50 protein-coding genes (1 of these 50 running past the window's edge) are annotated in these 57671 nt (G+C 64.3%); 26 read left to right on the top strand and 24 right to left on the bottom strand.

The window, feature by feature from the left end; genetic code table 11:
• Positions 1-92: the final stretch of a GFA family protein gene (locus tag Q7U29_RS08425; protein ID WP_304740358.1), read on the top strand. 316 nt of this gene lie to the left of the window's left edge; only the last 92 of its 408 coding nucleotides appear in the window; the start codon falls outside the window, past its left edge; the stop codon is at positions 90-92.
• Positions 93-264: 172 nt separating this feature from the next.
• Positions 265-507 (top strand): hypothetical protein, encoded by a 243-nt coding sequence (locus Q7U29_RS08420; RefSeq protein ID WP_304740356.1) that lies wholly within the window; start codon positions 265-267, stop codon positions 505-507.
• A gap of 37 nt (positions 508-544) precedes the next feature.
• On the opposite strand, the gene Q7U29_RS08415 is transcribed toward Q7U29_RS08420, so the two are convergent.
• Positions 545-1543 carry an LLM class flavin-dependent oxidoreductase gene (locus tag Q7U29_RS08415; protein WP_304740354.1) on the bottom strand — a complete coding sequence of 333 codons (999 nt, stop codon included), beginning with the start codon at positions 1541-1543 and terminating at the stop codon, positions 545-547.
• Between the two features lie 159 nt (positions 1544-1702).
• Between Q7U29_RS08415 and Q7U29_RS08410 the strand changes: the two genes are divergently transcribed.
• Positions 1703-2887: a cytochrome P450 gene (locus Q7U29_RS08410; protein WP_304740352.1), complete on the top strand. Its 1185-nt coding sequence runs from the start codon at positions 1703-1705 to the stop codon at positions 2885-2887.
• 190 nt (positions 2888-3077) lie between these two features.
• Here the strand turns inward: Q7U29_RS08410 and Q7U29_RS08405 are convergent, their stop codons facing one another.
• Complete coding sequence (locus Q7U29_RS08405; RefSeq protein WP_304740350.1) at positions 3078-3932, bottom strand: alpha/beta fold hydrolase; 855 nt, start codon at positions 3930-3932, stop codon at positions 3078-3080.
• A gap of 41 nt (positions 3933-3973) precedes the next feature.
• Positions 3974-5599 (bottom strand): GMC family oxidoreductase, encoded by a 1626-nt coding sequence (locus Q7U29_RS08400; protein WP_304740349.1) that lies wholly within the window; start codon positions 5597-5599, stop codon positions 3974-3976.
• Positions 5600-5739: 140 nt separating this feature from the next.
• On the opposite strand from Q7U29_RS08400, the gene Q7U29_RS08395 reads away from it, so the two are divergent.
• The 7 genes from Q7U29_RS08395 (at position 5740) to mfd (ending at position 18853) form a co-directional block, all read left to right on the top strand.
• Positions 5740-6912 (top strand): M20 aminoacylase family protein, encoded by a 1173-nt coding sequence (locus Q7U29_RS08395; RefSeq protein ID WP_304740347.1) that lies wholly within the window; start codon positions 5740-5742, stop codon positions 6910-6912.
• Positions 6913-7304: 392 nt separating this feature from the next.
• On the top strand, positions 7305-8117 hold the full coding sequence (locus Q7U29_RS08390; RefSeq protein ID WP_304740346.1) for an ImuA family protein: 813 nt from the start codon (positions 7305-7307) through the stop codon (positions 8115-8117).
• Between the two features lie 190 nt (positions 8118-8307).
• Positions 8308-9798 (top strand): DNA polymerase Y family protein, encoded by a 1491-nt coding sequence (locus tag Q7U29_RS08385; protein WP_304740344.1) that lies wholly within the window; start codon positions 8308-8310, stop codon positions 9796-9798.
• Positions 9795-13361: an error-prone DNA polymerase gene (locus Q7U29_RS08380; protein ID WP_304740343.1), complete on the top strand. Its 3567-nt coding sequence runs from the start codon at positions 9795-9797 to the stop codon at positions 13359-13361. Before Q7U29_RS08385 ends, Q7U29_RS08380 begins: the two co-directional genes overlap by 4 nt.
• Positions 13362-13521: 160 nt before the next feature.
• The gene (locus tag Q7U29_RS08375; RefSeq protein ID WP_304740341.1) at positions 13522-14232 is read left to right on the top strand and encodes a hypothetical protein; all 711 of its coding nucleotides are present in this window, start codon (positions 13522-13524) and stop codon (positions 14230-14232) included.
• Positions 14233-15050: 818 nt separating this feature from the next.
• The gene (locus tag Q7U29_RS08370) at positions 15051-15338 is read left to right on the top strand and encodes a succinate dehydrogenase assembly factor 2 (RefSeq protein WP_304740449.1); all 288 of its coding nucleotides are present in this window, start codon (positions 15051-15053) and stop codon (positions 15336-15338) included.
• Entirely contained in the window at positions 15335-18853 is a 3519-nt protein-coding gene (gene mfd, locus Q7U29_RS08365; RefSeq protein WP_304740339.1) for a transcription-repair coupling factor, read from the top strand. Before Q7U29_RS08370 ends, mfd begins: the two co-directional genes overlap by 4 nt.
• Before the next feature lie 267 nt (positions 18854-19120).
• Here mfd and Q7U29_RS08360 read toward each other — a convergent pair whose 3' ends face one another.
• From Q7U29_RS08360 to Q7U29_RS08350, 3 genes are all read right to left on the bottom strand, one after another.
• Complete coding sequence (locus Q7U29_RS08360; RefSeq protein ID WP_304740337.1) at positions 19121-20353, bottom strand: GGDEF domain-containing protein; 1233 nt, start codon at positions 20351-20353, stop codon at positions 19121-19123.
• An 89-nt stretch (positions 20354-20442) separates the two neighbouring features.
• The gene (locus tag Q7U29_RS08355) at positions 20443-21948 is read right to left on the bottom strand and encodes a class I adenylate-forming enzyme family protein (protein WP_304740448.1); all 1506 of its coding nucleotides are present in this window, start codon (positions 21946-21948) and stop codon (positions 20443-20445) included.
• Positions 21949-21953: 5 nt separating this feature from the next.
• Positions 21954-23669: an extracellular solute-binding protein gene (locus tag Q7U29_RS08350; protein WP_304740445.1), complete on the bottom strand. Its 1716-nt coding sequence runs from the start codon at positions 23667-23669 to the stop codon at positions 21954-21956.
• A 375-nt stretch (positions 23670-24044) separates the two neighbouring features.
• On the opposite strand from Q7U29_RS08350, the gene Q7U29_RS08345 reads away from it, so the two are divergent.
• The gene (locus Q7U29_RS08345; RefSeq protein WP_304740335.1) at positions 24045-24851 is read left to right on the top strand and encodes an invasion associated locus B family protein; all 807 of its coding nucleotides are present in this window, start codon (positions 24045-24047) and stop codon (positions 24849-24851) included.
• 161 nt (positions 24852-25012) lie between these two features.
• Here Q7U29_RS08345 and hspQ read toward each other — a convergent pair whose 3' ends face one another.
• Positions 25013-25345: a heat shock protein HspQ gene (gene hspQ / locus Q7U29_RS08340; protein ID WP_304740333.1), complete on the bottom strand. Its 333-nt coding sequence runs from the start codon at positions 25343-25345 to the stop codon at positions 25013-25015.
• 121 nt (positions 25346-25466) lie between these two features.
• Here hspQ and Q7U29_RS08335 point away from each other — a divergent pair, with 121 nt between their 5' ends.
• Positions 25467-26420: an AEC family transporter gene (locus Q7U29_RS08335; RefSeq protein WP_304740332.1), complete on the top strand. Its 954-nt coding sequence runs from the start codon at positions 25467-25469 to the stop codon at positions 26418-26420.
• Here Q7U29_RS08335 and Q7U29_RS08330 read toward each other — a convergent pair.
• On the bottom strand, positions 26393-27610 hold the full coding sequence (locus Q7U29_RS08330; protein ID WP_304740330.1) for a UbiH/UbiF family hydroxylase: 1218 nt from the start codon (positions 27608-27610) through the stop codon (positions 26393-26395). The genes Q7U29_RS08335 and Q7U29_RS08330 overlap by 28 nt on opposite strands.
• Before the next feature lie 135 nt (positions 27611-27745).
• Between Q7U29_RS08330 and pcsA the strand changes: the two genes are divergently transcribed.
• From pcsA to Q7U29_RS08315, 3 genes are all read left to right on the top strand, one after another.
• Complete coding sequence (gene pcsA / locus Q7U29_RS08325) at positions 27746-28483, top strand: phosphatidylcholine synthase (protein WP_304740328.1); 738 nt, start codon at positions 27746-27748, stop codon at positions 28481-28483.
• On the top strand, positions 28480-29241 hold the full coding sequence (locus tag Q7U29_RS08320) for a TerC family protein (RefSeq protein ID WP_304740327.1): 762 nt from the start codon (positions 28480-28482) through the stop codon (positions 29239-29241). Before pcsA ends, Q7U29_RS08320 begins: the two co-directional genes overlap by 4 nt.
• Before the next feature lie 94 nt (positions 29242-29335).
• Positions 29336-30310 (top strand): quinone oxidoreductase, encoded by a 975-nt coding sequence (locus Q7U29_RS08315; RefSeq protein ID WP_304740326.1) that lies wholly within the window; start codon positions 29336-29338, stop codon positions 30308-30310.
• A 146-nt stretch (positions 30311-30456) separates the two neighbouring features.
• Here Q7U29_RS08315 and Q7U29_RS08310 read toward each other — a convergent pair whose 3' ends face one another.
• Together Q7U29_RS08310 and rimO are read right to left on the bottom strand one after the other, a co-directional pair.
• Complete coding sequence (locus Q7U29_RS08310; RefSeq protein ID WP_304740324.1) at positions 30457-31653, bottom strand: acetylornithine transaminase; 1197 nt, start codon at positions 31651-31653, stop codon at positions 30457-30459.
• Positions 31654-32031: 378 nt separating this feature from the next.
• On the bottom strand, positions 32032-33357 hold the full coding sequence (gene rimO, locus Q7U29_RS08305) for a 30S ribosomal protein S12 methylthiotransferase RimO (protein ID WP_304740322.1): 1326 nt from the start codon (positions 33355-33357) through the stop codon (positions 32032-32034).
• Positions 33358-33470: 113 nt separating this feature from the next.
• On the opposite strand from rimO, the gene Q7U29_RS08300 reads away from it, so the two are divergent.
• The 5 genes from Q7U29_RS08300 (at position 33471) to Q7U29_RS08280 (ending at position 39276) form a co-directional block, all read left to right on the top strand.
• A complete protein-coding gene (locus Q7U29_RS08300) occupies positions 33471-34061 on the top strand; it encodes an ANTAR domain-containing response regulator (protein ID WP_304740320.1) in 591 nt (196 codons plus the stop codon).
• A complete protein-coding gene (locus tag Q7U29_RS08295) occupies positions 34058-35224 on the top strand; it encodes a CmpA/NrtA family ABC transporter substrate-binding protein (RefSeq protein ID WP_304740318.1) in 1167 nt (388 codons plus the stop codon). The genes Q7U29_RS08300 and Q7U29_RS08295 overlap by 4 nt, the downstream gene beginning before the upstream one ends.
• A gap of 324 nt (positions 35225-35548) precedes the next feature.
• Complete coding sequence (locus Q7U29_RS08290) at positions 35549-37339, top strand: NirA family protein (RefSeq protein WP_304740316.1); 1791 nt, start codon at positions 35549-35551, stop codon at positions 37337-37339.
• Complete coding sequence (locus tag Q7U29_RS08285) at positions 37336-38943, top strand: sulfite reductase subunit alpha (protein WP_304740314.1); 1608 nt, start codon at positions 37336-37338, stop codon at positions 38941-38943. The genes Q7U29_RS08290 and Q7U29_RS08285 overlap by 4 nt, the downstream gene beginning before the upstream one ends.
• 180 nt (positions 38944-39123) lie before the next feature.
• Complete coding sequence (locus Q7U29_RS08280; RefSeq protein ID WP_304740313.1) at positions 39124-39276, top strand: hypothetical protein; 153 nt, start codon at positions 39124-39126, stop codon at positions 39274-39276.
• Positions 39277-39442: 166 nt separating this feature from the next.
• Here the strand turns inward: Q7U29_RS08280 and Q7U29_RS08275 are convergent, their stop codons facing one another.
• The 3 genes from Q7U29_RS08275 to pxpB are packed head-to-tail and all read right to left on the bottom strand — an operon-like array spanning position 39443 to position 41986.
• Entirely contained in the window at positions 39443-40213 is a 771-nt protein-coding gene (locus Q7U29_RS08275) for a LamB/YcsF family protein (RefSeq protein WP_304740311.1), read from the bottom strand.
• Between the two features lie 19 nt (positions 40214-40232).
• Complete coding sequence (locus tag Q7U29_RS08270) at positions 40233-41258, bottom strand: biotin-dependent carboxyltransferase family protein (RefSeq protein ID WP_304740309.1); 1026 nt, start codon at positions 41256-41258, stop codon at positions 40233-40235.
• Entirely contained in the window at positions 41255-41986 is a 732-nt protein-coding gene (gene pxpB, locus Q7U29_RS08265) for a 5-oxoprolinase subunit PxpB (RefSeq protein WP_304740307.1), read from the bottom strand. The genes Q7U29_RS08270 and pxpB overlap by 4 nt, the downstream gene beginning before the upstream one ends.
• Positions 41987-42212: 226 nt before the next feature.
• Between pxpB and Q7U29_RS08260 the strand changes: the two genes are divergently transcribed.
• Together Q7U29_RS08260 and Q7U29_RS08255 are read left to right on the top strand one after the other, a co-directional pair.
• The gene (locus Q7U29_RS08260; RefSeq protein WP_304740306.1) at positions 42213-42911 is read left to right on the top strand and encodes a ribonuclease activity regulator RraA; all 699 of its coding nucleotides are present in this window, start codon (positions 42213-42215) and stop codon (positions 42909-42911) included.
• A gap of 41 nt (positions 42912-42952) precedes the next feature.
• A complete protein-coding gene (locus tag Q7U29_RS08255; protein WP_304740304.1) occupies positions 42953-43357 on the top strand; it encodes a cupin domain-containing protein in 405 nt (134 codons plus the stop codon).
• A gap of 175 nt (positions 43358-43532) precedes the next feature.
• Here the strand turns inward: Q7U29_RS08255 and Q7U29_RS08250 are convergent, their stop codons facing one another.
• The 8 genes from Q7U29_RS08250 to Q7U29_RS08215 all read right to left on the bottom strand — a co-directional run bounded on the left by Q7U29_RS08250 (position 43533) and on the right by Q7U29_RS08215 (position 52022).
• Complete coding sequence (locus tag Q7U29_RS08250; RefSeq protein ID WP_304740302.1) at positions 43533-44342, bottom strand: DUF2147 domain-containing protein; 810 nt, start codon at positions 44340-44342, stop codon at positions 43533-43535.
• A 196-nt stretch (positions 44343-44538) separates the two neighbouring features.
• Positions 44539-44970, bottom strand: coding sequence for a hypothetical protein (locus Q7U29_RS08245; RefSeq protein WP_304740300.1), 432 nt, complete (start codon positions 44968-44970; stop codon positions 44539-44541).
• 103 nt (positions 44971-45073) lie between these two features.
• Positions 45074-46498, bottom strand: a complete 1425-nt coding sequence (locus Q7U29_RS08240; RefSeq protein WP_304740298.1) for an amidase — start codon at positions 46496-46498, stop codon at positions 45074-45076.
• A 61-nt stretch (positions 46499-46559) separates the two neighbouring features.
• The gene (locus Q7U29_RS08235) at positions 46560-47549 is read right to left on the bottom strand and encodes a hydroxyacid dehydrogenase (protein WP_304740296.1); all 990 of its coding nucleotides are present in this window, start codon (positions 47547-47549) and stop codon (positions 46560-46562) included.
• 36 nt (positions 47550-47585) lie between these two features.
• Entirely contained in the window at positions 47586-48686 is a 1101-nt protein-coding gene (locus Q7U29_RS08230) for an ABC transporter ATP-binding protein (protein ID WP_304740294.1), read from the bottom strand.
• A 5-nt stretch (positions 48687-48691) separates the two neighbouring features.
• Complete coding sequence (locus Q7U29_RS08225; RefSeq protein ID WP_304740293.1) at positions 48692-49606, bottom strand: carbohydrate ABC transporter permease; 915 nt, start codon at positions 49604-49606, stop codon at positions 48692-48694.
• Positions 49606-50544, bottom strand: coding sequence for a carbohydrate ABC transporter permease (locus Q7U29_RS08220; RefSeq protein ID WP_304740291.1), 939 nt, complete (start codon positions 50542-50544; stop codon positions 49606-49608). Before Q7U29_RS08220 ends, Q7U29_RS08225 begins: the two co-directional genes overlap by 1 nt.
• A gap of 137 nt (positions 50545-50681) precedes the next feature.
• Positions 50682-52022 (bottom strand): ABC transporter substrate-binding protein, encoded by a 1341-nt coding sequence (locus Q7U29_RS08215; protein WP_304740289.1) that lies wholly within the window; start codon positions 52020-52022, stop codon positions 50682-50684.
• A gap of 539 nt (positions 52023-52561) precedes the next feature.
• Here Q7U29_RS08215 and Q7U29_RS08210 point away from each other — a divergent pair.
• Complete coding sequence (locus Q7U29_RS08210) at positions 52562-53272, top strand: Spy/CpxP family protein refolding chaperone (protein WP_304740287.1); 711 nt, start codon at positions 52562-52564, stop codon at positions 53270-53272.
• A gap of 406 nt (positions 53273-53678) precedes the next feature.
• The gene (locus tag Q7U29_RS08205) at positions 53679-53933 is read left to right on the top strand and encodes a PilZ domain-containing protein (protein ID WP_304740286.1); all 255 of its coding nucleotides are present in this window, start codon (positions 53679-53681) and stop codon (positions 53931-53933) included.
• A 111-nt stretch (positions 53934-54044) separates the two neighbouring features.
• On the opposite strand, the gene Q7U29_RS08200 is transcribed toward Q7U29_RS08205, so the two are convergent.
• The 3 genes from Q7U29_RS08200 to Q7U29_RS08190 all read right to left on the bottom strand — a co-directional run bounded on the left by Q7U29_RS08200 (position 54045) and on the right by Q7U29_RS08190 (position 55198).
• Positions 54045-54704, bottom strand: a complete 660-nt coding sequence (locus Q7U29_RS08200) for a DsbA family protein (RefSeq protein ID WP_304740284.1) — start codon at positions 54702-54704, stop codon at positions 54045-54047.
• A 34-nt stretch (positions 54705-54738) separates the two neighbouring features.
• Positions 54739-54942, bottom strand: a complete 204-nt coding sequence (locus tag Q7U29_RS08195; RefSeq protein ID WP_304740282.1) for a hypothetical protein — start codon at positions 54940-54942, stop codon at positions 54739-54741.
• Positions 54943-55072: 130 nt separating this feature from the next.
• Positions 55073-55198, bottom strand: a complete 126-nt coding sequence (locus Q7U29_RS08190; RefSeq protein WP_304740280.1) for a hypothetical protein — start codon at positions 55196-55198, stop codon at positions 55073-55075.
• Positions 55199-55573: 375 nt separating this feature from the next.
• Between Q7U29_RS08190 and Q7U29_RS08185 the strand changes: the two genes are divergently transcribed.
• Entirely contained in the window at positions 55574-55732 is a 159-nt protein-coding gene (locus tag Q7U29_RS08185; protein WP_304740279.1) for a hypothetical protein, read from the top strand.
• A gap of 770 nt (positions 55733-56502) precedes the next feature.
• The coding region (locus Q7U29_RS08180; RefSeq protein ID WP_304740277.1) for a tandem-95 repeat protein at positions 56503-57671 on the top strand (1169 nt) is incomplete at its 3' end.

Below are 57671 nucleotides of genomic sequence, written 5' to 3'. Positions count from 1 at the left end.
CCGCGGTGCATATCCAGGTCGCCGAGCGGCTTCGCTGGATGGAGGGCGCGCACGAACTGCCCACCTTCGACCGCTATCCGCCGCAGGCATAGCGACGCAATAAAGCCCCTTGATCAAAAGCCGGATCGCGCGCGGAGCGCTGTCCTCGCATTCACGGTGTCGTGCATGGATGCTACGCGATTTCTCAAATCGCGGTGATGGCTATCTGCTTTCGCGTTGCCGCCCCCAGATAGATGAGGTTCTCTGATTCAAAGGAATCCCATCATGATGAAGATCATCCCGACCATTTTGGCCGCCGCTCTCACGACGACGATTGCAACGCCGGTGTTTGCGCAGGCTGCGATACAGGAACCCGGTGCTGCCGCATTCTATCACCCTGACGCCGATGTGCTTGCCGGCAGGCGGTCGTATCGCCCGCTCGACTCGGCGAGCGCGTATTACAACGGGCCGGTGCCTGTGCAGTCTCACCGCGCCGCTGTACCGCGGCATCATCGCGCGGCGCGATGAACCGTAGCTCGTTGCGCGGCGGCGGGTGAGTTGTCGCTCATCCGCCGCCGCCACTGTCCCGGCCAGCCTCGGCAATCAGCCTGTAGGAATGCAGCCGTGCCTTATGATCGAATACGTCGGAAACCACCATCAACTCGTCGGCGCCGGTCTCATCGACCAGTGCCTCGATGCCGGCCCGGACGGAATCGGGCGTGCCGATAATGGTGCGGGCGAGCATCTGCATGGCCTGGGCTTTTTCCATCGGCGACCAGTAGCTTTCGATATCGTCGATCGGCGGACGGCTGAGACCGCGCGCGCCACGGAAGATATTCGCAAACGACATCTGTTGCGTCGTCGCGAGCCGCCGCGCCTCGCGTTCGGTGTCGGCCGCGATGATGTTGACGCCCACCATGGCGTGGGGCCGCGCGAGCTGGGCTGAGGGCTTGAAGCGTTCGCGGTAGATGTCGAGCGCGGGAATGAGCTGGTCAGGGGCGAAATGCGAAGCGAAGGCGTAGGGCAGGCCGAGCGCCGCGGCGAGTTGCGCGCCATAGGTGCTCGATCCCAGGATCCAAAGCGGGACGTCGGTACCCGCCGCCGGTACGGCTTGCACCCGCTGGCCGGGCACCACGGGGGCGAAATAGGCCTGCAGCTCGAGCACGTCCTGCGGAAAATTGTCTGAGCCCCCGAGGGTACGGCGCAGCGCCTGGACCGTCACCTGGTCGGTGCCGGGCGCCCGGCCGAGGCCGAGATCGATGCGGCCGGGGAATAGCCGCGCCAGCGTTCCGAACTGCTCGGCGATGATGATCGGCGCATGGTTGGGCAGCATGATGCCGCCGGCGCCGACACGGATGTGCTTCGTGCCGGCGGCGATGTGGGCGATGACCAGCGATGTCGCGGCGCTGGCGATGCCGGGCATGTTGTGATGCTCGGCCACCCAGAACCGGCGATAGCCCCAGCCCTCGGCATGCGCGGCGAGATCGCGGGCGTTATCGAGCGCGCCGCGCGCGTCGGTCGCTTCCGTAACACGGACGAGGTCGAGAATGGACAGTGCTGTCATGGGGAACTTTCACGTGAAGATTTCTATGTAGGTGCACTCAGTCCTCAAGGCCAGATCAGGATGCCGCTGCGCCGGTGCGGTGGACGCGATTACATCATTTTGTGCTGCACTTATGCTTCTCCCCGGCATAGAATTGGCCGCAGCCGACAGGATCGCCACATGCCGACCGCGGGCCTCGCCCCACTGGACGAAACCATCACGATCGCGGAGCTCACGCGCGATCCCTATCCGATCTACCGGCGCCTGCGGCGCGAAGCGCCGGTGTTGCGGGTCAAATCCGTCGGCCGCACCTTCCTCACCAGGGCCGCCGATACCAGGCTCGTGAAGGACAACGCGGCCTTGTTCAGCTCGAACGATCCGAACACGCCGATGGAGCGCGCCTTTCTCGCCCGCACGCTGATGCGCAAGGACCACGACGAGCACCGGACCGAGCGCATGGCGATGATGCCTGCCCTGATGCCGAAGACGATCGAGGCGGTCTGGGCGCCGCTGTATGCGAAACTGGCCGCTGATTATCTCGACCGGTTGCCGCGCGGCGAGATCGTCGACCTGTTTCCCGCGCTCGCCGGGCCGCTGGCCGCGCGGCTTCTGGCCCATGCGATGGGCATTCCGGATGCCAGCGACGACGACATGCAGCGATGGTCGCAGACGCTGATCGACGGCGCCGGCAATTTCGGCTGGACGCCGGGACCTTTCGAAGCGACTGACATCGCCAATGCGGAGATGGACACCTGTATCCGCGCCAACGCCGAACGCGTCCGGGCCGAGCCGGATTCCTCGGCGCTGTCCTTCATGGTGAACGCGAAGAACCCGATTCCGGAAAGCCAGATCATCGCCAATGTAAAGATCGCGATCGGCGGCGGCATCAACGAGCCGCGCGACGCCCTGCTGACGATCCTTTATGGCCTGTTGACCCATCCCGACCAGCTGGGTGCCGTGCGCGCCGCCGGCAAATGGCGCTCCGCCTTCGAGGAAGGGGTGCGGTGGGTGGCGCCGATCCAGGTCAGTTCACGGCTGGTGATGGAGGACACCGAGATTCGCGGGTACTTCATCCCGAAAGGCGATACCGTGATGACGATCCAGGCGTCGGCCAACCGCGACGAGGACGTCTTCGACGATGGCGAGAACTTCAACGCGCTGCGCGAACCCAATCCGCATCAGGCCTTCGGCAACGGCCCGCATCATTGTGCGGGTGCGCATCTGTCGCGGCGAACCGTTGGCGCCATCCTGCTTCCCATGCTGTTCGAGCGCTTCCCCAACATGACCTTGCCTGATCCCGCTGGCATGCGCTGGCACGGTTTCGGTTTCCGCGGTCCGCTCAATTTGCCGGTTCGGCTGCAGTAGGTCGGTAGGGTGAGGGGCAGCTCTCCCACTTGCGTCGTCCCTGCGAACGCAGGGACCCATAACCCCGGTCATCTGATGCGATGACGCATGGTGCAACAAGCCCGTTAACACCATCCACAACATCTACGTCACAGCGTATGGGTCCCTGCGTTCGCAGGGACGACGGCTCTTATGCAAGGATGCAACCGCATTACGGCTCGAACGACGCCAGCGCCTCAAGCACCTTTCCCGGCGCCTCCTGCGCCACGCAGTGGCCGACGCCCTCGAACGTCCACCGGCTCGCCTCCGGAATCAGGGCGACGGCTCTTGCAGACATTTCCTTGTAGATCGGCCATGATTTTTCGGCGGTCGCGACGCGCACCGGACACTCGATTTGGGATAACCAGGCAAAGGGATTGCCGCGTTCGTCGCCGGCATAGACCTGTTCCATCGCCTCGAAGATCGGCCCCAGCATCGCGGCTTCGATCTCCGGCCGACACAGCAGGCCCACCCGGTCGTCCGGCAGGGTCTCAAAACCATGCCGCACATAGGCCCACAGGGCGCCCTCGGTCCAATCGGCGAACGCCGGCGCCGCGCGAAAACGCTGGAATGCCGCGGCGGCGCTGTCGAACTCGCGCTGGCGGCGCAGCACGCCCTGCGCAAAGGCCTTGCCGTTGGCCCGCACGGCGGCAGCGTCGGTCCTGACCACGCGCGGGTCCATGATGGTCGGCTCCATCACGAACAACCGCTGGAAGCGCCGGGGCTTGAGTTTTGCAGCGAGCAGGAGGTCGGTGGCGCCGGCGCTGTGGCCGACGCCGAAAATGCCGGTGAGGTCGAGCGCCTCGGCCACGGCGCAGATGTCGGAGGCGAAATCCAGGAAGTGATAGTGCTCCGCCGCCGGCTTGTGGCTGGCGCCGTGGCCGCGGCGGTCGATGCCGTAGACGCTATATTTCGACGTCAGTTCGCGCGCGACCTCGTCCCAGACCTCGGCGACGAAGCCGGTGCCGTGCACCAGCAGCGCAGGCGGTTTGCCGGAATCAGCATCGCCCCATCGCGTCAGCGCCATGCGCCCGCCTGAATGCTCGACCCACAGGCGATGCCGGTTCTTCATTTTGCCGCGCGCGAATCTTCTGAAATCATTGTCGCCCCCTTTTCGGCAATCATCGCCGTCGGGGTATTGGTATTGCCTGACGTGATGGTCGGCATCACGGAAGCGTCGACCACGCGCAGTCCGGCGAGGCCATGAAACCGCAGCCGTTCGTCGACCACGGCAAGCGGATCGCTTGATGTGCCCATCTTCGCGGTGCCGACGGGATGAAAAATCGTGGTGCCGATATCGCCGGCGGCCTTTGCCAGCGACGCGTCGTCGTCGCCGACCGACGGCCCCGGCAGATATTCCTGCGGATGATAGCGCGCCAGCGCCGGCTGCTGCATCAGCCGCCGTGTGGCGCGGATGGCGTCGGCGGCGACCTGGCGGTCATCATCGGTCGAAAGGTAATTCGGCGCGATTGACGGCGCCTCGTCGGCCCTGGCCGAGCGAATCCGCACGGTGCCGCGCGAGGTCGGCTGCAGATTGCAGGCGCTCACGGTGATCGCGGGGAAGCGGTGCAGGGGGTCGCCGAACTTGTCGAGCGACAGCGGCTGCACGTGGAACTGGATGTTGGCGCGTTCGCGGGTAGCGTCGGAGCGCGTAAAAATGCCGAGCTGCGACGGCGCCATGGTCAGGGGACCGCGGCGGCGGAACGCATAATCGAGCCCCATCAGGCCGCGCCGCATCAGCGACCAATAGGTTTCGTTGAGGGTGCGGACGCCCTCGACCTTGAAGATCGCGCGCTGCTGCAGATGGTCCTGCAGGTTGCGCCCGACGCCCTGGCGGTCGAGCACGCATCCGATCCCGAGCGGCGCCAGCCAGTCCGCAGGCCCGATGCCGGAGCGGTGCAGCACCTGGGTCGATCCGATCGAGCCGGCGCACAGGATCACTTCGCCCCTGGCGCGGGCCTCGACCACTTCGCCGCCTTGCATGAAGCGCACGCCGACGGCGCGGCCCTGCTCGACGATCAGGCGGTCGACCAGCACGTTTTTTTCGAGACGCAGATTGGCGCGGTTCAACACCGGCTTGAGAAAGCCGCGCGCGGAAGACCAGCGGCGCCCGCGCTTCTGGTTGACGTGGAAATAGCCAACGCCCTCATTGTCGCCGGTGTTGAAATCCGGAATCTTCCGGATGCCCATTTCCGCCGCGGCGTCGCCGACCGCATCCAGGATGGCCCAGGACAATCGCGGCGCCTCGATCCGCCAGCCGCCGCCGGCGCCATGATGCTCGCTGTCCCCGAGGAAATGATCCTCCAGCCGCCGGAACGCCGACAGCACGTCGTCATAGCCCCAGCCAGTGAGGCCGAGCTGGCGCCAGTGATCGTAGTCGGCGGCCTGTCCGCGCATCGAGATCATGGCGTTGATGGCGGACGAGCCGCCGATCACCTTGCCGCGCGGATAGGCCAGCGCGCGGCCGTTGAGACCTGCCTCCGGTTCGGTCCGGAACATCCAGTCCGAACGGGGATTGCCGATCGCGAAGAGATAGCCGACCGGGATGTGAAACCAGATCCAGTTGTCGTTGCCGCCGGCCTCCAGGATCAACACGCGCTTGTCCGGATCGGCCGACAGCCGGTTGGCGACGATGCAGCCGGCGGTGCCCGCGCCGACCACGATGTAGTCGAAATCACCTTCAATCCGCTTCATAAGCCACCACCGCGTCGCCCGCCATGGGCCCAAAGGCCATAGCGTCGCGGGCCCCGGCTGTACAGGCCGGAGGGCTGTTGGGCGGATAGCGGGTGCGTGCTAGACAGGGTCAAATCGCTCAAACCGCACCGGAATTCCCCATGCCCATCGTCAACCGCGTCGCCGATCTGCAACCCGATATTCAGGCTTGGCGCCGCGATATCCACGAAAACCCCGAATTGCTGTACGACGTGCACCGCACTGCGGCATTCGTGGCGGACCGTTTGCGGGAGTTCGGCTGCGACGAAGTGGCAACCGGCCTCGGCCGCACCGGCGTGGTCGGCGTCATCAGGGGCCGCAAGCCCGCCGGCAATGCCGAGGTCAAGGTGATCGGGCTGCGCGCCGACATGGATGCGCTGCCGATCGAGGAAGAGACCAATCTGCCCTATGCCTCGAAGACGCCGGGCAAGATGCATGCCTGCGGCCATGACGGGCATACCGCGATGCTGCTGGGCGCCGCCCGCTATCTCGCCGAGACCCGGAATTTCGCCGGCGATGCGGTGGTGATCTTCCAGCCGGCGGAGGAGGGTGGCGCGGGCGCCGCCGCGATGATCAAGGACGGGTTGATGGACCGCTTCGCCATCGATCAGGTCTACGGCATGCATAATGGTCCCGGCATCCCGATTGGTTCGTTTGCGATCCGGCCGGGTCCGATCATGGCGGCGACCGATGCGATCGATATCAGGATCGAGGGGCTCGGCGGCCACGCCGCGCGGCCGCACATGTGCATCGATTCGGTTCTGGTCGGCGCGCAGCTGATTGCCGCGCTGCAGTCGATCGTCTCGCGCACCGTCGATCCGCTGGAATCCGCTGTCATTTCGATGTGCGAGTTCCACGCCGGCAACGCGCGCAACGTGATCCCGCAAACCGCGGAACTCAGGGGCACCGTTCGCACCCTGACCGACGAGGTCAGGAAACTGGTCGAGAAGCGGGTGCGCGAGGTCGTCGCCGGGGTGGCGCAGATGACTGGCGCCAAAATCGATCTGGTGTACGAGCGCGGCTATCCCGTGGTGGTCAACCATGCCTCGCAGACCGATTTCGCCACCCAGGTGGCGAAGGAAGTTGCCGGCGACGCCAATGTTCACGATATGCCGCCGCTGATGGGCGCGGAGGATTTCGCCTATATGCTGGAGGCGCGTCCCGGCGCGTTTATCTTCTGCGGCAACGGCGACAGCGCCGGGCTGCACCACCCCGCCTACAATTTCAACGACGAGGCGATCGTGTTCGGCACCTCGTACTGGATCAAGCTGGTGGAGAACACGCTGGCGGCGTGAGACGCCGCAAGACCGGCACGCTGCGCGGCGTCCGGGGCTAGGATTCGCTACGCAACGCGCCGGACTTGAGCAACGGCACAATAATCTATCAATTAAAGGTTGTGTCAGGAAATGTCAAACCCTTGCGGCGAATATCTGCGTGAATGGTTGTCGACCAAACGCGCATAACCTTCCTGCCTCCACAAGGATGAAGCGTGAGTGAGGAGCGCCGGGCTGCGAGCCATTTCGGGTTCCGTCGATCCCATTGGGATTGCTCATTAAAATCACTCCCTCCGATGCCGATTGACTCTCTCGGTCCTATTAGCTTTATATTAGAACATATCATGAACAAATGGGCTGGCCGCGGGTTCAACAGAGACCTGTGACGGCCCAGCACCCCGAGGGAGCGGCGCATGACCGGCGCGCGCACGAACACGCTTGCGAGTTTGCGCGGCAGCATCGAGCGCATCGAGGCGCAGGCTGACGCGTCGGCGCCTGCGCGCGTGGCGCTCGGGCATGCGGAAGCCGATGCGACGCTGCAGGGCGGCCTCGCGCCGGCCGCCGTGCACGAGGTGTTTGCCGAGGGACGGCAGAGCGCCGCGGCGACCGGGTTCATCGCAGGGCTTGCGGGACTCGTAAGCCTCGCGGGGCGTGTAACCGCACGGCGGCCGCTGGTGTGGATCCGGCAGGATTTTGCCGAGATCGAATCCGGCGCGCTGTCGATGGCCGGGCTCGCCGAACTCGGCCTCGATCCGCGCTGCGTGGTGACCGTGTGCGCCGCCGATGTCGACGCCGCGTTGCGGACCGCCGCCGACGCGCTGGTCTGCGATGCGCTGGGCGCGGTGGTGCTGGAAGTCTGGGGCGAAGCCCGGCAGTTCGATCTCGTCGCCAGCCGCAAGCTGACGCTGGCGGCGCAGGCCTCCGGCGTCACCGGACTGTTGCTGCGGGTGGCGGCGCAGCCGCAGCCCTCGACGGCGGAGACCCGATGGATCGTGCGCGCGGCGCATTCGCCGCCCGCCTCGGTCGGCAGCGCGTGGGGCGCGCCGGTGTTCGACGCGCAACTCGTTCGCAACCGTCATGGCCCGGTCGGCCGGTGGATCATGGAATGGAAATGTGATGAGTGCCTTTTCGCGAAACCGTCGGCGTATCCTCAGCCTGTGGCTGCCGCGCCTGCCCATCGACCGCATCAAGCGTCAATTACCGGTCAACAACGCAGAGCTGGATAAAAAGAGCGAAGCCTCTTGCAACACAGACGGTCGGCCCCCTCTCCCGCTTGCGGGGGAGGGCCGGGGTGGGGGTGCCGCCGCGAGTCAGACTGTTCGTGCGGAGAGAGTTTCCCCCACCCGTATCGCATCTATCGATGCGATACGACCTCAGAGCGAGCTTAGCTCGTCTCGACCCCCGCAAGCGGGAGAGGTGAAGAAAGAAGAACCCAGCATCGTCGTCGCCAAACAGAACAATGCGTTGCAGATTTTCGCGCTCGATGACGCCGCAGCACATCTCGGCCTGTCGATCGGCCTGCCGCTCGCCAACGCCCGTGCCATCTGTCCGCAACTGAAAGTGTTCGATGCCGACGAAGCGGCCGACGCCAAAGCGCTGAATGATATCGCCTGTTGGTGCGACCGTTTTACGCCGCTGGTGGCGCTGGATCCCCCGCACGGCCTGTTTCTCGACATCACCGGCTGCGCCCATCTGTTCGGCGGCGAGGCCGCGCTGATGCAGATGATATGCGGATCGCTGAGCCGGCAGGGTTTTGCCGTCAGCGCCGCGATTGCCGGCACATCGGTCTGCGCGCGCACCATGACGCGTCATGTCTCCGGCCACATCGTGCCCGATGGCGGGGAGGCCGAGGCGGTCAAATCGCTGCCGGTATTCGCGCTCGGCGCCGATGAGGCCATCACCCGCGGCCTGCGCCGCGCGGGCTTGAAAACCATCGGTGACGTGGCCTCGCGCGCGCGCCACGAAATCACGGCGCGGTTCGGCGATGGTTTTACCAGCCTGCTGGAGCAGGCGCTGGGGCAGGGCGACGCGCCGATCAGCCCCTTGAAACCGCTGCCGGATTTCATCGTGGAAAAACGGTTTGCCGAACCGGTCGCCACCGAAGTCGTGATCTCGGCGACCTTGTCCCGGCTGGCGGCGATGCTGGTGGCGGCGATGGACCGCCAGGGCAAGGGTGCGCGGCGGCTGCAGGCCCAGTTCTTCCGCACCGACGGCGCGGTGCGCGCGATTGCGGTCGATACCGGGCAACCCGTGACCAGGCCCGAGGTGATCGACCGGCTGTTTCGCGAGCGGCTCGATGCCTTGAGCGATCCGCTCGACCCCGGTTTCGGCTTCGATCTCATTCGCCTGTCCGCCAGCCGCGTCGAGATCGTGGTGCAGCAGCAGCGCGATCTCGATGCCAATGTGCACGACAATGACGAGCTGGCCGCCCTGATCGACCGCATCGCCGCGCGGATCGGCTGCAAGCGCGTGGTCGTGCACCTGCCGCAGGACACCCATATTCCGGAACGCGCGGTCATGACGGCCCCGGCGCAGCATCGTCTGGCGGCGGCTCAAGCGGCGGACTGGCCGGAGCGGGAAGAGAGCGAACCGCCATTGCGGCCGTTGCGGCTGTTCGCGCGGCCGGAACCGATCAAGGTGATCGCGGAAGTGCCGGATGGACCGCCGGCCTGGTTCCAGTGGCGGCGGGCGTCCCACACGGTGGTGCGCGTCGAGGGTCCGGAGCGCGTCGCGATGGAATGGTGGCGATCGCGGGAAGAAATGCTGACGCGCGATTATTTCCGCGTCGAGGACGAGACCGGCCTGCGGTTCTGGCTCTACCGCGACGGTTTGTATGACCGCGAGATCGCGCAGCGCGAGGGTGAGATCGTGCAACCGAACTGGTTCGTGCACGGGCTGTTCGCATGAAGGGCCCTGACGGCATGGCTTACGCCGAGATCGGAATCACCACGAATTTCTCGTTCCTGCGCGGCGGATCGCATCCGCAGGAATATGTGCGGGAGGCCAGCGACCTCGGTCTTGCCGCCATCGGCATTGCCGATCGCAACACCCTGGCCGGCGTGGTGCGGGCCTACAAGGAGCTGGAAAACCCTGAAGTCACCTGCAAACCAGAATTGCTGATCGGTTCGCGCCTCGTCTTCATCGACGGCACCCCTGATATCCTGGTCTATCCGCGCGACCGCGCCGCCTACGGCCGGCTCTGCCAGCTGCTGACCCGCGGCAAGCGCGGCGACGATGCCGACAAGACCGAAAAGGGCGAATGCCGCCTTGGTTTCGACGATCTGCTCGAATTCGCCGAAGGCCAACTATTGGTTTTGACGTTGCCGCATCGCTTCGAGCCGGAAACAACCCTCAAAATTCTCGACCAGCTGCGGCGCAGCGGCGCCGATGGCGTGTGGCTGGCGGCCAGCCTGCTGTATCGCGGTGACGACAAGCGCCGGCTGGCGCGGCTGCAGCGGATCGCGGCCACCGCCCGCGTGCCGCTGCTGGCGACCAACGAGGTGCTGTATCACCATCCCGCCCGCCGCCCGCTGCAGGATGTGCTCTCCTGCATTCGCGAGAAGGCCACCATCGACACGATCGGCAAGCGGCTTGAAGCCAATGCGGAGCGCTATCTCAAGCCGGCCCACGAAATGGCGCGACTGTTCCGCGACGTGCCGGAGGCGCTCGCGGAAACCATGCGGTTTGCGAACCGCATCGGTTTTTCACTCGACCAGCTCAAATACCAGTATCCCGACGAGCCGGTGCCGCCGGGCAAGACCGCGCAGCAGCACCTGGAAGACCTGACATGGGCCGGCGTCAGGCAATATTTCGCCGGCGAGATCGACGACACGCTCCGCGCCACCTTGCGCAAGGAGCTCGACCTCATCGCCGAGCTGAACTACGCGCATTATTTTCTCACCGTGCACGACATCGTCCGCTATGCGCGCAGCGTAAACATCCTCTGCCAGGGCCGGGGATCGGCGGCAAACTCCGCGGTCTGCTACGTGCTCGGCGTCACCTCGGTCGACCCGACCAAGGTCGATCTGCTGTTCGAGCGGTTCATTTCCAAGGAACGGCTGGAGCCGCCCGACATCGACGTCGACTTCGAACATTCGCGGCGTGAGGAGGTGATGCAGTATGTCTATCGCCGCTATGGCCGCCACCGCGCCGCGATCATTGCCACCGTCATTCACTATCGTCCGCGCAGCGCGATCCGCGACGTCGGCAAGGCGCTGGGGCTGACGGAAGACGTCACCGCCGCACTCGCCGATACCGTGTGGGGCAGCTGGGGCAAGGGCCTCGACGACATGCAGGTGCGGCAGGCGGGGCTCGATCCGCAAAATCCAATGGTTGGCCTCGCGGTCGAGCTTGCCGGCGAGCTGATCGAATTTCCGCGGCATCTGTCGCAGCATGTCGGCGGCTATGTGCTCACGCAGGACCGGCTCGATTCCTATGTGCCGATCGGCAATGCCGCGATGGACGACCGCACTTTCATCGAATGGGACAAGGACGACGTCGACGCCCTGAAAATGATGAAGGTCGATGTGCTGGCGCTGGGCATGCTGACCTGCATCCGCAAATGCTTCGACCTGATCGCCGACCACAAGGGCGAGCGCTGGCAACTCGCGTCAGTCCCGCAGGATGTCCCCGAGGTCTACGACATGCTGTGCCGCGGCGAGTCGCTCGGCGTCTTCCAGGTCGAAAGCCGCGCCCAGATGAACATGCTGCCGCGACTGAAACCGCGCAAATTCTATGACCTCGTCATCGAGGTTGCCATTGTGCGGCCCGGCCCGATCCAGGGTGACATGGTGCATCCCTATCTCAGACGGCGGAACGGCATCGAGAAAGAGAATTATCCGTCGCCGTCGCCCGCGTACGGATCTCCTGACGAACTCTACAAGGTCCTGCACAAGACCCTCGGCGTACCCTTGTTCCAGGAGCAGGCGATGCGGATCGCGATCGAGGCGGCGGGATTTTCGTCGGAAGAGGCGAACGGATTGCGCCGTGCGATGGCGACGTTTCGCAATGTCGGCACCATCGGCAATTTCGAGGAGAAGATGACCGGCAACATGATCCGGCGCGGCTACGATCCGGAATTCGCAAAAAACTGTTTTAATCAGATCAAGGGTTTCGGCTCTTACGGTTTCCCGGAAAGCCACGCCGCGAGTTTTGCGCAACTCGTTTATATCTCGTCCTGGCTGAAGCATTTTCATCCCGACGCGTTCTGCTGCGGCCTGTTGAACTCGCAGCCGATGGGCTTTTACGCTCCCGCCCAGATCGTCGGCGATGCCCGCGCCAACGGCGTCGAGGTGCGCGAGATCGACGTGTCGTTCAGCCATGCGCAGAATACGCTGGAGCAGGGGAGCGGCAAGTATTGCGCGGTGCGGCTAGGGTTTCGCCAGATCGATGGCTTCAAATGGGTTGATGCGGACGAGGAGAGGCTGAAGCGAACTCAGGCGTCATCCCGGGGGGCGGAAATCAGCCGGCATGGCCGCCGCGAAGGGATTGCGCCCCCTCTCCCGCTTGCGGGGGAGGGTTGGGGTGGGGGTGTCTCCGCGAGTCACACTGTTCGAGTGGATAGAGCTTCCCCCACCCGGATCGCATCTAGCGATGCGATGCGACCCAAGAGCGAGCTTCGCTCGTCTCGATCCCCGCAAGCGGGAGAGGTAAGGGACGACTGGGCGGAGCGCATCGTCGCCGCCCGCGCGCGCCGTCCCTTCACCTCGCTGGAGGATTTCGCCCGCGATACCGGCCTGCCCAAACGCGCGCTGATTCAGCTGGCGGATGCCGATGCGTTCCGCTCCATCGGGCTGGATCGCCGCGCCGCGCTGTGGGCGGTGCGGCGGCTGCCCGACGACGTGGCGCTGCCGCTGTTCGAAATCGCCACCGCGCGCGAGCAGCCCGACGAGAACGCACAGCCGCTGCCCGAGATGCCGCTGCCGGAACAGGTGGTCGCCGACTACCAGACCATCCGGCTGTCGCTGAAGGGCCATCCGATGGAGTTTTTGCGGCCGATGCTTTCGAAAGAACGCGTCGTCGCCTGCAGGGAGGTCTGCCATGCCAACGACCGAAAGCGTGTCCGCTGCGCCGGCGTGGTGCTGGTGCGGCAGCGGCCGGGCAGCGCCAAGGGCGTGGTGTTCATGACGCTGGAAGACGAAACCGGCATCGCCAATATCGTGGTGTGGCCAAAGGTGATGGAAGCGTTCCGCAAGGAGGTGATGGGTGCCCGGCTGCTTCTGGTCGAAGGCTATATCCAGAGCAGCCCCGAACAGGTGACGCATCTGGTCGCGCAACGCCTGACCGACCGCTCGCATGACCTGGTCGGCCTCGCCAACGACGCGCTCGGCCGCAAGCCTGCGGTGCCGGCAGGCCCCGCGCTGATCGAGCCGCTCAACGACGACCGTCGCGAGCACCTCGACAATCCCGCCCAGAAAATCCGTCATCCGCGCAACGTGCGGATCCTGCCGCCGTCGCGGGATTTTCATTGAGGCTCGAGCTCGCACATCGATCGAGCTGGTGGAGAACACCGAACGGAGCAAAAGCTCTCAACGAGCCGACTCAATTTTCCCAACGCTTGTCATCACGGTTACGGCATTCTTAAGAATTCGTTCAGTTCTACGCATGATCATTGGCCAAGGAAGGTCGGTCATGCAGGGCCAGCAGCCAAATCGTTTTGAGGGCATTGGGGCGGTTGGAGACACGACCGACAACCATCTGCCGTCGCCACCCGCGAGCATGGATCCCTCGGATTATCTTAGCCCCATCCGGGAAGAAGCCTTGCAGTTGCTGAACCCGGCTGTCGATCGGACCCGCGTTGCCTGGCTTGCTGCGGGCGCACTCGCAATCGGGTTCGGATTGGGATGGGTTGGCAGCTCAAGCTGGCACGAATCTCCAATGGTCGTTGCATCGAACCCATCAGTCCAAAAAGACAATTCTATCCGCCGAACCGAAATGAAGTCGGCCAATAAGGCCGAAAGCGGTCGAAAACAAACGGCGCTCGGTACCGGGACCAACAATTCTCCCAAACCTCCGAGTTTATCGACGGGTACGATACCGCGCCCGGATGGGGGAAATTCAAGAGCGACAACCGAGGCTTTGCCACCAGATACCAGTCTGTCCACTGGCTCGATTGCGCCTCGCGAGCTGCTCGTGCCAACCCCCGAGACACGACCGACCACAATTGAGGGCTGGATCGTTCGTGATGTTCGAGGCGGCACGGCCTTCCTCGAAGGACCGGATGGCAGCCGGACGGCAATGGTTGGGGACACTGTGCCCGGAGTTGGACGCATCGATTCGATCGTGCGTTGGGGCAATCGCTGGATCGTTGCCGCAGACAAGGGATTGATCGCGACACCCTGATCGCAACCAAATGCCGAAGCGCGCCCGTTGTCGCCTTCATGCCCGGCGCGGAATGACAGAAGCATCTCGACGACGCGACGCAAGCCCTGCGTCCCCTGGCCGAAGAGCTGAAGGCCAGCGAGACAAGATGAGCGGGGGCACCTCCAGGGCTTCCATTTGTCCAGCGGCTTCAACAAATCGACCCGACGGGCAAATCACTTCCGATTAACAGAAATCGTGTCAAGCCCTTCGAGAAAAAATATTTCTGTTTTCCAGAAGCAGGAATTGGATTATACAATCTGCCATCCCGTCCCATTCAGAGGGGCGTTTCGCGAACGTCACGGACGTCGGGGCGGGGATGCGGTGGACGCAGCGGCACGCGAGACGGGCGGGTTTGCTGCGGACGGCGAAATCGTGTGGTTCCGACACCCCAAAGGCTGGTGTCAAGTTCGCGCTCACGGGCGCGGGCAACGGTGGCAAAAGTGCAGGGCTCACCGAGGAGAGCACGTATAAGCCTTAAACCATCGCGCAGGGAAAGCCGGATGCCTCCGCTTCACCTGTATGCTCGTGTGCCGCCTACCTCTACCCCATTGCACACGAGACCGCGGGTGCAGCGCGCACCCGGCTTTCCCTGCGCCCTCTGATTGGAGGGGCGAAGGAAAATTCCAGCAAACCTCGGGCGAACCGCGCTGCGAGATCGCGAAGGTGCGTTTATGCACGGCACCGTTGCAACAGAATGGTCCATTCCCCGAACATCGGGGCTGACATTCGTCACTTCGATGGCTATATCAACCCCGCCCGGCACGTCCGGGCTTTTGGCGTTCGGATGGGAATCATCAATGACGGGATCGGCACGATCGAGCGACGGCCTGGATGACCGTCGCAAGCGGCTTTTGTTTCGCTGCTGGCATCGCGGCACCCGCGAGATGGACCTCATCCTCGGCCGCTTTGCCGATGCCGAGATCGAAAACCTGTCAGACGACGAACTGGTTCAATTTGAGCATCTGATGGACGTGCCCGACCCCGATCTCTACGCTGCACTGACCGGCAAAATGCCGCCGGCGCCGGACTATGCCAACGGCCTGTTCGACCGCATCCAGTCATTTCGGGCGGGTCCCGTGGCATGAAGGCTCCGACACAATCGCCGGCGCAGATGCTGACATCAGGCCGCGCGCTGACTTTTGCCAATGTCGCCGAGGGCGCCGAAGGCCTCGTGGTTTCCGACCTCGCGCGCGCGGTGGCGGCGCGGCCGAACCCGCCGGCGGTCAGCCTTGCCGTGGTCTGCCGCGACGGTCCGCGCATGCAGCAACTGGCCCGCGCGCTGGAATTTTTCGCGCCCGATCTGCCGGTCATGCAGTTCCCGGCCTGGGACTGCCAGCCCTATGACCGGGTGTCGCCGCACGGCGGCATCCTGGCGCAACGGCTGACCACGCTGGCGCGGTTGTCGCGCCTCGTGGGCAGCGACAAGCCGCTGATCGTGCTGACCACGGTCAACGCCATCGTGCAGCGGGTGCCGGCGCGGGAAACCGTCGCGGCGCAAGCGTTGTCGGTGGCGCCAGGGCACGTGGTGCCGATGGCCTCCATCATCTCGTGGCTGGAGCATAACGGCTACAATCGCTCGTCGACGGTGCGCGAGCCCGGCGAATACGCCGTGCGCGGCGGCATTTTGGACCTGTTTCCGGCCGGGCTCGACCAGCCGGTGCGGTTCGATTTCTTCGGCGACAGCCTGGAATCGATCCGCAGTTTCGACGCGGAAACCCAGCGTACGCTGCTGCCGATGCGCTCGCTCGATCTGGTGCCGATCTCGGAATTTCAACTGGTCACCGAAACCATCCGCCGCTTCCGGATGGGCTACGTCGCCACCTTCGGCGCGCCGCAACGCGACGATCTCCTGTACGAAGCCGTCAGCGAAGGCCGCCGCCATCCCGGCATGGAGCACTGGCTGCCGCTGTTCCAGGACCGGATGGACACGCTGTTCGATTATCTCGACGGCGCGCCGGTCGCGATCGAGCCGCAGAGCGAGGACGCGGCGCGAGAGCGCTTCAAGCAGATCGCGGACTATTACGAGGCGCGGCGCGAGGCGCTGGAGCACCCCGGTGGCGGCGCGATCTACAAGCCATTGCCGCCGGACCGGCTGTATCTGACCGAAGACGAGTGGGGCAAGCGGCTGGATGAAGCGGCGCTGGCGCGGCTGACCCCGTTCGCCGTGCCCGACGGCAGCGCCGGCACGGTCGATGCCGGGGCCCGGCAGGGCCGCAATTTTGCGCCGGAGCGCGCCGATACCTCCGTCAACGTGTTCGAGGCCGTCGTCGCCCACGTCCGGGCGCTGCATGCGCTGCGCAAGAAAGTAGTGATCGCGCTGTGGAGCGAAGGCTCGCGCGACCGCATGGGCAGCATGCTGAAGGACCACAAGCTCGGCCAGCTCACCAGCGTCAACTCCTGGCGCACGGTGCAGGCGACGCCGCGCAACGAGGCCATGCTGGCGGTGGTCGGCATGGAATCCGGGTTCGAGACCGAGCATGTCGCCGTCATCAGCGAACAGGATATTTTGGGCGACCGGCTGGTGCGGCCGCGCAAGGCCAGCCGCAAGCTCGACAATTTCATCTCCGAGGTCACCAGCCTCAGTACCGGCGATCTCGTGGTTCATGTCGAGCACGGCATAGGCCGCTTCATCGGGTTGCAGACGCTCGAGGTCGGCGGCGCGCCCCACGATTGTCTCGAGCTGCATTACGCCGCCGATACCAAACTGTTTCTGCCGGTCGAGAATATCGAACTGCTGTCGCGCTACGGCTCCGACCACGCCAATGTCGAGCTGGACCGGCTCGGCGGCAGCGGCTGGCAGGCGCGCAAGGCAAAGCTCAAGAACCGCATCCGCGAGATCGCCGGCGAGTTGATAAAAATCGCCGCCGCCCGGCACCTGCACGAAGCGCCGAAGATGCCGGTGCAGCCGCATCTCTACGACGAATTCTGCGCGCGCTTCCCCTATGAGGAAACCGAGGACCAGCTCGGCGCCATCAATGCCACGCTGAAGGACCTCGAAACCGGCCGGCCGATGGACCGGCTGATCTGCGGCGATGTCGGCTTCGGCAAGACCGAGGTGGCGCTGCGCGCGGCCTTCGCGGTCGCGCTCGAGGGCAAGCAGGTCGCCGTGGTGGTGCCGACCACGCTGCTGGCGCGGCAGCACAGCAGGAATTTCACCGAGCGATTCCGCGGCTTCCCGGTCAATGTCGCGCAGGCCTCGCGACTGGTCCCGGCCAAGGAACTCACGCAGGTCAAGAAAGGCATTGCGGAAGGCGGAGTCGATATCGTGATCGGCACTCACGCGCTGCTCGGCAAGGCGATCAGGTTCAGGGATCTCGGCCTCGTGATCGTCGACGAGGAGCAACACTTCGGCGTCACCCACAAGGAGAAACTGAAGCAACTGCGAGCCCAGGTCCACGTGCTGACGCTGAGTGCCACGCCGATCCCGCGCACGCTGCAGCTGGCGCTGACCGGGGTGCGCGATCTGTCGATCATCGCCTCGCCGCCGGTCGATCGTCTGGCGGTCCGCACCTTTGTGGCGCCGCACGACCCCCTGATGATCCGCGAGGCGCTGTTGCGCGAACGCTACCGCGGCGGTCAGGCGTTCTATGTGGTGCCGCGGATCGAGGACCTCGCAGGCGTCAAGGATTTTCTCGACAAGAATGTGCCGGAGATGAAGGTCGCGGTGGCGCATGGCCAGATGCCGCCGACCGTGATCGAGGACATCATGTCGGCATTCTACGACGGCAAATACGATATCCTGCTGTCGACCACGATCATCGAGTCCGGCCTGGATATTCCCACCGCCAACACCCTGATCGTGCACCGCGCCGACATGTTCGGCCTCGCGCAGCTCTATCAATTGCGCGGCCGGGTAGGGCGCTCCAAGCTGCGCGCCTATGCGCTGTTCACGCTTCCGGCGCAGGCCAAGATCACGGCGCAGGCCGAACGGCGCCTGAAGGTGCTGCAATCGCTGGAGACGCTCGGCGCCGGCTTCCAGCTGGCATCGCACGATCTCGATATCCGCGGCGCCGGCAATCTGCTCGGCGAGGAACAGTCCGGCCACATCAAGGAAGTCGGCTTCGAGCTGTACCAGTCGATGCTGGAGGAGGCGATCCTCAACCTCAAGGCCGGCGTGGTCGAGCCCGCGGCGGACCGCTGGTCGCCGCAGATCACCATCGGCATGCCGGTGCTGATCCCCGAGGAATACGTCAACGACCTCGCGGTGCGGCTGTCGCTGTACCGGCGGCTGGCCGATCTCGACACCGACGACGAGATCGACAATTTCGCCGCCGAGCTGCGCGACCGCTTCGGCGTGCTGCCGGACGAAGTGCGCTATCTCTTCAAGATCGCCGCGATCAAGGGCTATTGCCGAAGAGCCAATGTCGAGAAGGTCGATGCCGGCCCGAAGGGCGCGGTCATCACCTTCCGCGACAACAAGTTCGCGCAGCCCGATCGTCTCGTCTACTTCATCCGCCAGCACGGCAACGCCGCCAAGGTGCGCCCGGACATGAAGGTAGTGTTCCTGCAGGTCTGGGAGACGCCGGAAGAACGCCTCTACGGCACCACGGAGATTTTGCGGCAGCTGGCCAACCTCGCCGAGAACAAGAAGGCGGCGTGATCGCTTTGCAGGGTGGGCAAAGGCGCTTGCGCCGTGCCCACCGTCTTCCTGCATTGAAGTGGTGGGCACGGCGCGAAGAGCGCGCCTTTGCCCACCCTGCGAAAGCTCCCTCAACGTCATTGCGAGCGCAGCGAAGCAATCCATCTTGCCGAGCAAAGAAAGAATGGATTGCTTCGTCGCATCCGCCTTCGCCCGAAGGCGGGCTTCGGCGGACAAGAGCGCTCCTCGCAATGACGCGGAGAGAGCGTGGGCATCAGTTGGGACGATTTACGACGCCGCGCGTTGGGCTTCTTCAGCGAGCCGGGCCAGCAACGACTTCGCCGAATCGTTCGGCATCATGGTCGCCACCGTCACGGATGGCCCGGAGCCGGCGTCGCGCTTGCCGTGGCTGGTGTGGCGCATCACGCTGGAGAGCCGCCGGGCGATCAGGTGGCCGTTGCGCAGATCGGTATCGGCGAACGCCATGATGACCGAGCCGTCGTCCTGGGCGGCGCCGAAATCCATTTGCCGCATCAGCCGGCTGATGATCCGCGCGCCGTCCAACTGGGCGCGGGGGTGGGCGGGATCGAAGGCGAAGCGCGCCACCGTCAAACCGCCGCCGCGCGACAGCGTTTGATAGACCGCCGTGGCGAAGTCGCGGCTGAAGGCCGACGGTGTCAGCAGACCGGTCCTGGCATCGAGCAGGCCCTCGGCGTCGAGCGATCGGAGGGTTCGGGTCAGATGGGCCTCGAAGGCATGCTGGCGGATCAGCGGCAGCGCGTTGGCGGCAATGAGCGCGGGCTCGCCGGAGATGATTTCGAGATTCGGCAGATCATATTCCGGCGCCAGCGCAGCCGATGTCATCACCACAGGCAGGTTGCGAAAGCGCGAATCCTCGGTCAGCACCGTGAGGAAGGCATCCACCACGCGCGGACTGAAACCCTCGCCGAGCACGATGCCGTCGATGTCACGGGTGTTGAGATGCTTGGCGGCGGCTTCGATCGAGAGCGCGCCGACCACCCCGGTCCGCTCGCCGAGCGATACCGAAAGCGCAGGGTATGCGGCGCCGCGGCCGATCAGCAGCACGGTGGCGTCACGGGTCGGATCGAAGTCGGCCGCCGCGGCGCGCGCCAACGGCTCACCATCCATGCGGCGCATCACGGTGATATCAAGTGCGCGAACCCGCAAGGCAGCACGCAACCGTGCGGTCAGGCGATCGAAACCGCCGCTGGTTTGCGAGAACGGGATGGCGTTGTCGGGCAGCGATGTCGTGGGGTCGACGGCGATCAGTGGCAGATAGGGCCGCTGCGCGGCGATCTGTTTGGCTAGGGCGTCGAGACCGGGTTTGGCCGATCCGGTCATCGCGACCAGCACGGCGGCCGGGTGCAGCTGCGCGACGGCGCGCGATGCATCGGCCCAGCCGGCATCGATCATCGGAAACATCTTGGCATCGTCGAGCGCGTTGGCGAATGAGGGGCGCCCGGCGGTCGATACGACGATGAGCGGGCCTTGCTGGGACATTCTGAAACTCGGATTGCGCGTCAGTTGGAACGCGGTAACCCTAGTTCCCCGGCCTTAATGCCGCGTCAACGAGACCCCCTGGATTTCAGTCAGGTCTGATTGGCCCGGTCGCGAAACGCTTCCACCATCAGCGGGTTAAGCCCGAGTTCGGCCAGCGCCTCGCGGGCGCGGCCATTGTCCTGGGCGCGTCCGGCAAGCCGGTGACCGCTGAGCCGGTCCGGCAACGCCGTCAGCAGCGCGCCCTGTCCGAGCCGCCGGGCCCATTCCTGCAGATCGCCTGCCAGAAACCGGTAGCCGCCGACCGCCATGATCCCGGTGGGCGGCGCGGTAATGCAGATCGCGCCGGTCGCCCGATCGATCCGGGCGGCATAGTCGGTGTCGACATAATCGCGCGGCGGCTGCGCGATCAGCGAGTCGCTGGGCGGCGGCGGCGGCGCGTAGGGGGCCGCGGAAACCATCGGCCCACGCAAAGCCAGCGTTCCCCTCGGCGTCAGAAAGATCTCGCCCGATATCGATGAGCCCGGAACCTCGCGCGGCGCGCTGTGCGGTCCCGGCCGGACCGCCGCCGGCGCGCCATCGGCCGCGGTGCGGCGGGCCGCGAACAGGCCGGCTTCGCCGAACAGATAGACATCCGTCAGCGTCACCTGCGGCTGCGTCCAGGGCGACGACGACGCGACCTGTTCCGGCGCGCGCCACAGGCCGATCATCGTGCGCAGGGTCGGCAGACGCGCCGCCAGGTCGATCTCGCCCAGCCGCAATGCCAGTTGCGCGGGCGCGACCAGCGTATCGCAGCTGTGTTCGAGGAACTGTTGCTCGAGCACGTCGCCGTCGAACGGATGCTGCAGCGCCAGGGTTCCGCCCGACAACAGCCAGATCACCAGCGACGAGGTCAGGCCCGCGAACGACGACGGCGTGAACGCCGACATGATCGTCGAGCCCTGCGGCACGTCGCTTTCGAGCGACAGAGCGAGGCCGCCGGCGATCAAATTCAGATGCGAACGCGGCACCGGGCGAAAGCCGTCGCTGGTGACGTCGAACGAGACAATCGCCGCCTTGCGGCCGTCCTGAACCACGGACCGCGAAGTGGTGGAGCCGGCCGACAGGGCCAGATCGAGTGAGGCCATGCCTTCCGGCAGGTCGCTGCCGAAGCCGCAGACATGGCGGATCGAAAAGGCCTCGGCCGCGGCATTCATGGCGAGATCGGAATGCACGACGCCGTCGATCCGGCTCATGCTCACGATCGCCCGCGCACCGGTGCGATTGAGCGCGACCGTCAGTTCCGCCTGCCGCCACAGCAGCGGGAACAGCGCCACCACCAGGCCGGCGCGATGCGCCGCCAGCACCGTCAGCACGAACTCGACGGTATTGGGCAACTGCACCGCGATCACGGAATTGGACGGCAGCCCGGATTCGATGAAATGCGCCGACAGCGCCGTGATCGCCCGGTCGGCCTCCGCGAAGGTCAGGTTCCTCGGCGGCTGGCCGGTGATGCGCTGCTTGTTGATGGGATCGAGCAACGCCGGCGCATCCGGCTTGCGGGCCAGGATCCGCTTGAACAATCCGTCGAGCGTCGGCGATGTGTTGGTCTGGATCACGGGGATCACTTCGGTTGGGCGCCGGGCCGCTGCCACCAGGTTTCCGGCAGATACCCGGTCAGGGCCGTGGCGTCAGGCCCTTCTATCCGATTCCAGCGCGCGATCCATTGCTCTTGAACGTTAAACAGCGGAATACCGTAGAAGCCCGACATCAGGGTCCGGTCCAGTGCCCGCACCGCCGGGACGAAATCGGTATGCTCGCGCGCCTCCAGCAGGGCCGCGATCAAGACGTCGATCGCGGGGTCCCTGGCGCCCATATAGTTCCGGGTGCCCTGAATTCCCGCGGCCTCGCTGCCCCAGTAGAACGACTGCTCGTTGCCGGGCGACAACGATTGATCCCAGCGGTTCTGCAGCATGTCGAACTCGAAGGAGAGACGGCGCTGGTCGAACTGAACGGCGTCGACCGCACGCACCGACGCCTCGATGCCGGCGCGCTTCAGGTCGCGCTGATAGGCCAGCGCGATCCGTTCCTGATCGCGCGTCGTCACCAGGATTTCGAAGGTGAGGGGGGCCCTGGTCGAACGCTGCCGCAGCACCGCGCCGTCGAGTTCGTAGCCGGCCTCCGACAACAGCTTCAGCGCGCCGCGCAGCGTGGCGCGATCGCGGCCGGAACCGTCGGTGACGGGGAGGCGGTAACTGCCGTCGAGAATATCGGGCGGCATATGCGAGGCGAACGGCTTCAGCAGCTCCCGCTCGCGATCGTCCGCCGCGCGGCCATAGGCCGACAGGACGGAGCCTGCGAAGAAACTCGCGGTGCGCCCATAGAGGCCGAAAAAGTAGTTGCGGTTGATCCATTCGAAATCGAACAACAGCGTCAGCGCCTGGCGCACGCGGATATCCGAAAAGACCGGGCGCCGCGTGTTGAACACGAGGAATTCGGCAGGTTGCGGCATCCCGGTCTTGATGGCGTCGCGGATCACCTCGCCGCTGCGGGCAGCCTGGAAATCATATCCGTCGTGCCAGCGCAGCGGTTCGGTCTCGACGCGAAAATCGTAGAGGCCGCGCTTGAACGCTTCGAAGGCGCCGTTGGCCTCGCGATAGAAATCCAGCCTGATCTCGTCGAAATTCCACAAGCCCCGATTGACCGGCAGGTCGCGGCCCCAGTAATCGGGATTGCGGGTCAGCGTGACGCCGGCGCCGGGCTTCACCGCGGTGATGCGGTAGGGGCCGGAACCGATGGGCGCCGTCATCGAGGTCTCCTCGAACGTTGCGACGTCGACGGCATGCTTCGGCAATACCGGCATCAGGCCGAGGATCAGCGGCAGTTCGCGGTCGTTGGCGCCGGCGAGGTCGAACCGCACGGTGAGAGGATCCAAGGCCTCGGCCCTGGCGACCTTGGCGTAATACTGGCGATGATTGGGACGCCCCTTGTCGCGCAGCAGCGCCCACGAGAACAGCACGTCCTCGGCGAGCACCGGCTTGCCGTCGGAGAAACGCGCCCGGGCATCGAGATGGAAGGTGACATAGCTCCTGCTGTCGTCGGTCTCCACGCGCTGGGCCAGCAGACCGTAAAGCGTGAAGGGCTCGTCATGGCCGCGCGCCATCAGGCTTTCGACCACGAAGCCCCTGACCTGCTGCACGGCGAGGCCCTTGACGATCAGCGGGTTGAGGCTGTCGAAGGTGCCGAGAATGCCCTGCACCAGCCGGCCGCCCTTCGGCGCCGCGGGATTGGCATAGGGCATATGGGTGAAATCGGCCGGCAGGGCCGGGGCGCCGTGCATGGCGATGGCATGGCGCGGCTCGGCCGCCCGGCAGGTGCCGGCCGCGACCACAAGACCGCCGGCCAAAGCCAGTACGAAGCAGACTACGGCTTGAACGCGCGGTCGCCGGGAAATTGGCAACGCCGCGGGCGGATTTGATTCGATATTGTGCACAGCGGCTTTTACCATAGCCGACACACCCGGTCGCGGCAGGTCGCCAGGATGCCTATCGGCATTGATCTTTTCGCCCGCCGCTGTATTGAAGGCGGGCAATTGACCAAGACAGCAGGGCCTGTCACGTATCCGCCTCATTTGGCAAAGAGACAGCCGCTCAACGGCTAGGTGTCGGTGCCTGCAGCGGTTTCTGCCGCTTCCGTTCAGAAAGGGTTTTCCGCAATGAATTTCCGTATCTTGGCCGCGCCGGTGTGGCCGCGTGGGCGGATTGCCGCCCTGTTGGTGGCGACCGCACTGTCCGCCTCGTTGCTGGCTTCGGGCGCGCAGGCCCAGCAGCCCCAACCGGCGCCCGGTGCCCCTGCCGCCCCCAAGGCGGCCCCGAAGGCCGCGCCGAAGGCAGCTCCGAAGGCCCCGGCTCCGGCCGCGCAGCAGCCTGCCGCACCGCCGGCGGGAGCTCCCGCCGCGGGTGCCCAGCCTGCCGACCAGCAAGTTCAGCTGATCTATGCGCCCTGGACCAAGTTCTGCCTGAAGGGCCAAGACGCCGGCGCCAAGCAGGTCTGCTTCACCGGCAAGGACGGCCGCATCGAGTCCGGCCAGCCCGTCATCGCGGCGGTCATCATCGAGCCCGAAGGCGAGCCCAAGAAGATCCTGCGCGTCACGCTGCCGCTCGGCATGCAGCTGGTTCACGGCACCCGCGTGATCGTCGACGCCAATGCCCCTGCGCAGAGCCCCTATGTGATCTGCTTCGCCAACGGCTGCATGTCGGACTACGACGTCACGCCGGAATTGCTCGCGAGCATGAAGAAGGGGCAGAACCTGGTGGTGCAGGCGATCAACTCCAACGGCGCGCCGCTCACACTGCCGCTGCCGCTGGCCGAATTCGCCAAGGCCTATGACGGTCCGCCGACCGATCCCAAGGTGTTCGAGGAAACCCAGAAGAAACTGCAGGAAGAGCTGCAGAAGCGCGCTGAAGAAGCCCGCAAGAAGCTCGAGGCCAATCCGCCTGCGGCCAATCCGGCTGCGAAATAAGGGCAGGGCGGGTCCTGTCAAACAAAAGGCGCCCGGATCGGGCGCCTTTTTCGTGCCGTCATTGCGAGCGAAGCGAAGCAATCCAGCTTTCTTTGCGGTGCCAAAAGGAAGCTGGATTGTTTCGTCGCAATTGCTCCTCGCAATGACGAAAATCTGGCGCTCTAATTCAGCGACGGATTGCGCGGGCGGTAGCCGCCCGATTTGTCTTTGACAAAGATCTCGGCGACCTGCGAGTGCCGGATTGGCTCGCCCGAATCGTCGGGCAGCAGGTTCTGCTCGGAAACATAGGCGACGTATTCGGACTCGGAGTTTTCCGCGAGCAGATGATAAAACGGCTGGTCCTTGTGGGGGCGGACCTCTTCGGGGATCGACAGCCACCATTCCTCGGTATTGTTGAAGACCGGGTCGATATCGAAGACCACGCCCCGGAACGAAAAGATCCGGTGCCGGACGATTTGTCCGATCTGAAATTTGGCGGTCCGCGCTTTTATCATATCTCGTCGAATAGACCATGATTGTGGCCGATGCTAGAGGCAAACAGCCGAATTAACCTTTGCCATGCCGGTCCGTCCGGGCTGTCGAGCGGGGCAAGAATGATGAAAAAGACCCACCCCGATGATCGACATTCTCAACCTTGCGTTGCCCTATTTCGGCTTGATTTTCATTGGGTTCGCCTGCGGCAAGACCAAGGCCCTGCCGGAGGACGGGCTGGCATGGATGAACTTCTTCCTGCTCTACGTCTCGCTGCCGGCGCTGCTGTTTGGAATTATGGCAAAGACGCCGTTCGCGGAGCTGAATAATCCGCCATTCCTGATTGCCACCACCTTCGGCACCGCCAGCGCCTTCTTCCTCGCGATGTTCTTGAGCCAGTTGATCGGCCGACTCTCGGTCCGGGAATCCACCCTGGCGGGCCTTGCCGGCGGCTATGGCAACATCGGCTATATGGGCCCCGGGCTGGCGCTGGCCGTGCTCGGCTCGAAGGCCGCGGCGCCGACCGCGTTGATTTTCTGCTGCGACGCCATCTTTCTCTTCACGGTCGTGCCGCTGTTGATCGCGCTCACCGACCGCGAACATCAATCATTGCTGCGCACGCTCGGCATGGTGGCGCGGCAGATCGTCCTGAACCCCTTGATCATGTCGGCCTGCGCCGGCGCGCTCGCCGCCGCCTTTCACGTTCGCCCGCCGGCCGCGATCGACAACACACTGCTGTTCCTGCAGAACTCCGCCGCGCCGGTGGCGCTTTTCGTGCTGGGGGTGACGGTTGCATTGCGCCCGCTGGCCGGGGTGCCCTGGGAGGTGCCCGGCGCCATCGCGGTCAAGCTCGTGATCCATCCGCTGATCGTGTTCGGATTGATGCTGGAATTCGGGCCGTTCCCGCAACCCTGGGCGGCGACCGCGGTGCTGATGGCCGCACTGCCGCCGGCGCTCAGCGTGTTCGTGATCTCCCGGCAGCACGACACCTGGGTCGAGCCCGCGTCGGTCGCCGTCCTGATTGGAACATTCGCCTCCGTCATCACGCTGACCAGCGTGATGTGGTTCATTCAAAGCGGCCGGCTGGTATTCCCGTGACCTCGCGACGGCCGCCACGACGGCGCCAGGCCCTCGCGCATGGCCAGACGGCGGATCGCGCCGACCGAACCGATCAGATGCATGCCGACCGCACGCAGCGACTGCACGGGCAGGAAATCGCTGAGCAGTGAGCGGTTGGCCATATCGATCACGAAGGTGCGGCTGGCGACGTCGCTGCGCCGCGCCGAATCGTAACGCTTGATCACCTGCTGGGATCCCGGGTCTTCGCCTGCCAGCATCGCGTCGCGCACGATATCGGCGACATCTGCGGCGTCGCGCAATCCCAGGTTCAGGCCCTGCGCGCCGATCGGCGGCACCACATGCGCGGCTTCGCCGACCAGCACGATACGATCCCTGGCGAACTGCCGGGGCTGTTCGATGCCGAGCGGAAACAAATGCCGCCCCGGCCCAACGCTGACGCGGCCGAGAATGGAATGCGATTGTCGTTCCGCCGCTTCCGACAATTCGTCATCGCTCAATGCGATCAGCCGTTCGGCTTCCTTCGGCGCGGCAACCCACACCACGCTGCTGCGGTCGCCGGGCAGGGGAACGAATACGCACGGACCGTGCGAGGTGTGAAACTCCGTGGAGATGTCTCGATGCGGCCGCGAATGGCTGATGTTGAAGGTCAACGCCGCCTGGTTGAGGCTGCGGCGGCTGACCTCGATACCGGCTGCCTGCCGGCACAGCGATTGCCGCCCGTCAGCGCCGACCACGAGGCGTGCCGCCAGTGACTCGCCGGCGCGCGTGTGGATGACGACCTCGGCATCATCAGGGCTGATCGTCGCAGCCTCATCGTCGAACCGCGTCAACCCGGAAAGTCCAGCGGCGCGTTGCTCCAGCGCCTCGATCAGCGCACGGTTCTCGATGTTGTAGCCGAACACGTCGAGGCCGATTTCCTCGCAGGCGAACCGGACCTCGGGCGCCCGGATCAGCCGGCCGGTGTCGTCGACCAGCCGCATTACGCGCAATGCCGCCGCCTGGTCCCTGCAGCGCGGCCAGACCTCCAGCCGTTCGAGCAGATCGATGGAGTCGCCCAGCAGCGCCGTGGTGCGGTTGTCGGCATAGGGCAAGCGCCGGGCGACCAGCGCCGTGCGCGCGCCGGTCTCCGCCAGGGCGACCGCGGCGGCCAGTCCCGCAGGGCCGCCGCCGATCACGACGACGTCATAGGTATCGGAACCGATATTCATATCGGGACAATTGACGTTCCCGGCGGCATTTTCAAGTCTGCATCGTCAGGTCAAATGTTCCCTGCGGTTTGCGCGGCCGAACGCCGCAAGCAGCGGTGTGCAAATCGCGGCAATTCCTGATAGCAGTGCGGTCCGATGGACGAGTCGAACCAGCCAGTTTCTGCACCGCGAGCGACGCCGGGGACGCGGGCGGCGGCATTTTCCGTCCATATCTTTACGGCGATGGGGGCGGGCATCGGCCTGCTCGCGATGCTGGAGGCGGTGCGGGAGCACTGGGCGGCGATGTTCGCGTGGCTCGGGCTGGCGCTGGTGGTCGACGCGCTCGATGGCCCGATCGCGCGGCGGTTCGATGTCGTGCGGCTGCAGCCGAACTGGTCGGGTGAGGTGCTCGATCTCGTGGTCGACTTTGTGACCTATGTTTTCGTGCCGGCCTATGCGATCACCGCCAGTGGCATGTTGTTGCCGGTGATGGCGCCGCTGCTGGGAGCCGGCATCGTGGTATCCGGCGCGCTGTATTTCGCCGATCGCCGCATGAAAACCGACGATAACCATTTCCGCGGTTTTCCGGCGCTGTGGAACGCCGCGGCGTTCTATCTGTTCCTGCTGCATCCGCGGCCGTGGCTGGCGAGCCTGATGGTCGCGGTCCTGATCATACTGACGTTCGTGCCCTTCAACGTGATGCATCCGGTCCGGGTCGTGCGGCTGCGCGGCCTGACATTTTTGCTGATGAGCATTGGGGCGGTACTGGCGATCTTCGCGCTGGCCAGGGATTTCGATGTCAGCGCGCCGGTAACCGTCGCACTCTGTGCAATCGCACTCTACGTCGTGGCGAGCGACGCCGCGATCCGAATTGTGAGGTCTTTCAAACCATGATGGAATTACTGACCAGTCCGGAGGCTTGGGCGGCGCTGTTGACCCTGACGGCGCTGGAGATTGTGCTCGGCATCGACAACGTCATCTTCCTGTCGGTCATCGTCTCGCGTCTTCCGGAACCGCAGGCCAAGCGCGCGCGGCAGATCGGGCTGGCGCTGGCGCTGGTGTTCCGCATCATGCTGCTCAGTGTGCTGGTGTGGCTGATCGGTTTGACGCAGCCCGTCTTCACCGTGAAGAGCATGGGGTTCTCCTGGCGCGACATCATCCTGATCGGCGGCGGGCTGTTTCTGATCGCCAAGGCCACCCATGAAATTCACCGCGAAATGGAAGCGCGTGAAGAGGGACACGAGGACACGCCGGCGCCCAACGCATTCTTCTGGGTGATCGTCCAGATCATCATCATCGACCTGGTGTTCTCGCTGGATTCGATCATCACCGCGATCGGCATGGCTGAGCAACTCGAGATCATGATCGCGGCGGTCATCATCGCCGTGGTCGTGATGTATGTATCGGCCGTTCCGGTCACGAAATTCGTGGCGGAACATCCGACCACCAAGATGCTCGCTTTGGCGTTTCTGGTGCTGATCGGCGTGGCGCTGGTGGCGGACGGATTCCAGTTCCACATTCCGCGCGGCTACATCTACTTCGCGATCACGTTCTCGGTCGCCGTCGAATTCTTCAATGTTCTCGCCAAGAACAACCGAAGAAAAGCTGCGAAGAAGACCCGCGAGAAGCCGGTCCGGCAGCCCGGCGGATAGAGGCTGCCGCGGCGAGTTGACAACGCAGTCCCGATGGCTTTCGCTCGACCTCAAGGCAATGCCCAAGGAGAACTTGGGCTAAGGAGAATTCGATATGATCAAGGCCGTGCGCGTGCACAAGGTGGGGGGCCCGGAAGCCCTGGTTTACGAATCGGTCGACGTGCCCGCGCCCGGACCCGGCGAGGTTCGCATCCGCCAACATGCCGTCGGTCTGAACTTCATCGACGTCTATTACCGCACGGGGCTCTACAAGGCGCCGGGGCTGCCCTTCATCGCCGGCAATGAAGCCGCCGGCGAGGTTCTGGCGGTGGGACCGGGCGTCACCAATTTTCATCCCGGCGACCGGGTCGCCTATTATTTCAATCTCGGCGGCTATGCCACCGAACGCAACATTCCCTGGGACAAGCTGGTGAAGCTGCCCGACCATATCACCTACGAGCAGGGCGCCGTCCTGATGCTCAAGGGGCTCACGGTCTGGTACCTGTTGCACAAGACGTTCAAGGTCGAGCCGCACCATCGGGTGCTGATTCATGCCGCGGCAGGCGGCATCGGCCTGTTGGCGTGCCAATGGGCGAGGGCGATGGGCGCGCATGTCATCGGCACCGTCGGCACCAAGGCCAAGGCGGATCTGGCGCTGGCCAATGGCTGCGATCACGTCATCCTCTACAATGAGGAAGACTTCGTCTCCCGCGTCAAACAGATCAGCCGCAACGAGCTCTGCGATGTCGTCTATGACGGCGTCGGCAAAACCACCTTTCCGGGGTCGCTGTCCTGCCTGAAGCCGCGCGGGTTGTTCGTGAGCTTCGGTAACGCCTCGGGTCCGGTGCCGCCGTTCTCGATTGCCGAACTCAACAATCACGGCTCGCTGTTTGCGACCCGTCCGAAACTCAACGACTACATCGCCACGCGGGCGGATTTGCTTGAGGGCGCCGACACCCTGTTCTCGGCCGTCATCAACGGCAAGCTGCACGTGCCGATCAACCACGCCTACGCGCTGAAGGACGCGGCCAGAGCGCATACCGACCTGGAGGCACGGGCAACTACCGGTGCTTCGATTTTGAAGCCGTAGGGTCTCTCAAGACCGTCATTGCGAGGAGCTCTCTTGTCCGCCGAAGCCCGCCTTCGCGGCGAAGGCGGATGCGACGAAGCAATCCATGCCTCTGCGGAAAGAAAGAATGGATTGCTTCGCTGCGCTCGCAATGACGGCCTGAATTATTACGCCACCCGCCGTGCCGCCCCCATCCGCGTCAGGATCGCGTCGAGGCCGTCGATCATCTGCGAAATCTCCTCTCGCGAAACGTTGAGCGCCGGCATGAAGCGCAGCGCGTCCGGCTGCGGCGAGTTCAGCAGGATGCCGTCGGCCAGCGCCTGAGCGACAACAGAGGCACCGATCGGGTGCTTGAGGTCGAGCGCCAGCAACAGCCCTCGGCCGCGGACTTCGCCGAGGCCGTGCCGCGCCGAAATCCGCTGCAACTCGCTTTCAAGAAACAACCCGGCATCGATGGCCGATTTCAGGAACTCCGGCTTGCTGACCTCGGCCAGAACCGCAAGTCCGGCCGCGCACATCAGCGGATTGCCATTGAACGTGCCGCCCTGGTCGCCATGCGCGAAGCAGGAAGCCTTGTCGGTCGCCAGCAACGCCGCCAGCGGCACGCCGCCGCCGATGCCCTTGCCCAGCGTCATGATGTCGGGCTCGATTCCGGCATGCTCGTAGTGAAACAGCTTGCCGGTGCGGCCCATGCCGGTCTGGATCTCGTCGAAGATCAGTAGCAAGCCATGCGCCTCGGTCAGCGCGCGCAACGCCTGCAGAAATTCGTCCGTCGCCGGCCAGACCCCGGCTTCGCCCTGGATCGGCTCCAGCATGACGCCGACGGTCTTTTCCGTGATCAGCCGTTTTACCGAGTCGAGATCGTTCAGCCTGGCCTTGGGAAAGCCCGGCACCTTAGGCTCGAACAAGGGTTCAAAAGCCTTCTTGCCGGATGCCGACATCGTCGCCAGCGTGCGGCCGTGAAAACCGCCTTCGAAGGTGATGATCTCGTAAGCGCCGTTCCTGTGCAGGGCGCCGTATTTGCGCGCGAGTTTGATGGCACCTTCGTTGGCTTCAGCGCCCGAATTGGCGAAGAACACCTGGTCGAAGCAGCTCTGATCGGTGAGCGCCTTCGCCAGCGCCAGGCTGGGACCGTTGTAAAACGCCGGGCTCGGCGTCAGCAGCAGCTTTGCTTGCGCTGCCAGCGCATCGGCGATGGCCGGCGGCGAATGGCCGAGGCAATTGACCGCCCAACCCTGGATGAAGTCGAGATAGCGCTTGCCTGAGTCGTCCCACAGCAACGAGCCTTCGCCGCGGACGAAAACCGTCGGCGGCCGGGAGGTGATTTCCATCAATGCGTCGAACGAATGCGTGGCGTTGCTCATATCAAAACTCCTCAGCGGGGTTGGGAAGCAAAGCGGGCTGAAACGCAAGAAGGCCGCACTTTGCGGGTGCGGCCTTCTCGAAAACGTTGCTGATCCCAGTGTTTCAGCGTTGTCGTCGGACACGGCGCGACCCATCATCGTCGACAGAGCGACGACGGATAGTGGCGCGGGCGTTGGTCCGGTTCAGGATCATGGGCAGGGCCATACAGCCGAAGGACGCGCGCTGTCAAGCGGAGCGCTCGACATTCCTCCACTGTCGTCCCTGCGAACGCAGGGACCCATACGCCGCGGCTTCGCGTTAAGGCGCGGTGACAGATATCTTTTCAACAACAGCCGACCGGGATTATGGGTCCCTGCGTTCGCAGGGACGACAGGGAGTTAAAACCCCGCGACGCTGCCGTGCAGGTCGTACTGGTCCGCGCGCTCGATCTTCGCGGTGACGATTTCGCCGACTTTCAGCGGGCGGCGGCTCGACAGGTAAACCGCGCCGTCGATCTGCGGCGCGTCCGCTTTCGAGCGGCCCTTTGAGACGGTCGGACCGACTTCATCGATGATGATCTGCTGCCGCGTGCCGACCTTGCGCTTCAGCCGGCGGGCGGAAATCTTCTGCTGCCGCGCCATCAGCGCATTCCAGCGCTCCTGCTTGATTTCCTGCGGCACGTGGTTGCCGAGCGCGTTCGAGGTCGCGCCCGCGACCGGCTCGTATTTGAAGCAGCCGGCGCGATCGATCTCGGCTTCTTCCAGCCAGTCGAGCAGATAGGCAAAGTCGGAATCGCTCTCGCCGGGGAAGCCGACGATGAAGGTGGAGCGGAGCGTCAGTTCGGGGCACTCCTCGCGCCACTTCTTGATCCGCGCCAGCGTCTTGTCCTGCGCGGCGGGGCGCTTCATGGCCTTCAGCACTTCCGGGCTGGCGTGCTGGAAGGGGATGTCGAGGTAGGGCAGCACCTTGCCTTCCGTCATCAGGCCAATGACGTCGTCGACATGCGGGTAGGGGTAGACATATTGCAGCCGGACCCAGGCGCCGAGTTCGCCGAGCTCCTTGGCAAGGTCGAAAAATCTGGCGCGGACCTGGCGGTCCTTCCAGGGGCTCTCGGCATATTTGATGTCGACGCCGTAGGCCGAGGTATCCTGCGAGATGACCAGCAATTCCTTGACGCCGGCGGTGACCAGCTTTTCCGCCTCGCGCAGCACCTCGCCGGCCGGCCGCGACACCAGGTCGCCGCGCAATTTCGGAATGATGCAGAAGCTGCAGCGGTTGTTGCAGCCCTCGGAAATCTTCAAATAGGCGTAATGCCGCGGCGTCAACTTGATGCCCTGCGGCGGCACCAGATCGAGGTGCGGATTGTGCAACGGCGGCAGCGCGCGATGCACGGCATCGAGCACGCTTTCATATTGCTGCGGCCCTGATATCGACAGCACGCCGGGATAGGCGGCCTCGATCTGCTCGGGTTCCGCGCCCATGCAGCCGGTGACGATCACCTTGCCGTTCTCGGCCATCGCCTCGCCGATGGCGCCGAGCGATTCCTGCTTGGCGCTGTCGAGAAAGCCGCAGGTGTTGACGATGACCAGGTCGGCGCCGTCATGCTTGCGCGCCAGCTCATAGCCCTCGGCGCGCAACCGGGTGATGATCCGCTCGGAATCCACAAGCGCCTTGGGACATCCCAGTGAAACAAAGCTGACTTTGGGCGCGGCGGCCTGGTTCATGTCTGATATGCCTGATTGATGGGCAGGAGCTAGTCCCAATTGTCCATAATGACAAGGCTTTAAGCCGGCATCGGGCGTGCTAAGAGGTGCTTTGCCGGAAATGCGAGTGATCGATGAGCTCCGAGACGTCTCCCAAGATAGTCATTGTTGACGAAAGCCCGATCCGCGCAGCGATCCTCGAAGAGGGGCTGCGGGAGGCGGGCTTTACCGGCGTTGCGCATATCCGCGAGATGCACAATCTGCTGGCCCGGATCTATGCGCTGGACCCTGACGTCATCCTGATCGACCTGGAAAACCCCAGCCGCGACGTCCTGGAGCAGATGTTCCAGGTCAGCCGCGCGGTGCGCCGCCCGATCGCGATGTTCGTCGACCAGAGCGACTCCGCCTCGATCCAGGCCTCGGTCGATGCCGGCGTCTCCGCCTATATCGTCGATGGCCTGAAGAAGGAGCGGATCAAGCCGATCCTCGACCTCTGCATCTCGCGCTTCAACGCCTTCTCCAAGCTGCAGGACGAACTCGACCGCGCCAAGTCCGCGCTCGAGGACCGCAAGGTGATCGACCGCGCCAAGGGGATCCTGATGAAACTGAAGGGCCTCACCGAAGACGAGGCCTATGTGCTGATGCGCTCCACCGCGATGCGCGAGAAAAAGAAAATCGGCGAGATCGCGCAGTCGATCCTGACCGCTTCGGAGTTGCTGAAATGACCAAGACGCTGCGCATAGGCTTCATTCCGCTGGTCGACGCCGCGGCCCTGATCGTCGCCGTCGACAAGGGGTTTTGCGCGGCCGAAGGACTCGATGTCACGCTGGTCCGGGAAGTGTCGTGGTCCAACGTCCGCGACAAGCTCAATATCGGCCTGTTCGACGCCGCCCATCTGCTGGCGCCGGTGGCGATCGCCTCCAGCCTCGGGCTCGGACACGTCAAGGTGCCGATCGTGGCCCCGTTCAATCTCGGCCTCAACGGCAATGCCATCACGGTATCGCCGGCGCTGCATGCGGCGATCATGAGTGAGATGGAGGGCGATCCGTTCGACCCGATGGCGACGGCGCTGGCGCTGGCCCGCGTGGTCGCGGCGCGGCGCAAAAGCGGCGCCGAACCGCTGACCTTCGGCATGACGTTTCCGTTCTCGACCCACAATTACCAGCTGCGGTTCTGGATGGCCGCCGGCGGCGTCGATCCCGACGAGGACGTTCGCCTGGTGGTGTTGCCGCCGCCCTACATGGTGGACAGTCTCGCCAACGGTCATGTCGATGCCTTCTGCGTCGGCGCGCCCTGGAATTCAGTCGCGGTCGATCTCGGCGTCGGCCACATCCTGCATTTCGTCTCCGATATCCTGGTCCGCGCGGTGGAGAAGGTGCTGGCGGTCAGGCAGGACTGGTCGGAGAAAAATCCGGCCGTGCTGGCCGCCCTGATACGGGCGCATGATCGCGCCGCCGAATTCATCGAGCAGCCGCACAACCGCGCCGAGGCGGCGCGCATCCTCGGTGCACCCGAGCGCATCGGTGTCGATCCGGAGGTGATCCAGCGAACGCTCGACGGCCGCCTCAAGATTTCGCCCGACGGGACCTTGCGCGAGAGCAACCGCTATCTGCTGGTGGGTCGGCAGGGCGCGGCGCGGCCGGACCCCGCTCAGGCCGCCTGGCTCTACGCCCAGATGGTGCGCTGGGGGCAGACCCCGATCAGCCCGGAGGCGCTGAAAGTCGCCATGGCGGTATTCAGGCCGGACCTGTACGACGCAGCCCTTGGACGCGCGGCGAAGCCGACTGAGGCCTCCGACGGGATCGGCGCCTTCGCAGGACCTGCCTTCGACGCCAACGACATTGCCGGCCATCTGGCCGCGTTCAAGATCGGTCGCAGGAGCCCCTGAGGCGGCGGTTGGAGCGATGCTGGGCACCCGACCCAACCGTCTAATTTTTAGGCGATCTGCTTGAATCAGCGGTGACCCACGGCGGCCCGTTCCCAGCTCCAGAACACAACCAATTGAATACGCTATCGATTTTATTCGAATCGGGGTGGCACGCAACTTGAATGTTGCAGTGCAGCCAGCCGTCGCAGATGCCCGCTGGCCTACGTCCAAGATGGATTTCCGCAGCAACGAAGCTGGTCGGGCCCGTTCGAACGTCACGAACGCGGTCGCTGTCCCTTTTCGTTGAAGCCACCCGTCGTGGCCGCAGGAGCTTCGTCGCGCACCATGAAACTAGAAACGCTCTCAGTCGACTTTACCGACGAGCAGAAACGCTACCTCGAAGGATTCACGACGGGGCTGCAGATCAGCCGGGTCGGGCGCGGCCTCGGCGGCGGCGGCGCCGCGGGTAAAGCCAATGCGGAGCCGACCGGCCCGGAAGCGTCGCACATCAAGGCGCAGGACCGCACGCTTGCCGCGGGCAAGAAACTCGTCGACCAGGAAAAGTGGAAGCGCGAGCAGCATCCGTTCGACGCCTATCCGCGGCTGAAGGAGCAGGCGCTGGCCGATGCGCGACCGTCGCCGGCGGATAATTTCCGCTGGCGCTATTACGGCCTGTTTTATGTCGGGCCGACGCAGGACTCCTATATGAGCCGTCTGCGGATTCCGAACGGCATCATGAAGCACTGGCAGCTTTCCGGGCTTGCCGATCTGATCGAACCGCTATGTGGCCCGTTCAGCAACGTCACCACCCGCGCCAACCTTCAGGTGCGCGAAATCCCGCCGAAGCACGCGGTGATGCTGATCGAGGGCATTCAGGACCTCGGCCTGTGCTCGCGTGGCTCCGGCGCCGACAACATCCGCAACGTCACGGGCACGCCCACAGCCGGCATCGATCCCCAGGAATTGCTCGACACCCGTGAATATGCTCGGGAATGGCACTACCACATCCTCAGCGACCGCTCGCTGATCGGCCTGCCGCGCAAATTCAACGTCGCTTTCGACGGCGCCGGCAAGATCGCGGTGCTGGAAGACACCAACGACATCGCCTTTGCCGCGGTCGAGGTCAAAGACGGTTTTGATGTCGAGCCAGGCGTCTGGTTCAAGCTCGGCATCGGCGGCATCACCGGCCATAAGGATTTCGCCACCGATACCGGCATCATCGTCAAGCCGGCCGATGCGACCAGGGTTTCGGACGCCATCGTCCGCGTCTTCATCGACCTCGGCGATCGCACCAACCGGCTGAAGGCGCGATTGAAATACGTCATCGACGGCATGGGCATGGAAAAATTCCTCGTGCTGGTCGAGGAAAAGCTCGGCCATGCCTTCACGCGCGTGCCGCCGGAAGCTCTCGCACCCCGTCCGGCGTTCGACCGATCAGCCCATATCGGCGTCCACCAGCAGAAGCAGGACGGCCTGAACTGGATCGGCGTTGCGCTGCCCTTGGGCAAGGTGACCTGCGACCAGATGCGCGGCCTCGCAAAGATCGCGCAAGATCTCGGCGATGGCGATATCCGCCTCACGGTCTGGCAGAACCTGCTGATATCAGGCGTGTCCAACGACAAGGTGGCGCTGGCCACGGCCGCGATCGAGGCGATCGGCCTTGCGATCAAAACCTCGGAACTCCGTGCCGGACTGATTGCCTGCACCGGCCGTGCCGGCTGCAAGTTCGGCAATGCCGACACCAAGCGCACCGCGTCCCGGATCGCGGACTGGTGCGACCCGAGGGTGCCGGTCGAGACCCCGATCAATATCCATCTCACCGGCTGCCACCATTCCTGCGCGCAGCATTACATCAGCGACATCGGAATGATCGGCGCGCGCATCGCGGTCGGCGATAGCGACGACACAGTCGATGGTTTCCATGTCTTCACCGGAGGCGGCTTCGGTCCGCAAGCCGAGATGGGGCAGGAGGTGTTTCACGACGTCACGGCAGAGGATGCGCCTGTTTATGTCGAGCGGTTGCTGAAGGCCTACGTCTCCCATCGCACCTCGCCCGACGAGACGTTCCTGACATTCGCGCGCCGCCATGACGGCGAGACGCTGCGCAAATTGGCCGATGCCGAGGCTCATACATGAACCAGATGACACCACCTCCCAGGATCGAGATCATTCCCTCCAGCGCGCCGTTTTCCGATGCGCAACGCTCCTGGCTCAACGGCTTCTTTGCCGGGCTGCTGACGGATGGCGGTCCGACGCCGATGTCGTCGGAGCAGGGTGCGTCGATGCTGCAAGGCCCCGGCGGCGATGGCGACGACGGCGAGGCGCCCTGGCACGACCAGACCATGCCCATCGCGGATCGCATGAAGCTTGCCGAAGGCCGGCCGCTGCGCCGGCGCATGATGGCGGCGATGGCGCAGCAGGATTGCGGCCAGTGCGGCTACAATTGCCACGACTATTCGGACGCGATCGCGAGCAAGGCCGAACCGCGTCTCAATCTCTGCGTTCCCGGCGGCAAGGAAACCGCCCGGATGCTCAAGGCGCTGAACGAGGAACTGGAAAAGGCGCCGGCGGCCTCTGCGGGACCGGCGGCGGCTCCTGCCGCGGCAGTACCTGCGGTCGTGGTGGAGCCCGGCCGTTCACGCGACAATCCGGTCGCGGCCACCTTCCTGTCGCGCCGGCTGCTCAACAAACCCGGATCGGAAAAGGAAACCTGGCACATCGATTTCGATCTCTCGGGCGCCGGCCTCGACTATGTCGTCGGCGATTCCTTCGGGATCTTTGCCCGCAATGATCTCGGCCATGTCGACCAGATCATTGCCCTGTTGGGCGCCTCGCATACCACCAAGGTGCGCGGCAAGACGCTGCGCGAGGTGCTGGCCGACGAGGTTTCGCTGTCGCCGGCGCCGGACAGCCTGTTCGAACTCGTTTCCTACATCACCGGCGGCGCGCAGCGCGAGAAGGCGCGGGCGCTGGCGCAGGGCGAGGATCCCGACGGCGATGCCGCCACGCTCGACGTGATGGCAGCGCTGCAGAAATTTTCCGGCGTGCGCCCACATCCCGAAGCCTTCGTCGAGGCGCTGGAGCCGTTGCAGCCGCGGCTATATTCGATCTCCTCGTCGCATAATGCGACGCCCGGCAAACTGTCGCTGACGGTCGACTGCGTGCGTTATGTGATCGGCAAGCGCAAGCGCATCGGCCTCGCTTCCACGTTCCTCGCCGAGCGCATCAATCCGGGCGACGAGCTCAAGGTCTATGTGCAGAAGGCCCACGGTTTCGCGCTGCCGCAGGATCCCAAAGTGCCGATCATCATGATCGGGCCGGGCACCGGCATCGCACCGTTCCGCGCCTTCCTGCTCGACCGCAAGGCGACCGGCGCGCAGGGCAAGAACTGGCTGTTCTTCGGCCATCAGCGCAGCGCGTCGGATTTCTTCTATGCCGATGAACTGAACGCGATGAAAACCTCGGGCTTGCTGACGCGGCTGTCGCTGGCCTGGTCGCGCGACGGCGACAAGAAATTCTACGTGCAGGACCGCATGCGCGAACTCGGCCGCGAAGTCTGGACCTGGCTGGCCGATGGTGCGAACATCTACATCTGCGGCGACGCCAAGCGGATGGCGAAGGATGTCGAGCGCGCGCTGGTCGATATCGTCGCACAGTTCGGTGCGCGTTCGACCGACGAGGCGGTGCTGTTCGTCGCCGACCTCAAGAAGAAGGGCCGGTTCCAGCAGGACGTCTACTGACGGAACCGGTCAATCCGCATCAAATTGCAGCGAATAAAATTCTCGCCGGAATCCCCGGCGGAGAATTTTAGGCTGTAAGCGAACTCCATTTGGACGTCGGCATCGCTATTTTGTCGGTCATCTTGCATCAGGCAGCAAACAGCCCTTCATTATGGGGCCATGCTGCGTTGGAGATCGACCATGCGCGAACTATCGGCGGAGGCCCGCCTGCACCTGCACGCGCGCCAGCTTTCGCGACAGACCGGAACCGGGTTTCATACCGCGGCGCTCTACGGCTCACTTGCGCTGATCGCAGCGGTGGTGTTCGGCACGCTGTCGGTTCATCCGTTCTAGGAAACCATCAAGCCATCCCGCTCCCTCATGGTGAGGAGCACGTCCGGCAGCGCGCTTGCGTTGCCGGGCGCGCGTCTCGAACCATCCGGCACATCGCCTGCTGCCATCCTTCGAGACGCCGCGCGCAAGAGCGCACGGCTCCTCAGGATGAGGTCGGTGGGTGTGATTAGCCCGCTGTCGTGAACGGCGCCACGTCGATCTTTGCAGCCTTCAGCGCCTGTCGGATGCCTTGCGCGATATCCACCGCGCCCGGGGTGTCGCCGTGAATGCACACGGTGTCGGTGCGCATCTTGATCACCTTGCCGGTGACCGAGACCACGGCGCCGTCCTGCACCATGCGCACCACGCGCTCGGCGACTCTTGCTGCGTCGTGCAACACCGCGCCGGGCTTGCGCCGCGACACCAGCGAGCCGTCGTCTTCATAGGCGCGATCGGCGAATACTTCGTGCACCATCGGCAAATTGGCGGCTTCGCCGGCCTGCACCAGTTTTGAGTTGGCGAGCACCACGAACACCAGGTTCGGGTCGACCGCCCTGATGGCGGAGGCGATCGCCTTCGCGGTCATGTCGTCCTCGCAGGCGACATTGGACAGCGCGCCATGCGCCTTGACGTGCGTCACCCTGTGACCGGCCGCGGTGGCGATCGCCTGCAGCGCGCCGATCTGGTAGGCGACGAGGTTTTCGATCTCCGACGCCTTCATGCCGGGAAACGGCCGCCGTCCGAAGCCGTGCAGGTCGCGGTAGCCCGGATGCGCGCCGATGCTGACGCCGCGCGCCTTCGCAAGGTCGACCGTCCTGCGCATGATGTCGGCATCGCCGGCATGGAAGCCGCAGGCGATATTGACCGAGGTGGCCAGCTCGATCATGGCGGCGTCATTGCCCATTTCCCAGGCGCCAAATCCTTCGCCGAGATCGCAATTCAGATCGACTGTCTTCATGTTGTTCGCTCGCTTTTGTTCAGGGCGACCATGTCGCCGCATCGACGGCGCTGACGGCGGCGCCGGCGACGTTGGCATCTTGCAGCGCTTCGATGTTCAGATCAAAGTTTTCGATCGGCCGGACACGGTCGGGCAGGGTGCGCAGGAACTCGGCCGATTTCCTGTACTCGGCCTGCGCTTCCGCCATGCTGACGGCCTTGAACCGGAAAGGCTTTCCCGCCGGGGTCTGGGCGAACCGCCCGAGATCGGCTGAAATCACGGTGGCGATCTTGGGGTAGCCGCCGCTGGTGCCGCGATCGGGCATCAGCACGATCGGCGCGCCATTGCCGGGCACCTGGATGCTGCCGTTGACGGTGCCGTCGGAGACGATGTTGTGGCCGTGCAGATGTTTGATCACGGGGCCTTCGAGCCGGTAGCCCATGCGGTCGCTGGTCGCCGATATCTTCCACTCCGACTCCAGAAACAGTTGTTTCTGGGCGTCGTCGAATTCGTCGTCCTGCGGACCCAGCACGACGCGGATCGGCGCCTCCGTCTCCGCGGGAAGATCGATCCGACGCTCGGCCGCGCCGCTGGCGGTTGCCACCTGCAATTCGTCGCCGGCCTGCAGCGGGCGCGGATAGGGACTGCCGAGGCCGGCGCGGGCATTGACCGCGAGACTGCCGAAGGTCGGCTCGCCCGCGATGCCGCCCTCTATTGCGAGATAACTGAAGGAACCAGCGCGCGCAAAGCCCAGCGTCAGCGTCTCGCCATCGGCGATCGTCATGGAGGTGTTGAATGCCGCGGCATGCCCTGAGATGTCGGCATTGCGCGAGGCGCCCGCCAGGGCGACGCGGACCGCGCCGTCTCGCGCGGTGAACGCGGCGCCAAACGGACCGATCTCGATCGCCGCCGCCATCGGTGCGTTGCCGGCCAGTACATTCGCCGCGGCCAGTGCGAGCCGATCCATCGCGCCGCTCGGCGTCAGCCCGTAGCGCTGGGCGCCGTGCCGACCGCCGTCCTGCACCGAGCTTGCGGGTCCGATCGCTGAAATCACGAGCTTGGTCATGCGGCGATCAATTCAGCGACTATCTCGCCAGCTTCGGCGGCGCGGTCCTGATCCGCGAAGGTTTTGGCGTCGACCGCGGCAAAGGTGACGGCGTCGCCGGGTTCCAGCAGGAAGGTGGGGTCGCGATGCAACTGATAGGTACGGACCGGCGTCCGTCCCAACAGATGCCAGCCGCTCGGTCCGGCGAGACACTGCACGCCGGTCTGCACACCTCCGATCGAGATCGTGCCGGCCGGCGTCAACAACCGCGGATTTTGCCGCCGCGACATGTGCAGCGATTTTTCCAACCCGCTGAGATAGGACCAACCCGGCGTAAAGCCGATCATGGCGACCCGGTAATCGCCGGCGACATGCCGCGCCACGATATCGTCGGGCGTGGTGTTCAGCGCTTTGGCGACGTCCTCGAGATCGATGCCGTGCTCGCCGCCATAGACCACGGGAATGCGCCAGCGCCGGGTTGTGGTGACCGGCGGAACCGGCAGCCGCGCCAGTGCCACCAGTTGCCCGCTCAGCGCGTCGAAACCGATCTGCACGGGATCGTAATGCACCAGCAGGGACCGATAGGTCGGCACCGTCTCGGTCACGCCGGCGATCGGCTCACGCGCGATCGTGCGATCGAGCGCCAGCACGCGCTGGTTGGCCGCGTCATCGATGTTACGGCTGAATTCCACCGTGATGGCGCTGTCGCCACTGGGCAAAAGACGGGGCGGGGGGAGCGTCGCGGACATGACCTCATGACTCTTCGGCGGATATCATGCTCTAGCGTGTTTTGCGCTGGAGTGGAATTCGCTTCGCGCAAATCAGCCTGCAAGTTCAATAAATTAATCCGCACACCTGTGATAAGAGGTGATGATCGCACCGCGCGATGCAGACCCCCAGCCAACGCCACTTGACGCGATGGCCGGGCCCCGCAAGATGCGCCGCCCATCAATCCCGACCGGAGCCGATTTCTCGATGTCCCTGACCCCTGAAGCGATCGCGACCCTGTCGCGCGTGTCCACCGCCACCATCACCACGGTTCTGCTCAAGAAGGGCCTGCGGAACGTCTGGATGCGGGGTTCGCGACCGCTGCGGCCGGGACAGCCCCGGCTGGTAGGGCCGGCCTTTACGCTGCGTTTCGTGCCGGCGCGGGAGGATCTGGCGACGCCGGAATCGTGGTCGTCGCCGATCTCGACCCGGACCGCGATCGAGGCCATGCCCGAAGGCTGCATCGCGGTGGTCGACGCCATGGGCGTCACCGACGCCGGCATCTTCGGCGACATCCTGTGCGCCCGCATGGCCAAGCGCGGCGTGGCGGCGCTGGTGACCGACGGCGTGGTGCGCGATCTCGAGGGCGTGCTCGGCACCGGCCTGCCGGTGTGGTGCGACGGTTTTGCGGCACCGCCCTCGGTCGCCGGGCTGACGTTCGTCGGCTGGGGCGAGCCGATCGGCTGCGGCGGCGTCGCGATCTTCCCGAATGACATCATCGTCGCCGACCAGGACGGCGCCGTGGTAATCCCGGCGGCATTCCTCGACCTCATTCTGGCCGAAGGCGCTGAGCAGGAGCGCATGGAAGCCTGGATCGTCGATCAGGTGAATGCCGGCGCGGTATTGCCGGGCCTCTATCCCATGAACGCCGAGACCAAGGCGCGCTACGCCGCTTCGAAGAAATAATCAGGGCGCAACGATAAAGCGTCGGCCACAAGGAGGACTCCATGGATATCTATCTCGCGGGATCGCGACCGACACGCCGGGCGCCCAAGGAGCATTTCACCGGCACGGTCTGGCAGGATCCGATCATCGCCACCGAGGCCCCGGCGCGGGTCGCCTCGAACCGCGTCTCCTTCGAGCCGGGCGCGCGGACCAATTGGCATACGCATCCGCTGGGGCAGACGCTTTACGTCCTCGCAGGTGTCGGCCGGGTCCAGACCAAGGGCGGCCCGATCCATGAGATACGGCCGGGCGACGTGGTGTGGATTCCCGCCGGTGAAAAGCATTGGCATGGCGCATCACCGACCAACGGCATGACCCACGTTGCGATGCAGGAAGCGCTGGACGGAAGTTTCGTCAACTGGATGGAGCCGGTGACCGACGCGGAATATGCGGCGAAGGTCGGGTGATTAACTGCGTGCCCCGGACGCAGCGCAGCGCCATAAGCGCGTTCACGCGCGTCTTCGACGCGCTATGGCGGTGCGCTGCTGAGCCGGGGCCATCTTCTGTGGGTGATGCGTGGGTCCCGGCCCTGCGGTGCACCGCCGAAGAGGCACTGCACAGCGTCCGGGACACGAGCGCAGCCTAGTTCAACCGGCTCCAGGTCTGGCCGCCGCAGAACATGCCGCCGAAAGCGCAGCCCTGAACGCGCAGCCGGTCCGACCCTTTCAGTGCGATCGTCGAATCATAAGTGCTGCCGCTGCTCGGATCCAGAATCCGTCCGCTCCACTTGGCGTCCTTGGCGGGCTTCATGTTGATCAGGACCTGTTCGCCGTTCTGGTTCGACTTGGCGTCGACGGAATACCCGCAGAGGTTGGGGCCGCATTGCTCGATCCGGACCTTGCCTTCCTTCTCTTCGGTCAGCCACACGCCGAGCGGCGAGTTGGCCGCGGCGGCTGCCTGCGGCTGCGGAGCAGGTGCCTGGGCGGGCGCCGCGGGAGCCGTCGCAGCGACAGGTGCGGGGGCCGGCTGCGCAGCAGCACGGGTCGGCGGATCCGGCTGGGCCTGCGGCACGGGCGCGCTGGGGGGAGGCTGGGTCGCGGTCGCGGCGGGAGCCACTGCGGCGGTTGCGGGTGCAGCAGCCACGGGAGCCGGCGCAGGCTCGATTGCGGTGGTCGCGGGCGCCGGAGCCTGTTGGGCCGGCGCAGATGCGGCGGCCGGTGCTTGTGGATCGCTCTTCGCTTGCTGCGGCGGCTGTTTGCGCAACCGGTCGCTGTCCTGGTCGTCGCGCGAGCGTTTGGCTTTCTTTCCGGTGTTGTCGTAGACGCCCGGGATCGAAACCGTGCCGCGATCGGGATCAATGGTAATGGTGCGTCCGCCGTAATCGAAGGTGTACTGGGCCTGCGCGGCGGTGCTTGCCAGCACAAATGCGGCGATCACAAAAAGCGTTCTCATCAAGACCTCCTGAACAGGTGAAACCTCAGTATTCACCGTACGTTGCGACAGTCTCCTGCAACGTGACCTACATCACTTTCATGGCAATGAGTCGTGGGCTAACAGATTTGGTTCAATAGGCGTTTGAGCAGCCAGTTTAGGTGACGGCGACGGACACGGTCAATTTTGGCGCCGGCCTCCCTCCGGCGCCCGAAAATTACATTTCGCCGACGTCCTTGCGGACCAAATTCGCCGCGGCGGCGCGTCCGGACATTTCGCTTCGGATCTGCTCGAAGCGCTGCCGCGCCTCGCTCGCGCGATTGTCCACAAACCTGATCGCTTCATCCGGCGCCAACGGTCCGCTGACAACCGGCGCGGAATTCTCGCCGATCGTCTCGTCGACAAAATATTCGTCATTGGCCTCGCGGCGAACCGTCCACCTGAAGCGGATCGCAGCCATCGGGCCGGGGCCGATTTTCGAATAGCCCTCAGCCTCGATCGGCTCGGGCGCAACAGGCACAACGGGCCGATCCTCCACCGCCGATTTCTCCGGTCCCGCCGATATCTCCGGCTCGCGTTGGGTTTCCGGATGATCGAGAATGCTGGCAATGGCCGCCAGCGCATGATCGGTCGGGTCGCTTTGATTCAAGATTTGAAGCCTCCGGCTTTCCGTGAACAGGCGAACAGGCGGAACTCCGCTGCCAGCGCCGAGTTCCCTTCCTCGCTCCTGAATGAGGCTGAGTTTTGTCAGTTTACGCGCAAACCGGAGGCAATTTGCCCTTCCAGGGCCGCGCCTGCTCCAGTTGAGCCGCCAGGCGGAACAAGGTTGCTTCGTCGCCGAAGCGTGCGGAAAACATCATGCCGAGCGGCAATCCGGCCGCATTCCATGCCAGCGGCACCGACATCGCAGGCTGGCCGGACATGTTGAACATGGCCGTCGCTGGCATGTAGCGCCGCAGGATCGGGGCGATATGCGACAGATCCTCCGACATCGTATTGAGTTCGCCGATCCGCAGCGGCGGCGAACAGAGCGTCGGGCACAGCAGCACATCGCAGCGCTCGAAGAACGTGGCGAGGGCGCGCGAAATCTGGAACGCGGCAAGTTGCGCGGCGACATAGTCGGTTGATGTCGCCTTTTGCGCGTTATGCGCGCTCGCCAGCGTCAACACTTCGAAATCGTCTGAAGTCATGGCGCGGCCGAAGAGCTGCTCGGCAAGCCGCACCGTCAGCGCGGTGTTGGCGGCCACGATGGTCGACATCACCACCGCCGGATCGGCGGCCAGCACCGGCGCGCGTTCCTCGACGTGATGGCCGAGGCCGGCGAGCAGCGCTGCGATCTCGCGCGTCGCCGCGGCGATTTCCGGATCGATGGCGTCGCCATACGGCGACTTGTCGGTGAAGGCAATGCGCAAGCGGCCGGGATCGCGGCCGACTTCCTCGAGGAAGGGCCGCTCGGGCTGCGGCGCCACATAGGGGCTCGACGTTTCAGGCCCGTGAATCGCATCCAGCATCGCCGCACTGTCGCGCACGCTGATGCTGACGACATGGCCGCAGGAAAATCCGCCCCAGCCTTCGCCCCGATCGGGCCCGAGCGGGGTGCGCGCCCGGGTCGGCTTCAACCCGAACACGCCGGATGCGGAGGCCGGAATCCGGATCGAGCCGCCGCCGTCGCTGGCATGCGCGACCGGCAGTATGCGCGCCGCGACCGCCGCGGCGGCGCCGCCGGATGAGCCGCCCGACGAATGCGCCAGATTCCACGGATTGCGGGTCGGCCCGAACAGGCGCGACTCGGTGGTCGGCATCAGACCGAACTCCGGACTGGAGGTCTTGCCGAAGATCGCGAGGCCGGCGTCGAGGAAGCGCTGGGCGAGGGTGCCGCTGTGGTTGGCAACATTGTTCTTGTAGATGCTGGCGCCAAAGGTGGTCCGCGTGCCCTCGAGCAGTTCCAGATCCTTGAGCAGAAACGGCACGCCGGTGAAGGGACCATCGGCCAGCCCCTTGTCGATCTGCCGCTTCGCATCGTCGTAATGCTTGACCACGACCGCGTTGATCTGTGGATCGACCCTGGCGGTGCGGGCGATCGCCTCGTCCAGCAGCTCGGTGGCGCTGACCTGCTTCTTGCGGACGAGATCGGCGAGGCCGATCCCGTCATAGTTGCCGTATTCCTTGAAAGCCATGCGGATATCCGTGGGGAAGTGCCGAAGCGTTTCATTCAGGTCGGACGCGGTCGCACCCAGCTCAGCCGAGCACGTCCTGGTTGATGACGTTCTGGCGCAGCGGCTGGCCGTCGAGCGCGCTCAGGATATTGCGGGCGGTTTGCTCGCTCATCCGGTCGACCGCCTCCCGCGTCACACCCGCCACGTGCGGCGCCATGATGACATTGGGAAGCGCGAACAGCGAATGGCCGGACGGCGGCGGCTCCTGCTCGAACACGTCGAGACCCGCGCCGGCAAGCTTGCCGGACGACAGCACGTCATACAGCGCCGGCTCGTCGATGATGCCGCCGCGCGCGGTGTTGATCAGGTAGGCGGTCGGCTTCATGCGCGCCAGCCGCGCCGCGTTGAACATCCCGACGGTCTCGGGGTTCTTCGGACAGTGAATGCTGACAAAATCGGCGCGCGGCAGCGCCGCATCGAGATCGGCGATCGGCTCGCAGCCGGCGGCCGCAATTTCGGCGGCGGGCTTGTAGGGGTCGTAGATCAGGACGTTCATTTCCATGGCCAGGCAGCGCTTGGCGGTGCGCGTGCCGATGCGGCCGAAGCCTATGATCAGCACGGTCTTGCCGTAGAGGTCGTAGGGCAACATGCCGAGCCGGCTGGCCCATTTTCCGTCCTTGACGATGGAGTGCATTTCGACCGCGCGCTTGGCCAGGGTCAGCATCATGAACAGCGCCTGTTCGGCAACCGACGGCGAATTCGCGGTGCCCGCGACCATCAGCGGGACCTTGCGGCGGCTCAGCGCGGGAACGTCGACGGCGTCGAAACCGACGCCGATCCGGGTCACCACCTTCATGTCGCCGGAGGCCTCCAGCTCCGGTTCGCCGAACCGGGTGGCGCCGAGCGCGACGCCATGGACCGGCGCATGCTCCCTGAGCTTGGCCTCGAAATCCCCGGCGGAAATCATGTTCGGGAATTCGACGAGGTCGAGGTCGTCGCGTGCCTGCAGCAGAACTCTTCCGGCCTGCGAAAACGATTCAGTGATGAAGATTTTCTTCTTGTTGGTCGTCATTCGCGTGCCCCTGCTGCGTTTCTCGTCGTGCGGTCGTCAAATGACGGCGCCTGTGGCCTCATTTAGCAGGTGCATATTGTTGAGGTCTATCGCCAATCGCATCGGGGCGCCCGCGCGCGCGTCGGCGTTGGGATTGACCCGACCGCAGATCTCGACACCCTCCATGATGAAATAAATCATCGTCTCCATGCCCATCGGTTCGATCACATCAAGTACCGCATCGAAGTTCTCGACGCCGGGCTCCGCGTGCGGACTGGCTTCGGTGATGTGTTCGGGGCGCAGGCCGAGCTGCAGCCTGTCGGTCCGCGACACGTTCTTGTAACGCTCGGCGCGGGCCGGCGGCAGCGGGAAGGCGATGCTGTCGGTCAGGCGGATGTGCATCTTGCCGCCGACGTCCTCCAGCCGGCAGGCCATGAAATTCATCGCCGGCGAACCGATGAAGCCGGCGACGAAGCGCGTGGCCGGGTTGTGATAGAGTTCGTTCGGGGTCCCGATCTGCTCGATCCGGCCATTGTTCATGACCACGACCCGGTCGGCGAGCGTCATCGCCTCGACCTGGTCGTGGGTGACGTAGACGGTGGTGGTGCGGACCTTCTGGTGCACCTTCTTGATCTCGATCCGCATTTGCACCCGCAATTTGGCGTCGAGATTCGACAACGGCTCGTCGAACAGAAACACCTTGGGGTTTCGCACGATGGCGCGGCCCATCGCGACGCGCTGGCGCTGGCCGCCGGACAGCTGCTTCGGCTTGCGGTCGACCAGTTCGACGATATCCAGCATGCGGGCGGCTTCGTCGACCCGGGTCTTGATCTCGGCTTTCGGATAGCGCTTCAGCCGCAGTCCGAACGACATGTTCTCCGCCACCGTCATATGCGGATAGAGCGCGTAGTTCTGGAACACCATGGCGATGTCGCGATCCTTCGGCGGCACGTCGTTGACGACGTCGCCCCCGATCATGATATCGCCGTCGGTGATATCCTCCAGCCCCGCGATCATCCGCAGCGTGGTCGACTTGCCGCAGCCCGATGGTCCCACCAGCACGACGAATTCATGGTCGGCGATGTCGAGATCGATGCCGCGCACCGCCTCGACCTCGTCGTAACGTTTGACAACCTTGCGCAACGTGACGTCAGCCATTGAGTTCAACCCTTTGTCGCACCGGCGGTCAGGCCGGCAATGTAATAGTCCATCAGGAAGGCGTAGATGATCAGCGGCGGGGCGGCGCCGAGCAGGGCGCCGGTCATGATCTGTCCCCAGGCGAACACGTCACCCTTGATCAGGGTGGTGATGATGCCGACCGGCAGCACCAGCTGATCGGTCGACGTCGTGAACACCAGTGGATAGAGGAATTGCGCCCAGGACACCGTGAACGCGAAGATGGTCGCGGCGATCAGGCCCGGCAGGGCGACCGGAATGAAGATCCGCGTCAGCGTCTGGAACCAGGACGCGCCGTCGATGATGGCGGCCTCGTCCAGCTCCTTGGGGATGGAGGCGAAATATCCGATCATGATCCAGGTGCAGAACGGCACGGTCAGCGTCGGATAGACGATCAGGAGCACGTACCATTTGTTGATCAGCTGGATCCCGGTCAGATCGCCGAACACCACGAACATCTTGAACAGCGGCAGGAACAGCAGCGTCTCCGGGATCAGATAGGTGAGAAAAACCCCGGTTGCGAGCGTTGCCGAGCCCCAGAACCGCATCCGCGCCAGCGCGAATGCCGCCGGCACGCTGATCAGCATGGTGATGGTCACGACGAAGATCGAGACCAGCGCCGAATTGCGGAAGAAGGTCAGGAACTGGTTCGACGTCAGCAGTTCGACGTAGTTCGACAATGTCGGATGGTAGACCCACCACGGATTGGTCGCCGCCGAGATTTCGGCGCTGGTCTTCAGCGACGTAATCAGCATGTAGAGGGGCGGCACCAGCGCGAAGATCGCGAACAAGGTGAGGAAGAAGTACGACCATCGCAGCGCCCAGGTGCGGTCTCGGCTCATGCTGCGCAGTTTGACGGCGCGGGTCGGCGCTGATTTGTCGATCACGGCGGTGCTGGTCATCAGGCTTCATTCCCACGTTTGTTGATATCGCGCAGGATGAACACCGCCGCGATTGCGAGGATCGGTATCATGAACAGCGAGACGCTGGCACCCAGCGGGATGTCGCCGCCCTCGATACCGATGCGGAATGCCCATGTCGCGAAGATATGGGTGCGGTCGAGCGGTCCGCCGGCCGTCAGGATACGAACGATGTCGAAGTTGGCGAAGGTGACGATCAGGGAAAACAGCGTGGTGATCGCGATGATATTTCGCATCATCGGCAGCGTGACGTACCAGATGCGCTGCCACCAGTTGGCGCCATCGATGGCTGCGGCCTCATAGAGCTGATCGGGCACCGACTTCAGCGAAGCCAGATACATGATCATGAAGAACGGAGCGCCGACCCAGATGTTGACCAGGATGACCGAGAACCGGGCCCATCCGGTCTCTCCGGTCCAGGGAATCCGGTCGACGCCGACGCCCGCCAGCAGATAGTTGAAGGCGCTGTACGACGGGTCGAACAGCCACAACCACGCCAGCGTGCTCATGGCCGGCGGAATCACCCACGGCACCAGCAGCATTCCGCGCCACTTGCGCTGGCCCTTGGCCGGAATGTTGTGGACGAAATGGGCGACGACGAACCCGATCAGCGCCTTGAAGATCACGGCGGTGATCGCGAAAATGCAGGACTGCTCGACTACCAGCCAGAACGTCTCGCGGGTGAAGAGGAACTGGAAATTTCCAAGGCCGACGAAGCGCTGCATCGACTTGTTCAGGGTCGCCAGATGCAGCGAGTAGAACGCGGGATAGATGACCAGAAGCGAGATCAGCAGGATCAGCGGCAGCGTCATCAGAAAGGCCGCGGTGGATTTTCGCTTCAGCGCGGTTCGCAAACTGTCGCGCTTGCGTCTCTTTGGCGCAGCGGCGGCTTTGTTCCGTTCAACCGCGACATCAACCATGATGCATCTTCCTCGCGAAGCTCGATTTCAGATAAGTGAGATTTTTCCGCGTCGGGAAGCCGGCGCGCGCCGGTTCCCGATCGTGTCGGCAGGCGGGTGCCGCCGCGGCCCGCGTCGGGCCGTGGCGGCTGCTCCCCTCAGCTCCGCATGAAGCCTTCGAGTTCGCCTTGCGCCCAGGCCAGCGTCTTCTCCATGGCTTCGCCCCGGTAGTAACGCACGCACATCTTGGTCAGGGTCGCCTGGGTGTAGATCTGCTGGGCAATCTTCGGCGGCGCTCCCGCTGCCGAGATCGAAAGCTTCTGGTGGTTGTGCGGATTCGGATAGTGGTAGAGCGTCCCCTTCGGGGGACTTTCCTCCGCCCAGGTCTTCAGCGTGGTGAGTTTCTCGAACGCCGGCAAGTCGTAGCCGCCGCTCGCCGCCACCAGCTTCTCCACCGCAGCTGGTTGCGACAGATGCGTCAACAGGCTCTTGGCCGCCGGCTTGTTCTTGCCGAAGTTCCAGACGCTCCAGAAATACGGAAGGTATGGGGCAAAACGGCCCTTCGGTCCGATCGGGAAGCCGTGGGTCCAGCATTGCTCGGCGATCTGCGGCGCATCGCGCTTGGCGACAGCCCAGGCGCTCGGCGGGTTCATGATCAACGCGCCCTTGCCCGAGACCAGCCACCTGTTGTTGGAACCATCGTCCCATGCCGGCGCGTCCGACGGCAGGAATGCCATCAGCTTCTTGTAGTATTCCAGAACCTGCCGAACGTTGTCATTCTTCACGACGACGTCGCCCTTGGCATTGACGACCTCTGCGCCGAAAGACAGGAAGAACGCGCCGACGGTGTCGACGGAGTCGCTGGTTTCGCCAAGACCGATGCCGAAGGGAACGCCGCCCTTGTGGCAGTCCTCGGCCGCTTTCAAGAACGCATCCGTGGTCCAGGCATCGGCCTTCGGCGCCGCGCCGGCAGGGTACATGGCCTGGACGTCGATCTTGGCGTGCTGCTTCATCAGATCGATGCGGGAGCAGGGGCCCTTGATCTGGCTGCCGATGCAGGCCGGCACGGCCAGCCACTTGTCGCCGGATTTGCCGAGATACCTGACGGTGCCGTTGACTTCGCCGTTCTGCTTGATGAGCGCTTCGACGACATCGTTCATGGGCTCGAGCAGATCTGCCTGCGCATGTGGCCACCAGGTCGGCATCGCGAGAATGTCGTGGCCGGACTTGGCCTGGGCTTCGGCGGCGATGGTCAGGAGGTTCTTGTTGCCCTGGCTCGGGATGTAGTCGATCGTAACCTCGACTTTCTCCTTGGCGGCCCATTCATTGACGAGTTCGGTTGAGGCCTTGTTCGCTCCGGGCACCCAATGATCCCAGAAACCGATATTGAGTTTGCCGGCCGCATTGGCCGATCGGATATACGGCGCCGTTATCAGTGCCGCCGATGACATGGCGGTAGCAGCTACGAATTGTCGTCGAGAAAGCTTCTTCCGTGACATTGGCATTCTCTCCCTGGTGAGCCAATCAAGATGCGATTGGTGATCTCGTTTTTTGTTTTTCATCCGCCGCCGGGCAGGCCGAGATGGCATTGCAAGACGTCGCAGAGACTCCGTTATTGACGATCAGAGCAGAATTGCCGGCGTCTGTCGAGAAATCCGGTGCCGCAACCCGAAGAACTAACGTTGTGCTCAAACCGGCCGCAGCGGATTGTCGATGATCGGCGGTGATTGCTGAACCGGAAGCGCGCGGCCGGGCAGTGTGGCCTGGTGACGTATATTGCGCCGCACACATGCCGCGCGCGCTGCCATCTCGTATGGAATCGTGCATCCCGGGAGCGCAATCGCGCATCCCGGATGCGCAATCGCGCCGCAGGTTCCGTCGCGACCGGCTTGAGTTCGCGCCTGCGTTGGCGGTTTCACCGTGATGACCGTCGCTTTGCAGCATAGACGGGGCTGATGCGAAAACGATAATGTCCGACTCAACACCAAGCGCTGCCGGATCCGCGCCCGCCTGTCGCAATCACCATGGAGACCGACGAATGATCAACCCGACACCCGTAGCGCGTACGCGGTTGAGATTGCACCTTGTGCTTGGCGCAGTTGTTGCGATGCTGCTCGGCGCTCCCTCGACGGTAAACGCACAGGTGGTCGAGGGCGTTCAAAAAGGCGCTCGCGAAGGCAACAAGGCCGCCGGACCGGTCGGCGGCGTGTTGGGTGGCGCGATCGGTGGCGTGGTCGGCGTCTTTACCGGCGTCCTCGGCGCCGGGCAACAGAAGGCATCGCCGCCATCGGCGAATGAGAAACAAGGCAGCTCGGCAAAATCCGAAAAGGCTTCCAGGGGCAAGAAGGGCGCCAAGCAGAACGCCGTGCTGACCCAGGACGGTGCTCCGCAATTGACCGCCGAACAGATCGTGGCCAACAGCGATGCGAATATCGAGCGGATCAAGACTGAATTGAAGCTGACGCCCGAGCAGGAGAAGCATTGGGCCGGCTTCAACAGCGCGATGCACTATCTCGGTCACAACGGCGCCGACCGCCTCAATCTGCGCGTGGCACGCGCCAAGCGCGACCCGCCGGACGATATTATCGAGCAAATGCGCAACGAAGCCCAGTTCCTCAACGACCGCGCGGTCGACCAGCGCAATGTCGCCGATGCGGCCGAGCCGCTGTTTGCGAGCCTCGACGAAAAGCAAAAAGCGCGGTTCATCGAGGAGATGGTGCGGCTGAGCCGGGAGCGCGGGCTGGATTAGCGCGAATAGCCGGGCACGCGTGCCTCTGGGGTAGGGGTCGAAGGCGCGGCACCCGGCTATCCTGCCGCAGCGGCGCGGCCATTCAACTCGTCACGCAATATTGGGGAAACGCCGACCAATTCAGGCCCGAGTGATGGCTGACTCGGGGCGTTGTCGGGACATCCGACCGCTCCGACGAAAGCCTGTCGGTGCGCAAGGCGGATGCGCATGATGCGCTGCAGCTTGCCCGACCGGGCCCGGGGTTCTGAAGGGTGACTACAGATTGCCGCAGATGCCAGGCTCGTGCGAAGGGCGAGTCCAAGGCCCGCGGATGTTGCGGGTTCGCGGGAACGCAGCATGACAGAGCGCGATTTATTTATGGTTTGGCGCTAGGCTTTCGCGCAGATGCCAGCCAGGGCCGACGCCGATGGAAGAAAAACGAAAACACCCGCGCACCGAAGTCAATGAAACGGCTTTCGTTTCGTCCGGCGGCTCGGTCATGAGCTGCACGGTCCGGAACATCTCGGCCGAGGGCGCGGCCATCGATATCGAGAACCCGGCCTTCGTCCCCGCACGGTTTCGTCTGGTGATGGCCAATGGCTCGTCGGTCCACGAATGTCAGGTGGCCTGGATCCAGCGTAACCGTATCGGCCTGACCTTCGTCGAGACGGCGCCGACATAGCGCCGTCCGAACCGGGCAGGGGCGCCATGACGCTCCCCTCGATATGTTCTTGTTGGCGCCATCACCGGCGAGGGCGCCGTACAGAACGAGGGCAACGCGACCCGGTAGCGGCTACTTCTTCAGCAGCGGCTTCAGTATCTCTTCCAGTTCCTCGAACGACATGGCGCCCTTGAGCCTTTCGCCATTGACGAAAAACGTCGGCGTCGATTCCACCTTGATGACCTCATGGGCAAACCGCTGGTCGGCGGCGAGTTTGTCGAGCAGGGTCTGATCCCTGCCGCAGGTCTCGACAGCCTGTTCGGTCATGCCGGCCTGCTTGCCGATCACCCGCAAGGTCATGTTGGTCTGCGCCATCAGCATCTGCTGTTGCTGGAACAGGAGCTGGACCGTGCCGAAAAATTTCTCGGCATCGCCATTGGCGGCGCAGCGCGCCAGCATCGATGCCGCTGCGGCCTTGATGTCGAGTGGAAACTCCCGGAACACGAAACGCACCTTGCCGGTATCGATATATTTCGCGCGCAGCATCGGGAACACGTTTTCGCCGAACGTCGCGCAATGCGGGCAACTCATCGACGAATATTCGGTGATGGTCACCGGCGCGTCGGCGGGGCCGAGCGCCATGTCCGGCAGCGAGACCGGCTGTGCCACAAGAGCCGCGGTGGCGAGCTGCGCCATCGCGCCGCCGGTCGGATGCAGCGACATCAACCCGAGCAGTGCGGCAAAACCGGCCCGGGTCAGCGCGACCTTGAAGGCCCGGCGAAGTGCGACCAACCGACAGCTCCCTTGCAGGTCAGTTTCCTGCAATTCAGTTCCTTGACGTGCCGAGAATGCTGGCAACGGTCTTCGCCGTGATCGCAAGCCGCTCCGAGGTGCTGTGGGCTTTCAGCCGTTCCCTGGCGCGCTCCTCGATCAACAGGTCGATAAAGGCCAGCCGGCTGGACTCGTCGACGGCTTCGGCCAGCAGGGTCCGATAGCGGTGGTAGTCAAATCCCTCGTCCTGCTTACTCATCCCACGCCCCCGCGCACTATTTCCGGTTGAAGTGTCTATCAGCCTGCGGAGCGGTGCAACAGCCTGTTGCGAGCATGCCTCCCGTGCAGTGCTTGGTCGCCTCCGTGACGGTATGATTGGGGAGAGGGACCTATTTGGCTTGCTGGGTCTTGGGCCGGGCGGCTTCCTGGACGCGCACGGCCATCCAGGCATCGTATTCGGGCGTGCCACGCCGCGGCGGAACTCCGGAAGGGATGCCGCCCATCCAGTGCGGCATGTCCGCTATCCGTTCCCCCGCTGTTTTCCCTCCGGCGCAGGACGACAGCACGATGCATGCAAGGCACAGCAAGGCGCAATCAAGCAATGGCGGGAATCGATTCATCCGCGCGGGATGCCATGGCAATGTGGCGGTCCCGACCCGCAATCAAGGCCGGGATGGGACCACACAGGTTCCGTTAACCATGAGCAGCCTCGCCAACGCGTTGGTTGGAGCCGCTCCAGGCCGGTTCGCGCGGCAATTTTTCCGGCCGGAATGTTTGTTAACCAACGGCGTCTAACGTTGGCGTAATCGCGGGCCTCGTAACTCATACCGCGAGAACTAACGAAACCCGCCGTCCTCAACCGGCGGGTTTCTTCGTGAGAAAGATTGCCGATGTCGTTATCCTCAGCAAAAAATTATGCGCTTCGCGCCGCGCGGTCGCAGGACGAGAAAGAAGCGATCGAACTGCTCTCGAAGGCCATCCTGGAACTGGCCGCCTCGATCGAGAACACCGACGCCAAGGTGAAGCAGATCAACAAGTCCAAGGGGTGAAATGCAGGGGCTGACGGACGATCGCGTCGACGCAGTCTTCATCGCTTCCGGGGAGGGCGGTGACGTCCGGCGGTCGCCGGATCACCAGTGATCTTCGTTTTCGAGAATTCGCACTTCGGGCATTTGAAGACATGCTTCTCGGCGCCGTTGGCGGCGGGCTCTCGGCTTGCCAGTTCCATTCGCGTTCGACACATGGCGCAGCGAGGCGGCTTGATCGTCTCGAGGGGCGGGGCGGCTGGGGTGTCAGAATACGGCATGGCTCATCCAAGCGGTTTCGATGGCAGGATGGTCATGGCGGCTGACCACCAAGAGGTCCGACGGGCAGATCGGTTTTACAACAATGTCGGCGCGGCCGTTTCAGCGTGCCGTTCTAGCAAAAGTATTGGAGGCTAGGCACCACAACTTCAGCAGCATTTGCCGGCTTTGGTTTGGTGACAAGGTTAAGCTGAATTTCTGTCACGGCGGTCACGAACCCTACTTGACGTCGTCGATCTATTCGCAGAGCTTCCATCAAAAGCATTTCAATAAATTAATCAGTTTCCAGCCTGGCAGCACATTTTGCGCTGCAAATTACCACATTGATTCTTGGGCCGTGTGCTGACCTTCGCAATAGCAGCAGAAATTGCGACGGCTCACCCGAATCGGTGATCCGTTATCCAGATCCTGCCTCAACATCAGGATTAGGAAGTATTTGCCAAAGAGTTCTCGACCGGGTCCTTCCCGATCGCCAAAGACCCCGTTCATTTTTAATTCTTTTGGGAGGCACAGCCATGTCGATTATCCTCGGAACAAGCGGCAACAACACTCTCGTCGGCACAAGCAGCAGCGACCTCATCCTCGCCGGGGCTGGTAACGACACCATCGCCGCAGGCGCTGGCAATGATGTGGTGGACGCCGGCTCCGGGAACGACACGGTTGATGGAGGGGCAGGGAACGACCTGATTTACGGCGGTGCCGGCAACGATGCCCTGAATGGCGGTGCAGGTATCGACATTCTGATCGGCGGCGCCGGAAACGATTCTCTGGTCGGCGGATCGGACGCAGACGTCCTTGCCGGTGGCGCGGGAAACGACACTCTGGATGGTGGATCGGGGACTGACATCGTCAGCGGTGCCGACGGCAACGACACCCTTGTCTATCGCGTCAGCGAGAACGTCGGCTCGCTCGACCTGTATGATGGAGGCCATGGACGCGACACCCTGCGGGTTTTCGCAACCAGCGCCCAGGCGGCATCCAGCGGGTTTGTGGAGGACATTGCGCGACTGCGCTGGCTGATCGACCATACGGGCAGCGCGACCACCTTCCTGGACAGCCTCGGCCTGCAAGTCGTTTCGATTGAACGGGTGGAAGTCATTATCGTTGGCGGTGGAAGCAATACCGGTCCGACTGCCGTCGCCGACAATGTAGCCGCGATCGAAGACACCGCGATCACGATAACCGCGGCCTCCCTTCTGAGCAATGATACCGACCCCGATGCCGGCGACACCCGTACATTGGTGTCGGTCGCAAGCGGGCAGAACGGAACAGCAGTCCTCGATCAGTCCGGCAACGTCATCTTCACGCCCGCTGCCAATTTCTCCGGCACCGCGAGTTTCACGTATACGATGCGGGACGCCGCGGGCGCGACCTCGACCGCAACCGTTTTCGTCAGCGTAGCGGGCGTGGCCGACGCGCCGACGCTGACGGCGGGCAACGCCAGCGGTGATGAGGACACCGGGATTCCGCTTTCGATCGCCGCGACGCAGACCGACACGTCGGAAACGCTTTCGATCCTGATCAGCGGCGTTCCCGCGGGAGCGACGCTGAGCGCCGGCGCCGACAATGGCGACGGCACCTGGTCGCTGACATCGGCGGAGCTGAGCGGCCTGACGCTGATGCCACCCTCGAACTTCTCGGGCGCGATCGTCCTGACGGTGAGCGCCACCAGCGCCGACGGTTC

Origin of the sequence: Bradyrhizobium sp. (assembly GCF_030654605.1) — a bacterium.
In the GTDB taxonomy this organism is placed as follows: domain Bacteria; phylum Pseudomonadota; class Alphaproteobacteria; order Rhizobiales; family Xanthobacteraceae; genus Bradyrhizobium.
The sequence above is the reverse complement of the archived record's forward strand: the minus strand, read 5'-3'. Positions and strand labels throughout refer to the sequence as shown.

Bases quoted from the DNA above. Each gene is read 5' to 3' on its own strand.
- Q7U29_RS08420 (WP_304740356.1), top strand. From the start codon at position 265: ATGATGAAGATCATCCCGACCATTTTGGCCGCCGCTCTCACGACGACG.
- Q7U29_RS08415 (WP_304740354.1), bottom strand. From the start codon at position 1,543: ATGACAGCACTGTCCATTCTCGACCTCGTCCGTGTTACGGAAGCGACC.
- Q7U29_RS08410 (WP_304740352.1), top strand. From the start codon at position 1,703: ATGCCGACCGCGGGCCTCGCCCCACTGGACGAAACCATCACGATCGCG.
- Q7U29_RS08405 (WP_304740350.1), bottom strand. From the start codon at position 3,932: ATGGCGCTGACGCGATGGGGCGATGCTGATTCCGGCAAACCGCCTGCG.
- Q7U29_RS08400 (WP_304740349.1), bottom strand. From the start codon at position 5,599: ATGAAGCGGATTGAAGGTGATTTCGACTACATCGTGGTCGGCGCGGGC.
- Q7U29_RS08395 (WP_304740347.1), top strand. From the start codon at position 5,740: ATGCCCATCGTCAACCGCGTCGCCGATCTGCAACCCGATATTCAGGCT.
- Q7U29_RS08390 (WP_304740346.1), top strand. From the start codon at position 7,305: ATGACCGGCGCGCGCACGAACACGCTTGCGAGTTTGCGCGGCAGCATC.
- Q7U29_RS08380 (WP_304740343.1), top strand. From the start codon at position 9,795: ATGAAGGGCCCTGACGGCATGGCTTACGCCGAGATCGGAATCACCACG.
- Q7U29_RS08375 (WP_304740341.1), top strand. From the start codon at position 13,522: ATGCAGGGCCAGCAGCCAAATCGTTTTGAGGGCATTGGGGCGGTTGGA.
- Q7U29_RS08370 (WP_304740449.1), top strand. From the start codon at position 15,051: ATGACGGGATCGGCACGATCGAGCGACGGCCTGGATGACCGTCGCAAG.
- mfd (WP_304740339.1), top strand. From the start codon at position 15,335: ATGAAGGCTCCGACACAATCGCCGGCGCAGATGCTGACATCAGGCCGC.
- Q7U29_RS08360 (WP_304740337.1), bottom strand. From the start codon at position 20,353: ATGTCCCAGCAAGGCCCGCTCATCGTCGTATCGACCGCCGGGCGCCCC.
- Q7U29_RS08350 (WP_304740445.1), bottom strand. From the start codon at position 23,669: ATGCACGGCGCCCCGGCCCTGCCGGCCGATTTCACCCATATGCCCTAT.
- Q7U29_RS08345 (WP_304740335.1), top strand. From the start codon at position 24,045: ATGAATTTCCGTATCTTGGCCGCGCCGGTGTGGCCGCGTGGGCGGATT.
- hspQ (WP_304740333.1), bottom strand. From the start codon at position 25,345: ATGATAAAAGCGCGGACCGCCAAATTTCAGATCGGACAAATCGTCCGG.
- Q7U29_RS08335 (WP_304740332.1), top strand. From the start codon at position 25,467: ATGATCGACATTCTCAACCTTGCGTTGCCCTATTTCGGCTTGATTTTC.
- Q7U29_RS08330 (WP_304740330.1), bottom strand. From the start codon at position 27,610: ATGAATATCGGTTCCGATACCTATGACGTCGTCGTGATCGGCGGCGGC.
- pcsA (WP_304740328.1), top strand. From the start codon at position 27,746: ATGGACGAGTCGAACCAGCCAGTTTCTGCACCGCGAGCGACGCCGGGG.
- Q7U29_RS08320 (WP_304740327.1), top strand. From the start codon at position 28,480: ATGATGGAATTACTGACCAGTCCGGAGGCTTGGGCGGCGCTGTTGACC.
- Q7U29_RS08315 (WP_304740326.1), top strand. From the start codon at position 29,336: ATGATCAAGGCCGTGCGCGTGCACAAGGTGGGGGGCCCGGAAGCCCTG.
- Q7U29_RS08310 (WP_304740324.1), bottom strand. From the start codon at position 31,653: ATGAGCAACGCCACGCATTCGTTCGACGCATTGATGGAAATCACCTCC.
- rimO (WP_304740322.1), bottom strand. From the start codon at position 33,357: ATGAACCAGGCCGCCGCGCCCAAAGTCAGCTTTGTTTCACTGGGATGT.
- Q7U29_RS08300 (WP_304740320.1), top strand. From the start codon at position 33,471: ATGAGCTCCGAGACGTCTCCCAAGATAGTCATTGTTGACGAAAGCCCG.
- Q7U29_RS08295 (WP_304740318.1), top strand. From the start codon at position 34,058: ATGACCAAGACGCTGCGCATAGGCTTCATTCCGCTGGTCGACGCCGCG.
- Q7U29_RS08290 (WP_304740316.1), top strand. From the start codon at position 35,549: ATGAAACTAGAAACGCTCTCAGTCGACTTTACCGACGAGCAGAAACGC.
- Q7U29_RS08285 (WP_304740314.1), top strand. From the start codon at position 37,336: ATGAACCAGATGACACCACCTCCCAGGATCGAGATCATTCCCTCCAGC.
- Q7U29_RS08280 (WP_304740313.1), top strand. From the start codon at position 39,124: ATGCGCGAACTATCGGCGGAGGCCCGCCTGCACCTGCACGCGCGCCAG.
- Q7U29_RS08275 (WP_304740311.1), bottom strand. From the start codon at position 40,213: ATGAAGACAGTCGATCTGAATTGCGATCTCGGCGAAGGATTTGGCGCC.
- Q7U29_RS08270 (WP_304740309.1), bottom strand. From the start codon at position 41,258: ATGACCAAGCTCGTGATTTCAGCGATCGGACCCGCAAGCTCGGTGCAG.
- pxpB (WP_304740307.1), bottom strand. From the start codon at position 41,986: ATGTCCGCGACGCTCCCCCCGCCCCGTCTTTTGCCCAGTGGCGACAGC.
- Q7U29_RS08260 (WP_304740306.1), top strand. From the start codon at position 42,213: ATGTCCCTGACCCCTGAAGCGATCGCGACCCTGTCGCGCGTGTCCACC.
- Q7U29_RS08255 (WP_304740304.1), top strand. From the start codon at position 42,953: ATGGATATCTATCTCGCGGGATCGCGACCGACACGCCGGGCGCCCAAG.
- Q7U29_RS08250 (WP_304740302.1), bottom strand. From the start codon at position 44,342: ATGAGAACGCTTTTTGTGATCGCCGCATTTGTGCTGGCAAGCACCGCC.
- Q7U29_RS08240 (WP_304740298.1), bottom strand. From the start codon at position 46,498: ATGGCTTTCAAGGAATACGGCAACTATGACGGGATCGGCCTCGCCGAT.
- Q7U29_RS08235 (WP_304740296.1), bottom strand. From the start codon at position 47,549: ATGACGACCAACAAGAAGAAAATCTTCATCACTGAATCGTTTTCGCAG.
- Q7U29_RS08230 (WP_304740294.1), bottom strand. From the start codon at position 48,686: ATGGCTGACGTCACGTTGCGCAAGGTTGTCAAACGTTACGACGAGGTC.
- Q7U29_RS08225 (WP_304740293.1), bottom strand. From the start codon at position 49,606: ATGACCAGCACCGCCGTGATCGACAAATCAGCGCCGACCCGCGCCGTC.
- Q7U29_RS08220 (WP_304740291.1), bottom strand. From the start codon at position 50,544: ATGGTTGATGTCGCGGTTGAACGGAACAAAGCCGCCGCTGCGCCAAAG.
- Q7U29_RS08215 (WP_304740289.1), bottom strand. From the start codon at position 52,022: ATGTCACGGAAGAAGCTTTCTCGACGACAATTCGTAGCTGCTACCGCC.
- Q7U29_RS08210 (WP_304740287.1), top strand. From the start codon at position 52,562: ATGATCAACCCGACACCCGTAGCGCGTACGCGGTTGAGATTGCACCTT.
- Q7U29_RS08205 (WP_304740286.1), top strand. From the start codon at position 53,679: ATGGAAGAAAAACGAAAACACCCGCGCACCGAAGTCAATGAAACGGCT.
- Q7U29_RS08195 (WP_304740282.1), bottom strand. From the start codon at position 54,942: ATGAGTAAGCAGGACGAGGGATTTGACTACCACCGCTATCGGACCCTG.
- Q7U29_RS08190 (WP_304740280.1), bottom strand. From the start codon at position 55,198: ATGCCGCACTGGATGGGCGGCATCCCTTCCGGAGTTCCGCCGCGGCGT.
- Q7U29_RS08185 (WP_304740279.1), top strand. From the start codon at position 55,574: ATGTCGTTATCCTCAGCAAAAAATTATGCGCTTCGCGCCGCGCGGTCG.